General features: G+C 46.6%; 57 protein-coding genes and 1 riboswitch (1 of these 58 running past the window's edge). Of the genes, 18 read left to right on the forward strand and 39 right to left on the reverse strand.

The genetic code is table 11. From position 1 onward, the window contains the following. Nucleotides 1-213 (forward strand): hypothetical protein (locus Q0785_RS17895; RefSeq protein WP_298833229.1); only part of this gene is annotated, 213 nt, incomplete at its 5' end. Here the strand turns inward: Q0785_RS17895 and Q0785_RS17900 are convergent. The 3 genes from Q0785_RS17900 to recX are packed head-to-tail and all read right to left on the reverse strand — an operon-like array spanning nucleotide 202 to nucleotide 1589. After that, nucleotides 202-453 carry a YfhJ family protein gene (locus tag Q0785_RS17900; RefSeq protein WP_298833232.1) on the reverse strand — a complete coding sequence of 84 codons (252 nt, stop codon included), beginning with the start codon at nucleotides 451-453 and terminating at the stop codon, nucleotides 202-204. The two genes, Q0785_RS17895 and Q0785_RS17900, sit on opposite strands and share 12 nt — an antisense overlap. Nucleotides 454-457: 4 nt before the next feature. Then, on the reverse strand, nucleotides 458-790 hold the full coding sequence (locus tag Q0785_RS17905; protein WP_223642773.1) for a YfhH family protein: 333 nt from the start codon (nucleotides 788-790) through the stop codon (nucleotides 458-460). Continuing rightward, nucleotides 783-1589: a recombination regulator RecX gene (gene recX / locus Q0785_RS17910; protein ID WP_298833239.1), complete on the reverse strand. Its 807-nt coding sequence runs from the start codon at nucleotides 1587-1589 to the stop codon at nucleotides 783-785. The genes Q0785_RS17905 and recX overlap by 8 nt, the downstream gene beginning before the upstream one ends. A gap of 103 nt (nucleotides 1590-1692) precedes the next feature. Here recX and Q0785_RS17915 point away from each other — a divergent pair, with 103 nt between their 5' ends. Together Q0785_RS17915 and rlmD (Q0785_RS17920) are read left to right on the forward strand one after the other, a co-directional pair. Further along, complete coding sequence (locus Q0785_RS17915) at nucleotides 1693-2592, forward strand: TIGR01777 family oxidoreductase (RefSeq protein WP_298833242.1); 900 nt, start codon at nucleotides 1693-1695, stop codon at nucleotides 2590-2592. 41 nt (nucleotides 2593-2633) lie between these two features. Further along, on the forward strand, nucleotides 2634-3998 hold the full coding sequence (gene rlmD / locus Q0785_RS17920) for a 23S rRNA (uracil(1939)-C(5))-methyltransferase RlmD (RefSeq protein ID WP_298833244.1): 1365 nt from the start codon (nucleotides 2634-2636) through the stop codon (nucleotides 3996-3998). A gap of 329 nt (nucleotides 3999-4327) precedes the next feature. Here the strand turns inward: rlmD (Q0785_RS17920) and Q0785_RS17925 are convergent, their stop codons facing one another. After that, a complete protein-coding gene (locus Q0785_RS17925; protein WP_298833247.1) occupies nucleotides 4328-5506 on the reverse strand; it encodes an MFS transporter in 1179 nt (392 codons plus the stop codon). Between the two features lie 78 nt (nucleotides 5507-5584). Between Q0785_RS17925 and Q0785_RS17930 the strand changes: the two genes are divergently transcribed. The 3 genes from Q0785_RS17930 to Q0785_RS17940 all read left to right on the forward strand — a co-directional run bounded on the left by Q0785_RS17930 (nucleotide 5585) and on the right by Q0785_RS17940 (nucleotide 8563). Next, nucleotides 5585-5965, forward strand: a complete 381-nt coding sequence (locus Q0785_RS17930; RefSeq protein WP_298833250.1) for an OsmC family protein — start codon at nucleotides 5585-5587, stop codon at nucleotides 5963-5965. A 334-nt stretch (nucleotides 5966-6299) separates the two neighbouring features. Continuing rightward, nucleotides 6300-6494 carry an SE1561 family protein gene (locus Q0785_RS17935; protein WP_223642791.1) on the forward strand — a complete coding sequence of 65 codons (195 nt, stop codon included), beginning with the start codon at nucleotides 6300-6302 and terminating at the stop codon, nucleotides 6492-6494. Nucleotides 6495-6694: 200 nt separating this feature from the next. Next, on the forward strand, nucleotides 6695-8563 hold the full coding sequence (locus tag Q0785_RS17940; RefSeq protein ID WP_298833255.1) for a heavy metal translocating P-type ATPase: 1869 nt from the start codon (nucleotides 6695-6697) through the stop codon (nucleotides 8561-8563). Nucleotides 8564-8652: 89 nt separating this feature from the next. On the opposite strand, the gene Q0785_RS17945 is transcribed toward Q0785_RS17940, so the two are convergent. Together Q0785_RS17945 and Q0785_RS17950 are read right to left on the reverse strand one after the other, a co-directional pair. Further along, a complete protein-coding gene (locus tag Q0785_RS17945) occupies nucleotides 8653-9627 on the reverse strand; it encodes a YihY/virulence factor BrkB family protein (protein ID WP_366522848.1) in 975 nt (324 codons plus the stop codon). Continuing rightward, nucleotides 9566-10093, reverse strand: a complete 528-nt coding sequence (locus Q0785_RS17950; RefSeq protein ID WP_298833257.1) for a YtxH domain-containing protein — start codon at nucleotides 10091-10093, stop codon at nucleotides 9566-9568. The genes Q0785_RS17945 and Q0785_RS17950 overlap by 62 nt, the downstream gene beginning before the upstream one ends. A gap of 188 nt (nucleotides 10094-10281) precedes the next feature. Here Q0785_RS17950 and Q0785_RS17955 point away from each other — a divergent pair, with 188 nt between their 5' ends. Together Q0785_RS17955 and Q0785_RS17960 are read left to right on the forward strand one after the other, a co-directional pair. Next, nucleotides 10282-11643, forward strand: a complete 1362-nt coding sequence (locus Q0785_RS17955; RefSeq protein ID WP_298833259.1) for a sodium:alanine symporter family protein — start codon at nucleotides 10282-10284, stop codon at nucleotides 11641-11643. Nucleotides 11644-11701: 58 nt separating this feature from the next. After that, a complete protein-coding gene (locus Q0785_RS17960; RefSeq protein ID WP_223642805.1) occupies nucleotides 11702-11923 on the forward strand; it encodes a DUF1128 domain-containing protein in 222 nt (73 codons plus the stop codon). 476 nt (nucleotides 11924-12399) lie between these two features. On the opposite strand, the gene Q0785_RS17965 is transcribed toward Q0785_RS17960, so the two are convergent. The 4 genes from Q0785_RS17965 to Q0785_RS17980 form a co-directional block, all read right to left on the reverse strand. Then, complete coding sequence (locus Q0785_RS17965) at nucleotides 12400-13386, reverse strand: class I SAM-dependent methyltransferase (RefSeq protein WP_298833261.1); 987 nt, start codon at nucleotides 13384-13386, stop codon at nucleotides 12400-12402. After that, entirely contained in the window at nucleotides 13383-14690 is a 1308-nt protein-coding gene (locus Q0785_RS17970) for an NAD(P)/FAD-dependent oxidoreductase (RefSeq protein ID WP_298833411.1), read from the reverse strand. The genes Q0785_RS17965 and Q0785_RS17970 overlap by 4 nt, the downstream gene beginning before the upstream one ends. Before the next feature lie 111 nt (nucleotides 14691-14801). After that, nucleotides 14802-15713 (reverse strand): pseudouridine-5'-phosphate glycosidase, encoded by a 912-nt coding sequence (locus Q0785_RS17975; protein ID WP_298833264.1) that lies wholly within the window; start codon nucleotides 15711-15713, stop codon nucleotides 14802-14804. Then, complete coding sequence (locus Q0785_RS17980; RefSeq protein WP_298833268.1) at nucleotides 15710-16804, reverse strand: carbohydrate kinase; 1095 nt, start codon at nucleotides 16802-16804, stop codon at nucleotides 15710-15712. The genes Q0785_RS17975 and Q0785_RS17980 overlap by 4 nt, the downstream gene beginning before the upstream one ends. Nucleotides 16805-16953: 149 nt before the next feature. On the opposite strand from Q0785_RS17980, the gene Q0785_RS17985 reads away from it, so the two are divergent. From Q0785_RS17985 to Q0785_RS18005, 5 genes are all read left to right on the forward strand, one after another. After that, nucleotides 16954-18186, forward strand: a complete 1233-nt coding sequence (locus tag Q0785_RS17985) for an aminopeptidase (RefSeq protein WP_223642813.1) — start codon at nucleotides 16954-16956, stop codon at nucleotides 18184-18186. An 85-nt stretch (nucleotides 18187-18271) separates the two neighbouring features. After that, a complete protein-coding gene (locus Q0785_RS17990; RefSeq protein ID WP_223642815.1) occupies nucleotides 18272-18412 on the forward strand; it encodes a hypothetical protein in 141 nt (46 codons plus the stop codon). Between the two features lie 177 nt (nucleotides 18413-18589). Beyond that, nucleotides 18590-19597, forward strand: coding sequence for a rod-share determining protein MreBH (gene mreBH, locus Q0785_RS17995; protein ID WP_223642817.1), 1008 nt, complete (start codon nucleotides 18590-18592; stop codon nucleotides 19595-19597). Nucleotides 19598-19685: 88 nt separating this feature from the next. Continuing rightward, nucleotides 19686-19970, forward strand: coding sequence for a hypothetical protein (locus tag Q0785_RS18000; protein ID WP_298833277.1), 285 nt, complete (start codon nucleotides 19686-19688; stop codon nucleotides 19968-19970). Nucleotides 19971-20352: 382 nt separating this feature from the next. Then, nucleotides 20353-20919 (forward strand): carbonic anhydrase, encoded by a 567-nt coding sequence (locus Q0785_RS18005; protein ID WP_223642819.1) that lies wholly within the window; start codon nucleotides 20353-20355, stop codon nucleotides 20917-20919. Nucleotides 20920-20926: 7 nt separating this feature from the next. On the opposite strand, the gene Q0785_RS18010 is transcribed toward Q0785_RS18005, so the two are convergent. The 3 genes from Q0785_RS18010 to Q0785_RS18020 form a co-directional block, all read right to left on the reverse strand. Further along, nucleotides 20927-21409 (reverse strand): DinB family protein, encoded by a 483-nt coding sequence (locus tag Q0785_RS18010; protein WP_298833280.1) that lies wholly within the window; start codon nucleotides 21407-21409, stop codon nucleotides 20927-20929. An 87-nt stretch (nucleotides 21410-21496) separates the two neighbouring features. Continuing rightward, entirely contained in the window at nucleotides 21497-22045 is a 549-nt protein-coding gene (locus Q0785_RS18015) for a GNAT family protein (protein WP_223642823.1), read from the reverse strand. 1 nt (nucleotide 22046) lies between these two features. Next, nucleotides 22047-23846 (reverse strand): M3 family oligoendopeptidase, encoded by a 1800-nt coding sequence (locus Q0785_RS18020; RefSeq protein WP_298833289.1) that lies wholly within the window; start codon nucleotides 23844-23846, stop codon nucleotides 22047-22049. A 193-nt stretch (nucleotides 23847-24039) separates the two neighbouring features. Between Q0785_RS18020 and Q0785_RS18025 the strand changes: the two genes are divergently transcribed. Then, nucleotides 24040-24774, forward strand: coding sequence for a TspO/MBR family protein (locus tag Q0785_RS18025; RefSeq protein WP_298833292.1), 735 nt, complete (start codon nucleotides 24040-24042; stop codon nucleotides 24772-24774). 122 nt (nucleotides 24775-24896) lie between these two features. Here the strand turns inward: Q0785_RS18025 and map are convergent, their stop codons facing one another. Together map and thiT are read right to left on the reverse strand one after the other, a co-directional pair. Then, the gene (gene map, locus Q0785_RS18030) at nucleotides 24897-25649 is read right to left on the reverse strand and encodes a type I methionyl aminopeptidase (RefSeq protein ID WP_223642829.1); all 753 of its coding nucleotides are present in this window, start codon (nucleotides 25647-25649) and stop codon (nucleotides 24897-24899) included. Between the two features lie 134 nt (nucleotides 25650-25783). Then, the gene (gene thiT, locus Q0785_RS18035; protein WP_298833301.1) at nucleotides 25784-26359 is read right to left on the reverse strand and encodes an energy-coupled thiamine transporter ThiT; all 576 of its coding nucleotides are present in this window, start codon (nucleotides 26357-26359) and stop codon (nucleotides 25784-25786) included. Nucleotides 26360-26457: 98 nt separating this feature from the next. After that, nucleotides 26458-26555: riboswitch (TPP riboswitch) on the reverse strand. 147 nt (nucleotides 26556-26702) lie between these two features. Between thiT and Q0785_RS18040 the strand changes: the two genes are divergently transcribed. Further along, the gene (locus Q0785_RS18040) at nucleotides 26703-27776 is read left to right on the forward strand and encodes a M20/M25/M40 family metallo-hydrolase (protein WP_298833414.1); all 1074 of its coding nucleotides are present in this window, start codon (nucleotides 26703-26705) and stop codon (nucleotides 27774-27776) included. A gap of 66 nt (nucleotides 27777-27842) precedes the next feature. Continuing rightward, nucleotides 27843-27989 carry a hypothetical protein gene (locus Q0785_RS18045; protein ID WP_223642856.1) on the forward strand — a complete coding sequence of 49 codons (147 nt, stop codon included), beginning with the start codon at nucleotides 27843-27845 and terminating at the stop codon, nucleotides 27987-27989. Between the two features lie 109 nt (nucleotides 27990-28098). Here the strand turns inward: Q0785_RS18045 and Q0785_RS18050 are convergent, their stop codons facing one another. From Q0785_RS18050 to Q0785_RS18065, 4 genes are all read right to left on the reverse strand, one after another. Further along, nucleotides 28099-29016, reverse strand: coding sequence for an SGNH/GDSL hydrolase family protein (locus tag Q0785_RS18050; RefSeq protein ID WP_298833305.1), 918 nt, complete (start codon nucleotides 29014-29016; stop codon nucleotides 28099-28101). A 12-nt stretch (nucleotides 29017-29028) separates the two neighbouring features. Then, entirely contained in the window at nucleotides 29029-30258 is a 1230-nt protein-coding gene (locus Q0785_RS18055; protein WP_298833308.1) for an aminopeptidase, read from the reverse strand. Next, entirely contained in the window at nucleotides 30255-31415 is a 1161-nt protein-coding gene (locus tag Q0785_RS18060) for a DEAD/DEAH box helicase (protein WP_298833311.1), read from the reverse strand. Before Q0785_RS18060 ends, Q0785_RS18055 begins: the two co-directional genes overlap by 4 nt. Nucleotides 31416-31925: 510 nt before the next feature. Next, nucleotides 31926-33395 (reverse strand): MDR family MFS transporter, encoded by a 1470-nt coding sequence (locus Q0785_RS18065; RefSeq protein WP_298833314.1) that lies wholly within the window; start codon nucleotides 33393-33395, stop codon nucleotides 31926-31928. Nucleotides 33396-33568: 173 nt separating this feature from the next. Here Q0785_RS18065 and Q0785_RS18070 point away from each other — a divergent pair, with 173 nt between their 5' ends. After that, nucleotides 33569-34429, forward strand: coding sequence for a TetR/AcrR family transcriptional regulator (locus Q0785_RS18070; protein ID WP_298833318.1), 861 nt, complete (start codon nucleotides 33569-33571; stop codon nucleotides 34427-34429). Between the two features lie 33 nt (nucleotides 34430-34462). Here Q0785_RS18070 and Q0785_RS18075 read toward each other — a convergent pair whose 3' ends face one another. The 5 genes from Q0785_RS18075 to Q0785_RS18095 all read right to left on the reverse strand — a co-directional run bounded on the left by Q0785_RS18075 (nucleotide 34463) and on the right by Q0785_RS18095 (nucleotide 40197). After that, the gene (locus tag Q0785_RS18075) at nucleotides 34463-35911 is read right to left on the reverse strand and encodes an amidase family protein (protein ID WP_298833321.1); all 1449 of its coding nucleotides are present in this window, start codon (nucleotides 35909-35911) and stop codon (nucleotides 34463-34465) included. A gap of 44 nt (nucleotides 35912-35955) precedes the next feature. Then, nucleotides 35956-36114 carry a Fur-regulated basic protein FbpA gene (gene fbpA, locus Q0785_RS18080; protein WP_298833322.1) on the reverse strand — a complete coding sequence of 53 codons (159 nt, stop codon included), beginning with the start codon at nucleotides 36112-36114 and terminating at the stop codon, nucleotides 35956-35958. A gap of 148 nt (nucleotides 36115-36262) precedes the next feature. Beyond that, nucleotides 36263-37627 carry a 23S rRNA (uracil(1939)-C(5))-methyltransferase RlmD gene (gene rlmD, locus Q0785_RS18085; RefSeq protein WP_298833324.1) on the reverse strand — a complete coding sequence of 455 codons (1365 nt, stop codon included), beginning with the start codon at nucleotides 37625-37627 and terminating at the stop codon, nucleotides 36263-36265. Between the two features lie 198 nt (nucleotides 37628-37825). Then, entirely contained in the window at nucleotides 37826-38854 is a 1029-nt protein-coding gene (locus Q0785_RS18090; RefSeq protein WP_298833326.1) for a cytochrome d ubiquinol oxidase subunit II, read from the reverse strand. Continuing rightward, on the reverse strand, nucleotides 38851-40197 hold the full coding sequence (locus tag Q0785_RS18095; protein ID WP_223642877.1) for a cytochrome ubiquinol oxidase subunit I: 1347 nt from the start codon (nucleotides 40195-40197) through the stop codon (nucleotides 38851-38853). The genes Q0785_RS18090 and Q0785_RS18095 overlap by 4 nt, the downstream gene beginning before the upstream one ends. Before the next feature lie 203 nt (nucleotides 40198-40400). Between Q0785_RS18095 and Q0785_RS18100 the strand changes: the two genes are divergently transcribed. Then, entirely contained in the window at nucleotides 40401-40829 is a 429-nt protein-coding gene (locus Q0785_RS18100) for an NUDIX domain-containing protein (protein ID WP_298833332.1), read from the forward strand. A gap of 74 nt (nucleotides 40830-40903) precedes the next feature. On the opposite strand, the gene Q0785_RS18105 is transcribed toward Q0785_RS18100, so the two are convergent. From Q0785_RS18105 to purH, 15 genes are all read right to left on the reverse strand, one after another. Continuing rightward, nucleotides 40904-41818, reverse strand: a complete 915-nt coding sequence (locus Q0785_RS18105) for a diacylglycerol kinase (RefSeq protein ID WP_298833335.1) — start codon at nucleotides 41816-41818, stop codon at nucleotides 40904-40906. Nucleotides 41819-41931: 113 nt separating this feature from the next. Then, entirely contained in the window at nucleotides 41932-42492 is a 561-nt protein-coding gene (locus Q0785_RS18110; RefSeq protein ID WP_298833338.1) for a thioredoxin family protein, read from the reverse strand. Nucleotides 42493-42853: 361 nt separating this feature from the next. Beyond that, a complete protein-coding gene (gene gatB / locus Q0785_RS18115; protein ID WP_298833341.1) occupies nucleotides 42854-44284 on the reverse strand; it encodes an Asp-tRNA(Asn)/Glu-tRNA(Gln) amidotransferase subunit GatB in 1431 nt (476 codons plus the stop codon). Then, a complete protein-coding gene (gene gatA / locus Q0785_RS18120) occupies nucleotides 44281-45750 on the reverse strand; it encodes an Asp-tRNA(Asn)/Glu-tRNA(Gln) amidotransferase subunit GatA (protein ID WP_298833344.1) in 1470 nt (489 codons plus the stop codon). Before gatA ends, gatB begins: the two co-directional genes overlap by 4 nt. A gap of 19 nt (nucleotides 45751-45769) precedes the next feature. Then, nucleotides 45770-46060, reverse strand: a complete 291-nt coding sequence (gene gatC / locus Q0785_RS18125) for an Asp-tRNA(Asn)/Glu-tRNA(Gln) amidotransferase subunit GatC (protein ID WP_223642889.1) — start codon at nucleotides 46058-46060, stop codon at nucleotides 45770-45772. A gap of 101 nt (nucleotides 46061-46161) precedes the next feature. Continuing rightward, nucleotides 46162-47292 carry a CamS family sex pheromone protein gene (locus Q0785_RS18130; RefSeq protein ID WP_298833349.1) on the reverse strand — a complete coding sequence of 377 codons (1131 nt, stop codon included), beginning with the start codon at nucleotides 47290-47292 and terminating at the stop codon, nucleotides 46162-46164. Nucleotides 47293-47304: 12 nt separating this feature from the next. After that, nucleotides 47305-49311, reverse strand: coding sequence for an NAD-dependent DNA ligase LigA (gene ligA, locus Q0785_RS18135; RefSeq protein ID WP_298833352.1), 2007 nt, complete (start codon nucleotides 49309-49311; stop codon nucleotides 47305-47307). A 15-nt stretch (nucleotides 49312-49326) separates the two neighbouring features. Next, a complete protein-coding gene (gene pcrA, locus Q0785_RS18140) occupies nucleotides 49327-51540 on the reverse strand; it encodes a DNA helicase PcrA (RefSeq protein WP_298833355.1) in 2214 nt (737 codons plus the stop codon). 40 nt (nucleotides 51541-51580) lie between these two features. After that, complete coding sequence (locus Q0785_RS18145; RefSeq protein WP_298833358.1) at nucleotides 51581-52273, reverse strand: heptaprenylglyceryl phosphate synthase; 693 nt, start codon at nucleotides 52271-52273, stop codon at nucleotides 51581-51583. Between the two features lie 75 nt (nucleotides 52274-52348). After that, nucleotides 52349-52669, reverse strand: coding sequence for a YerC/YecD family TrpR-related protein (locus Q0785_RS18150; protein ID WP_223642899.1), 321 nt, complete (start codon nucleotides 52667-52669; stop codon nucleotides 52349-52351). 32 nt (nucleotides 52670-52701) lie between these two features. Next, nucleotides 52702-53721 (reverse strand): DUF3048 domain-containing protein, encoded by a 1020-nt coding sequence (locus Q0785_RS18155; protein WP_298833366.1) that lies wholly within the window; start codon nucleotides 53719-53721, stop codon nucleotides 52702-52704. A gap of 6 nt (nucleotides 53722-53727) precedes the next feature. Then, nucleotides 53728-55458, reverse strand: a complete 1731-nt coding sequence (locus Q0785_RS18160) for an adenine deaminase C-terminal domain-containing protein (protein ID WP_298833369.1) — start codon at nucleotides 55456-55458, stop codon at nucleotides 53728-53730. A 149-nt stretch (nucleotides 55459-55607) separates the two neighbouring features. Then, nucleotides 55608-56198, reverse strand: a complete 591-nt coding sequence (locus Q0785_RS18165; protein WP_223642905.1) for a GNAT family N-acetyltransferase — start codon at nucleotides 56196-56198, stop codon at nucleotides 55608-55610. Nucleotides 56199-56392: 194 nt separating this feature from the next. Then, entirely contained in the window at nucleotides 56393-57655 is a 1263-nt protein-coding gene (gene purD, locus Q0785_RS18170) for a phosphoribosylamine--glycine ligase (protein ID WP_298833375.1), read from the reverse strand. Nucleotides 57656-57670: 15 nt separating this feature from the next. After that, a protein-coding gene (gene purH / locus Q0785_RS18175) for a bifunctional phosphoribosylaminoimidazolecarboxamide formyltransferase/IMP cyclohydrolase (protein WP_298833378.1) crosses the window boundary here: on the reverse strand, nucleotide 57671 shows a 1-nt sliver of it. Its footprint extends 1535 nt past the window's final position; just 1 of its 1536 coding nucleotides falls inside the window; the start codon falls outside the window, past its right edge — the gene reads right to left on this strand; only part of the stop codon is in view: it crosses the right edge, with 1 base visible at nucleotide 57671.

A 57671-nucleotide genomic window follows, 5' to 3' on the forward strand; every position in this document is an offset into this window, starting at 1 on the left:
CAGCGCCGTGGCAAAGAGCGCCACTTTGCTGTTCTGGCTTATGCCTGTCAGAGCTATACGGGCGCTTCCGCTTTTCTTTATTGTCCAGACTCCAGCGCCAGCTCTTCGGGTCATAAGCCAGCCCAGCGCCGTGGCAAAGAGCGCCACTTTGCTGTTCTGGCTTATGCCTGTCAGAGCTATACGGGCGCTTCCGCTTTTCTATTAATCTTTTAACAAATGTGCATATTTCGGATTGGTACTGGCAAATTCATGGATTTTGTCGCCATAACTCTCAATCCACTGGCGCATCACTTTCTCGACTACCGCCGTTCCTTGGTAATCGTATCCTGCTTTTGCATAGGAGGATTCAAAATCGGAAGCCAGCAATTCGATCCACGTACGTGCTTTTTCTTCCGATAGATTTGGGTTTTTTTCCAATAGCTCGATTGTCAGTTGCTCAATAATCTCTTTCATCCGTTTACTTCCCTTCCTTCAACGGGCGCAGCATGGAAATCGGCAACGCTTCCGTATGTTTTTCGCCGCCCATCCGGTACCCCCAGGCAAATCTGCCTTTTAAATAATCGATTTGAAAATAGACGTTCGGATCTCCTTCGATGCGGTACACTTCGCCTTTTTTGAAATCGGCGGGATCCAATAGATAAGCTGCAGCCATCATGGCTTTCCGTTCCAGCACCGCAAATTCATTGACGATGCCCAGTTGTTCAGCTTTTCTGGCTTTTTCTTTCAAACGCGCGATTTCTCCGCGAAGCTCATGTTCAGTCATATCGCTGTAACGCTTTTCTTCAGTCATCTTCAAACTCCTTCTTTTCCAAGTATTCACTGATTACTTCATTTGGAAAACCTTTTTGGTATAGCCCTTGCTTAACTTTTGACTTTAAATCGTAGCCTGTCAGTTTTGAGCTATGTTTACGCCACAATTTATCGCCTTGCTCCGTGATCATCTCGGACCATTGATCGTCATCTTTTTCAAGATCCAGCTCTGCAATCGCCAACTTGATCAGCGAATAATTATAGCCTTTTCTCATCAAAGTATCACTGATTTTCTGATGGATTTGGCTAGGCGTCTTCATCTTCTCCTTGTCGGCAATTTTCTCTGCAAGGCCTTTGGCAACTTCAAGTTGTTCTTCTTCAGAATAGGAATCCAAAACATCTTTTTGCATCTGTTTGTCAATTCCTCTCTTTTGCATATCCTGCTGGATTGCACGCGGCCCTTTTTTGCCCGAGTTGATTTGTGTCCGCATCAGCGCCTCTGAAAATTGCTGATCATCCAGAAATTTGTGGGTATACAATTTCTTGATGGCTTCATCTATTACAGCATCGCCGTATTCTTTTTCTTTCAGTTTCTGGCGTACTTCGCCTTCACTTCTCATCCGAAATCCAAGGTAATAAAGAGCTTTATTATAGGCTTTTCGGACTTCGTCCTCGAAGTTGATCTCTTCGATCGTCCATTGATCGAGCTCTTTCCCTTTGGTGAGCTGATACCTGATAAGCACCGCTTCATCCACGCTAAAAGCATATTTATCTTCAAAAAAGATATTATACCTTTCAGGGTTTTTCTTTCCCTGTGTGATTTTCGAAATAATCGGCATTTACTGGCACCTCTCTTCTTCTCATATTATACACCTTTCATACTGACATTGGCATAGCCAGACGCCAAAAAGGGTATGCTAAGAAGAAATGGAGGCGATGAAGATGAAAATAGCAATTACTGGTGGAACTGGATTTGTCGGTGAAGAATTGACGCGTCTTTTGCTCGATAGAGGCGATGAAGTATATATTTTGACGAGAAAACCGAAAAACGCTGCCGATAAAATTACATATGTAAAATGGCTGTCGAAAGATGCCGTTCCTGAAAGGCAGCTGGAAGGCATCGATGCTGTCGTCAATTTAGCTGGAGCTTCCATAAACGATGGACGCTGGAGTGAAGAACAGAAAAAATTGATCTACACAAGCCGTATGGACGCCACCAATGAATTATTGCGGATCATCCACAAACTCGAGAAAAAACCGAAAGTGCTTGTGAATGCGAGCGCGATTGGAATTTATCCGCCATCCGAGTCGGTTACTTATACAGAAGCTTCCGCCGATCGGGGTTCTGATTTTCTCGCGCAAACTGTGCGCGATTGGGAAATCCTTGCCGCCCGAGCCGAAGAGGAGGGCCTGAGGGTTGCCTTTGGCCGATTCGGCATCATTCTTGGAAAAGAAGAAGGTGCTTTGCCGCTGATGGCGTTGCCTTATAAATTGTTTGCAGGAGGCACCGTTGGCTCCGGTAAGCAATGGCTGTCTTGGATCCATGTGAAGGATGTGGCGCGGGCCATCGCTTTTGCACTGGATAACGACCAGCTGAGCGGAGCATTTAATGTCACCGCTCCCAACCCTAAGCAGATGAAGGATTTCGGTAAAGAAATTGCACATGCACTCAAGCGTCCGCATTGGATTCCGGTTCCTTCCTTCGCATTGAAAACGGCTTTGGGCGATAAGAGCCAATTGGTTCTCGAAGGGCAGCGAGTCCTTCCGACTGTCCTCGAACAGCATGGATTTCAATTCAAGTATCCTAATTTACGATCGGCACTGGCTGATATCTATAAATAAGGCTATAATGAAGGGATGATTAACTGAAGGACGTGATATCCATGAACGAACAACCCATTATTGAAGAAGGCCAAATGTTTCCATTGACCATTAAGCGGCTCGGCATCAACGGCGAAGGCATTGGCTATTTCAAACGCAATGTGGTATTTGTACCGGGAGCTTTGCCAGGTGAAGAAATCACCGCGCAAGTAACTGTAGTCAAGCGGAATTTTGCCCAGGCCCGCATCGTTAAAATGCGCACAGCTTCCCCACACCGCCAGACGCCGCCCTGCCCGATCTATGAAGCATGCGGCGGCTGCCAACTGCAGCACATGAGCTACGACCAGCAATTGGTCGAAAAGCGCGACCTTGTCGTACAGGCATTGGAACGGTATTTGAAAGGCACCAAAGTCCATGTGGAGAATACCATCGGCATGGAAGACCCTTGGCATTACCGGAACAAAAGCCAATTCCAGACACGCCTGAAAGGTACAAAAGTCATTGCAGGATTATTTGCGGAAGGTTCCCATCAATTATTGGATATCGAGCAATGCATCGTCCAGCATCCCGACACGACAGTCATCACCAATGCCGTCAAACGGATTCTGGAAGAATTGAAAATGCCGATTTACGATGGCAAGACGATGAAAGGCATTATCCGTACCATCGTTGTCCGCACCGGTGTAAAAACTGGTGAAATTCAATTGGTGCTGGTCACGACACGTTCCAAGATTCCACAAAAGGAATTATTGCTGGAACGTTTGAAAAAAATTGATACTAACCTGGTATCAATCGTCCAGAACATCAACAAAGAAAAAACCTCCCTTATTTTCGGGGATGAAACGGTTACTCTATTCGGCAAAGACACCATCCATGAAGAGCTCGGCGAATTGGCATTCGATTTATCGGCACGCGCCTTTTTCCAGCTCAATCCGACTCAAACCGTCAAACTATATAATGAAATCAAACGCGCTGCTGAATTGACCGGCCAGGAAAAAGTCGTCGATGCCTATTGCGGCGTCGGCACAATCGGCTTATGGCTGGCGGACGGTGCAAAAGAAATACGTGGCATGGACGTCATCCACGAAAGTGTCGTCGATGCCAAAGCCAACGCTAAAAAACAAGGCATCACTGCAAAATACGTTACAGGTACAGCCGAAAAATGGCTGGAGCTGTGGAGCAATGAGGACTTTGTACCTGATGTACTAACGGTCGATCCACCGCGTACCGGTTTAGATGACTCATTGTTGAAAACCATTTTGAAAGTAAAGCCGAAACGATTCATCTACACATCCTGCAACCCTTCCACATTGGCAAAGGATCTGCAGCAACTGACGAAAATCTACCGCATCGAATACATTCAACCGGTCGATATGTTCCCCCAAACCGCGCAAGTGGAATCGGTAACGAAATTGGTATTGAAATAAGAAAAGCGGAAGTGCCCGTGTAGCTCTGCCGGGCATAAGACGATCTGGCGAAGTGGCATGTTTCCAGCCGCACAGCACGAAAAGTAGAAGTGCCTGTTCAGCTCTGACAGGTGTAAGATGAGCTGGCGAAGCGGCATGTTTTCAGCCGCACAGCCAGATCGGCTTACATACCGAAGAGCTAGGCACTGAACTAGACACCTGAGTGGCTTATGACCCAAAGAGCTGGGCGCTGGAGCTGGACAATAAAGAAAAGCGAAAGCAGCCCAACAACTTATGCTGAACAAAAAAACTGGACCAGAGAAATTCTCTGGCCCAGTTTTTTGATTAAATTATATGGTACGCACCTTTTTTGCATTGCCATTCAAAGCAATGAGCACTGCGATGAGCATCAAAATCCCTGCGATCAACAACAGGAAGCTGAGGCCACCGGAATATTCGATGAACAGCCCGCCCATTGAGGGTCCCGCCAGACTTCCGATACTGAAGGCGATGCCGCATAGTAGATTGCCTGTAGGCAAAAGATCTTTCGGCATCAAGTCAGCCATGTAGGAAATGCCCAGCGAAAATGTGGAGCCGACAAACATACCGGCCAGCGCAAAAAATCCGACGGTCAGCCAGGCATTGGATTCATAAAAGCTGGCAGCAGCAAACACAGCCGCTCCCCCTATCAAAGCCAGCAGCAGAACTTTCCTTCTGCCAATCCGGTCGCTCAGATTTCCCAAAGGCAGTTGTGTCGCAATGGCTCCTGCTGAAAATGCTGCCAACATAATCGATACCATGCCCACTTCTATCGACTGCCGCAAAGCATAGACCGGGTAGATGGCATTGAGAGAGGCTTCCAAAAAACCGTAGCCGAGGGGCGGCAAAAATGCCACCCATGCAATAATTAGAGCCGCTTTGAAACGTCCGGCTGTTCCTTTCGTTGTTAGGGAACTTCCGGATACTTCAGGAAAATCATTCTTCAGTGAGAATACCAATGACCAGGCTAATAGACAAAGAAGTCCCGATACGATGAATGGCAAAGCTTCAAATAGTTCCACCATAGGAACAAAAAGGGGTCCCGCGCCGAAGCCCACACTGAAAGACATACCGTAAATAGCGATATTGCGCCCCAACCGATGCTGGGGTGAGGTACTGGTGATCCATGTTTGCGTCGAAAAATGCAAAGCCTGATCGCCGATGCCAATCAGGATGCGCAGCACAAACCAGAATAGGACCGATTTCCAAAGAGGAAACAGAAGCAAAGACAGAATGACCAGTCCCCCACCCACCAAAATCAAGGGCTTATAACCGAATTTCCGCAGTTGTGGTTCCATGAATGGTGCAATCAAAAGAGTTCCCACATACAAACCTGTGGCACTCAAGCCATTTAAAGCGGAGGAGACACCATCCTGTTCAAAAATAACTGCAATCAATGGCAGCAGCATGCCTTGTGAAAATCCAGAAATCGAGACGATGGCCACCAGAATCCAAAATCGGCCACGCTCACTTTTTAAAAAAACTTTCATGATGCCTCCCCGAACAAGCACGTTCTTTTGTATTTATTAGGAATTCAGATACAATTCTAACATAGGAGGCGTTTACAGATGAATTATTCAATGAATAAAAATGGCTTCACGGGACATATGCCCTTTGGGGAACTTCAAATCTCGAGCAACGAGGAGTACGGCTTCCGGCCGTATCAATTATTGGTTTCTTCACTTGCAGTCTGTAGTGGAGGCGTCATGAGAAAAGTGCTTGATAAGATGCGGATGCCTCCTGAAGATATTCAAATCGAGGTTAAAGAGCTTGTGCGCAATGAAGAAGAGGCGGACCGGGTTGAAAAAGTCCATCTGCACTTTATCGTCACCGGGGATATCAACGAAGAAAAAATGCCTCGAGTTATGGAATTGACCCGTAAAAACTGTTCGATGGTACAGTCGGTCAAGGATTCAATTGAAATCATTGAAAGCTTCGAAATCCGTTAAGCATCAAAAAAGGCTCATTCCGTATCTGATGTCAGATTGCGGATGAGCCTTTTATGGTTTATATACAGTTAAATTATTTATCATAATCTCATTCTCGTCTCAGATGCCGACGAAATGTGCGAACCCCCTCCTTCGATATTCCTGATGTTGTGGTCTGGTTTCGCTGATTCCCTTCGGCCTCCCCTCTCGTTTAATTAAACTTAATTTAACACAAACTTATCATTAAGTAAATATTCAAAATACATAAAAGAGTAAAATAATTAGTTCTACCTATACTTTATTGAAATCTGCGTCAGTTTCCGTTACGATTAACATGCGAAATGAGGTGTATCAATTGGGGAAATCCATTACAAACAAAGAACAGCAAGTTTCTTACATGAAACAGCGCTTGAGCATGTTTTTGGAAGTATTAGATGCTATTGAACCGGAAAACACGGAACTTGAAGATATTGATCGCTTGATTGCGATGGTCGATGATTTAGACGACAAGATGAAACAATTCCAGGGCCGTCCAACTGAAGAGCAGTAAACAGTAATCCGTTGCCCCATGTGGCAGCGGATTTTTCTTTTGTCTTCTACTGATGATTGCGCACCCTTTTGCTTGCATAGAATGTGATACTATAAAGAATAATCGGATTTTAAATATTCTATTCTCTTAAAATGACTTCATGAAAAGCTTTTATTCACCGCGTCCAGTAAATTTGCTTTCAGGAGAAAGAGGGTACCATCATGGCATTTTTTAAAACTCATATCGAATTGATCGCATCGATTCTTTCAGGAATTTTAATCATCATCGCCTTTACACTGGAACTCCAGAATTACATCACGTACTCAGTCATCACCTATTTACTGGCCTTCGGGATTGGCGGATATGCCAAAGCCAAGTACGGCATCCTGAAAACCTTGGAGGACGGGCAGCTGAATGTCGAAATTTTAATGATTTTGGCAGCTGTTGGCTCTTCCATCATCGGCTATTGGACAGAAGGAGCCATTCTGATTTTCATCTTTTCCTTAAGCGGAGCGCTGGAAACCTATACCATGAACAAAAGCCGAAAAGAAATCACATCCCTGATGGAAATCCAGCCAGAAGCAGCTTGGTTGATAAAGGAAGGGCAAACGGTCCGTGTCCCTTTGAAAGAACTGGCTCTGGGAGACTTTATTGTTGTCAAACCAGGTGAGCGGATACCAGTTGATGGCATTTTGCAGACTGGCCAGACAGCTGTCGATGAATCAGCGATCAGCGGCGAAGCTTATCCTGTCTCTAAGTACGAAGAGGACGAGCTGTTCGCAGGAACCGTCAACTTGTCTGGTGCCATCACGATGGAAATGACCAAGCCGAGTTCTGAAACTATGTTTCAGAAAATCATCGACCTGGTTCAATCTGCACAAAGCGAAAAGTCCCCTTCCCAGCAGTTTATCGAACGTTTTGAAGGCCGTTATGTAAAAGTTGTGCTTTTAATGTTTGTACTTATGCTGTTTTTGCCGCATTATATTTTCGGCTGGGATTGGAACACGACCTTTTATCGTGCCATGGTCTTGCTGGTTGTGGCTTCCCCTTGCGCGCTTGTCGCTTCCATTATGCCCGCCACACTCGCAGCGATTTCCAATGGTGCTAAAAGCGGCATCATTTTCAAAGGCGGGATGCACCTCGAAAATTTGAGTGTGGTCAGAGCCATCGCTTTTGACAAAACCGGCACCTTGACTCGCGGCCAACCCGAAGTCACAGACTTTGTCATTCGACAAGGAGCAAACCCCAAGATCGTCATGGCCAATATTGCAGGAATCGAATCCCAATCCAATCACCCGCTGGCGAAAGCCATCAGTGATTACGTAATATCAAAAGGAATCGATCCGTTACCGAATCTGGCAATCGAAGATGTTCCGGGAAACGGCTTGAAAGCAACTATCGGCAATGAAGTCTATCTCGTCGGCAAGCCTAAATTTGTCGGTGAAGAGCTGGCAGAAGCTTTTGAAGATGGGTTACTGGAAAAACTGGCCAATCAGGGGAAAACGGTCACTTTTGTCCGAGACGAAGAAGGTATCCTTGCCGCTATGGCTTTGAAAGACACAGTGAGGGACATCACCAAATCAACGATTGAAGAATTGAAAAAAGCAGGCATCTACTGCATCATGCTGACGGGAGATAACCGGAAAACAGCAGCAGTCATCGCCAAAGAAACCGGCGTCGACGATTACATTGCAGAATGCTTACCGTCCGATAAAGTGGAAGAATTGAAAGTACTGCTTAAAAAGTACAAGTATGTAGCGATGACAGGTGATGGCATAAATGATGCCCCTGCTTTGGCAACGGCAACGACTGGAATTGCGATGGGTGCCGGAACTGATATTGCTTTGGAAACTGCTGATGTCATTTTGATGAAAAATGATTTATCGCGGATCGCCTACTCCATCCGTCTTTCCCGGAAAATGCAGCGCATTGTCAAACAGAATATCTTCTTTTCAGTTTCTGTCATCATCATGCTGATCATCTCAAACTTTTTTCAGACCATCACTTTGCCGATCGGCGTTATTGGACATGAAGGCAGCACCATTTTGGTCATCTTAAATGGCTTGCGGATGCTCAACCGCAATGTATGAGTGGGGGCCAGGCAGCCGGAAGGAACAAGAGAGTGAAAGATGGTTTAATAGTTGATTTCAAAACAAAAAAGGACAGCTTGAGATGCATCTCAGGCTGTCCTTTTCTTAAGTAAGTGCCGCCGTTCTTTCATCACCGCGTTTATTTGCCCACCAACAATCAATAACATGGCTGAGATATAAAGCCACAGCATCAATATGATAACCCCACCGATACTGCCGTAAGTAGCTGAAAAATTCCCGAAATTGCTGACATAAAGTGAAAACAAGTAAGAAGTCAGCAGCCAACCGCTTGCTGCAAAGGCGGCGCCTCCCAAAACACTCAGTATACTCATCTTCACATTAGGAGCCAGCCAATAGATGATGGCACAGGCTACAAAAGTGATGATCCCCGGAATGGTAAAACGGATGGAGTTCCATAACGCCAGAAACCCTTCTTCCAATCCAAGAAATGAGAAAATCAGCAAGCCCAGCTGCTCTCCAAAGATGGGCAACGCCAATGCCACGATTAGTATAAAAATCAGCAGCACCGTCATTATAATCGACATTCCCCTCGCTAAAAGAATTGGGCGATCTTCCGCAACTTTATAGGAGAGGTTCAGCGATTTAATCAAAGCATTCATTCCGAGGCTTGCCGACCAGATGGTTGCCAAAATACCAAAAGACAGCAAACCTGTATTTTGATTAGTTAAGATTTCCACAAGCGTGCTTTCAATCAGTGTATATACTTCTGCCGGAACTACTTCTTCCAAGAAACTATAAATTTCATCTTCAGATATAGCCAAATACGGCAACAAAGTTACCAGGAAAATCAGCAAAGGAAAAATTGACAAGAGGAAAAAAAACGCCAGCTGCGCTCCAAGTCCTGGCACATCGACGTCTTTAATCCGCTGAAGCAATTCTTTTAGAAACCCAGACCCTGTGGTCACATCGAAAGTTACCGAGTGAACCGGAGCCTGATTTGCATCCTCTTGCTGTCCTGCAGTTTTCATGTCGCTAATCGGATTATGACCGATTCCCAAAATTTGAATTGTTTCCGGACTGATTGCCTGATGTTGATTTAGCATCAGATTGGGGCGACTTATTATCAGATCCTGATGATTTATTGCTAGGTCCTGAAGAAGAGTTCGTATCATCCGTCAAAGAAGAAGTTGGAGATGGATTGTCTTCTTTTACTGCCGAAATTACATCGTCTTTTGTTTCTACAACTGCATTTTTCGTATCCATAAACGCTTCTTTTGTTTCAAGCGCCATTTCTTTCACTTGTGGAGACATTTCTTTCAATTCATTTACCTTGCTTCCAACGTAAGAAGCATCTTCCGAAATGCGTGAATACAGATTTTGCGCTCTTTCAGCCTGTTGCTGGAAAGCCTGCACCAATTCATCTCTATTTGAAGCGTAGTATTTTGCACTGCTGCTAGCTTTTTTCGATTTGTTCACAACATCGTTTCTCGTATTTTTATCAAGTAGTGAGACAATAATCCCCACTGCTGCTCCCACTAATAAACCCGTCATCAATTTGTTTTGGCTCATCCTAAATTCCTCCCAATATAAATATGTTTTTTCACATCTGTTAGGAATTTTCCCTAATCTTTGAAAACTTAAACACTTATACTGAAACTATTTTTTAAAAATAACTTGACTATATTGAAAAACTTTCGGAATATTATGTTTACAGGAGGTTTTTAGATAGAAATAGAATTTAAAAAGGGGGAGAAATAATGGCACAGTTCGAAGAATTATTGGGCACGATCAGCGGGTTTGTATGGGGACCGCCTTTATTGATTTTATTAGTAGGAACAGGAATTTTCTTAACGGTCCGTCTCGGCGTGCTGCAGCTCCGCTTATTGCCTTACGCTTTAAAATTGGTTTTCACTAAGAACACGGATACCACTTCTAAAGGAGATATCAGCCATTTCCAGGCATTGTCGACTGCCATGGCTGCAACTGTGGGTACCGGTAATATCGTCGGTGTCGCAACAGCCGTCATTCTCGGTGGACCAGGTGCTGTTTTCTGGATGTGGTTTTCTGCATTCTTCGGTATGGCCACTAAATACGGTGAAGCTGTACTGGCAGTCAAATACCGCGTAGTCGATGCCAAAGGCCAAATGGCCGGCGGACCTATGTATTACCTTGAGCACGGATTGAAACAAAAATGGCTGGCCGTATTATTTGCCATCTTCGGTGCCATTGCCGCTTTCGGGATCGGAAACGGTACACAATCGAACTCAGTCGCTTCGGTTGTTCGCGACACATTCAGTGTTCCCACATGGATTACAGGAATCATTCTAACCATCTTTACGGCTTTGGTTCTGCTTGGCGGAATCAAGAGCATAGGGCGCGTCACTTCTTTCTTCGTTCCTTTTATGGCATTATTCTACATAATTGCAGGAATAATTATTATGATTTTCAATATGGAACTTATACCAGCCGCTTTCGGTACAATTTTCAGCGCCGCCTTCACAGGTGAAGCAGCAGTCGGTGGTGCAATCGGTGCCGCTATCCGCTATGGTGTAGCTCGAGGCGTATTCTCCAACGAAGCAGGACTTGGTTCTGCTCCGATTGCTGCAGCTGCAGCCATCACAGACCTTCCTGGACGCCAGGCGCTGGTTTCCATGACACAGGTGTTTTTCGATACGATCATCATCTGTTCGATTACAGGTGTCACAATTGTCATGTCCGGTCTTTACACGGATAAATCACTTGAAGGGGCTGCATTGACGACTGCTGCCTTTGAACAGTTCCTAGGAGGAGCTGGTCCGATCATCGTAGCGGTCGGTTTGATTTTCTTTGCTTCTTCTACGATTATCGGCTGGTCTTATTACGGCGAGAAATGTTTCCAGTACCTATTCAAGAATCCGGCATTGTTGATCGTTTACCGCATTGCTTTCGTGTTGATGGTTTTCGTCGGCGCAACAGTATCACTTGACGTCGTCTGGACTTTCTCCGATGTCATGAACGGTTTGATGGCATTCCCGAACTTAATCGGACTTCTTGGTTTGTCCGGAGTTATTGTCTACGAAACAAAACGCATCATCGCCAAAATCAAAGAAGAAAAAGAAGCGGAACGAGCTGGCAATTGACATTACATTTGAATAATGAAATGATTAAGCATATTCACCTGAAAGGCAGGAACTTATCATGGACTTATCAAACCCCTCTCCAGAAAACGTCAGCTTTATGATCGAAGAAATAAAATCGAAATTGCGCATGGTCAATGTAGATGCAATGAAAGCCGAACATTTCAACGCTTCCCAATATGAAGATTTGCGTGAACTGTACGAAATGGTCGCAACTCGCGACAAGTTCAGTACAAGTGAAATGCAGGCCATTGCTACAGAGCTTGGTTCTTTGCGAAAATAAGAGATTTTAAAATCCCCTGAAGGAATTTTCCTTCAGGGGATTTTTGATTTGATGAAAGTTCATGCGTTGCTTTGAAAGGTTAATGGCTGTCGGAGCAGTACGGTCGCCTTAGGTTTTCTTTGTCCAGCTTCGGCGTCTAGTCTCTCGAGTCGCTTCGGACTTGCTGCTAATGGCAAAGGACGCCATTACCTTCAAGTCCTCCAGCGCTTGTCGAGACTGAACAGACGCCTCAGCTTTTCTTTTTGTCCAGCTTCGGCGACCTGTTCCTCGGATCATAAGCTGCCCTTCCTATGCGGCAAAAAAACGCCGCTTCGGAAGTTCATCTTATGTCTGTCGGAGCAGAATGGTCGCCTCAGCTTTTCTTTTTGTCCAGCTTCGGAAGCCAGGTTCTCGGGTCATAAGCCAACCCGGCTATGCGGCTGAAAACACGCCGCTTCGCCGGTCTGTCTTATGCCTTTCGAACCTTAACGGCTTCCTCAGCTTTTCTTTTCATACTGTACAATATACCAACCGCCTTCTTTTATAACGGTTTGGATGCTGAGCAATTCGAGTCCTGCCTGTTCTCCCCACTGCGCCAATTCTTCGCGAGTCGGCAGGCGGTAGAGGTTATCGAATGACGAGAAGAAGCTGTTGAAGACGTTGGCGAATGGCGGACTGTCGCTGCCACCGGCAATTGGGGTCACTACAGACAGGATTCCTTCTTCTTTGATCCAGCTGGCCAGTTCGGTGAATAGCTCCTGGCGTTTTTCGAGGTCGATATAGTGGATGACATTGTTCATCATGACCATGCCTTGTTTTTCAGAAGGCTGATATTGCCAGAGGTCGGCATTTTCAATTGTAATGTTTTCATTTTCTTCAGTGAGTTTTTTTGCAACTTTCGTTACAGATGAGCTGATTTCGATTCCGGTGAAATGCGTCTTCGGGAAGCGCTTGGCTAGTTTTTTGATGTAGCCGCCTTCTCCACAGCCGATATCCAATACGGTTTCGATTTGCGTTTCTTTAAGGCGTCTCGACATTTTCGGCAAAGCCAGGACTTCCAGCAACCGGCTCGTTTCAGCTACTGTAGGCGCATGTTTTTCTTCATCAAAGTGAAGACGTTCCTGTTTGCGCATCATATCGGGATAACTCAGCAATGTCGGAATATGCAACTCCATCATTTCCTTCAACAGGACACCAGAAGAGTTATTGCCTTTAGGTTTCGGCAGTTTCCAGGCATTCCAGGTTTTATAACGGTTTCTTCCCGCTTCTTTCAGATGGCCGATCGATACCCCGACACTCACCCATTGGTTCAGCAAGTCTTCATCCAACTGCAGGGCATCCGCCACATCAAATTGCGTGACCGGGCGTTCGAAGGCTTTGAACAAATCCAATTCATAGCCGACATAGGCATGCCAGCTATAGAGAAAAGGTTCATTGCGTTTCATGTACATTCTGGCTGTAAACATTTTCATGACATCAATCATTGGAGTCCCTCCGCTTTCCATGGATAATCTTCTTCCGGTGTATAGTACTTCAACTCTTTCGTATCTTTTGTTAAATCTTTCATGCGGACGGGCATGATGCCACCTTGAATAAATCGGTCGCGAAAATTTTCCTTCCACATTCCAAGCCCCGAAACGTTCAGCATCTGTTTAAAGTGGAGAATCGGGTCTTCCTCCATCCGCTCGAATGTCCGCTGGCGGATATAGCTCACCGGTTTGAATGGAAATGAATAAGCGAGTGCCGCCAGATGGCTGAGCTGGATCACATGGTCTGCCCGTTTGTAGCGGACAGCTTCATACCATTTCAAGTTATCGCTGTCCTTTTTTTCCTGCTCGAACATATCCGCTGTCAGCTCACCCAGAATATCGGCATCCTGGATTGCCATATTCATCCCTTCCCCCGCCATCGGATGAACAGCATGGCCAGCATCTCCAATGATGGCTTTATTGCCTTTTACATAAGAATCGGCATGGTACATGACAGGAATCATCAATTGAATCTTTTTCCAATCCGCCAATTTCTGCACATAGCCGTCCACTGCAGGAGCCAAATCCGTATATAATTTATGGAAATGGCTGATTGGTTTTTCTTTTAATTCCTTATAGTCTCCTGGAGGAATTAAATAAACACTTCGGACCTGATCGTCCGGCAACGGGAACAGACCGAGGAAACGATTGTACGTGGATATGATTTTGCCGTCCGTGAAATCCTCAGCACGCGGAAACGTGACTGTCAGAAAATGATGGTTGTAGGTAGTCTGCTTTACCTGGATTTCCATCGCTTTTCGCGTAACTGAGGAACGTCCTTCCGCGCCGAAGAAAAAATCTGCTTCCACTTCAAATTTCTCTGTTCCTTTCTGAAGCAAAGCTGTTTTCTCTCCATAGCCTTTGCAGGCAGTCCCTTTCAAGTAATGGAAATTTTCATATTCACAGGCTGCTTTTAGGATGACGGACTTCAGTTCTTCGTGGTGCATCATATAAGCCGCATTGTATTTGCCCGGCAGTACGCTATAATCCATGAACGACTGGTCTTTCACTTGCAGTGAGCTCGAAAGTTCAAGCATATCCAAAACTTTAATTTCATTTGAGCGATCACATACTTTTTTATATATGCCAAGACCATCAAATATCTGCATACTTTTCGGCTGCAGGAGCTCACCCTTATAGGTAGGTGCTTTGACAGCCATCCGTTCGGCGAGGACCACATCGATTCCACGCTGTACCAATTTCAACGCCAGCGTCAATCCACCGATTCCACCCCCGCCGATGAATACATCAGTTTTCATATGCTTCATCCCCTTGTTTCTCCTTACCCTACCTTTAGGAGACTGAAAACCCTTTAAACCTCCCCAACAAAAAAAAGAAGCCCACGAATGGACTTCTTTCACAATTTATCCTTAAAGTTTGTTATAAGCTGCAGCGAGCTCGGCTCCTACTTTCGCGTTGTGCTTAACGAGTTCGATATTGGCGACCAAGCTTTTTCCTTCTGTCAACTCTTTAACTTTTCCTAATAGGAAAGGAGTAACTTCTTTGCCGGAAATGCCGTTTTCCTTCGCTTCAGCCATCGCCTGTGCAATGATGCCGTTGATGAATGATTCTTCCAGTGCATGCTCTTCAGGAATTGGATTGGCGATGACTGCCCCGCCTTTGATCCCTAAATCCCATTTCGCTTTCAGAACTTGAGCCAGTTCATCTGCACCGTCGCTGCGGAACGTCAGGTCAAAACCGCTTGAGCGGGTATAGAATGCAGGCATTACATCTGTTTGGTAGCCAATGACCGGAACACCTTTGGTCTCTAGATACTCCAATGTCAGGCCGATATCCAGAATCGACTTTGCCCCAGCGCAAACGACAGCGACTCCAGTGTTCGACAGTTCTTCCAAATCTGCCGAGATGTCCATCGTCGTCTCAGCGCCTCTGTGCACCCCGCCGATGCCGCCTGTAGCGAAAACGCGGATGCCTGCAAGTTCTGCACAGATCATCGTTGCTGCGACGGTTGTAGCGCCGATTTTTTTGGTTGCGATCAATTGGCCGATATCTCTTCTTGATACTTTGGAAACCCCTGGAGTATTGCCGAGCATTTCCAATTCTTCCTCGGACAAGCCGATTTTGATCTTGCCATCCATAATTGCGATGGTTGCAGGAACTGCTCCATTATCGCGAATAATCTGCTCTACCACGCGGGCTGTCTCAACATTCTGTGGATATGGCATGCCGTGTGAGATAATTGTGGATTCGAGTGCCACGATCGGTTTTTTGTCCTCTAGTGCTTGTTGTACTTCAGTTGAATAGGAAATCATTGATGTCATTGTAATTCCTCCAGTTCTTTTTGTAATAGTATGGCTGTCAGTTCATGGCGGACAGTGGCATTGCTTTCCAGGGTCTTTGCTGCATTGACCATGCCTGAGTGGATGACGGATTCAAATTCCTGGCCATCCATGACGCTGTGGACGATGGCACTGGAAAATGCATCTCCTGCTCCTGTCACATCGGCAACATGGTCGACTTGCATGGCATGGTAATGGCGGATGCCCTCAGAATTGCCGGCTATCGCTCCGTCTTTTCCTCCTGTGATGACCACAGCTTCCGCTCCTTGATCCAAAAGCTGCTGCGCTGCCTTATGCCAGTCATCCATTGATTCGATAGGTATTTGTAGAAACTTGCTCGCTTCGTCGCGGTTCAAGATCAGCCAGCTGATGCCTGCCAAATCTTTGCCCAGCCGATCCATTTTTGGAGCGGATACCGGGATGACAGCCAGCGGAATTTTATTGGCCAGTGCCAACTGCCGAACATATTCCACTGTTTCAAGTGGACAGTTCAAATCGATGACAAGAAAAGCTGCTGACAATAACGTGCTGTCATTTTTAGAGATATGGTCCGGTGTCAGGGAATCGTAGATTTTCATATCAGCCATCGCCAGCAGCATCTCACCATCCGGTTCCAAAATCGCTGTATAGGTTCCTGTCGAAAGCCCGTCCATTGCTTTTGTCAATTCAGTCGACATGAAAGGGCTCGAAGCCGCTTCAATCAAATTCCACTCGGGATCATTGCCGACAATCGACAGCAGCTTGACGGAATGGCCGAGGCGTCCCAAGTTTTCTGCAACGTTCCTTGCAACTCCACCGACACTTCCGGAAACGGAAGCTGGATTTGAGGTACCCATCTGCGCCGGCCGATCCATGAGAAACTTTCTGTCGACATTGGCACCTCCGATGCTAATAACCGTTTTTTCTTCCGGCAATACGTAAGCCCGCCCCAAAATTTTTCCTTGCCGCATGAGATTCGAGATGAAATTGGCCAATGAAGGCCTGGACATATTCAAGCGTTCCGCCATTTCCTGCTGGGACAAATAAGGATTGCGGCGGATCAATTCCAACACTTCCACTTCTTTCTGGTTCATTTCAACACCTCCGTTCAAACATTTGTTTAAATCATAAACTTTTATAATAAAAAATGCAAGTGAAAATATTATTTCGAATATCGTTATAAATGATTGCAGGGCGTGATTGAAAATTGCTACTATAAGAAGTGATGAGAGGAGAGATTTATTTGACATCTTTTAATGAGAAATTAGCCCGCTATGCGGAATTGGCCGTAAAAGTGGGGGTAAATATTCAACCCGGCCAGCAGCTTTATATCGCTGCTGCTATTGAGGCGGCACCTTTGGTTCGTTTAATTACCCAAAAGGCTTATGAATCAGGGGCCAAACAAGTCTATGTCGACTGGAATGACGACGCTGTTTCGCGCCTGCGTTTTGAATTAGCACCTGAAGATTCGTTTTCTGATTATCCAGCATGGAAAGTACAGGAACGTGAACAATTGGCTGAACAAGGCGCCGCTTTCATCAGTGTTGTGTCCCAAAGCCCGGATCTATTGTCGGGAATTGACTCGAAACGCATCGCTGCTTCACAAAAAGCGACGGGACAGGCATTGAGCAAATATCGCCAATACGTCCAATCAGATAAAATCAGCTGGACTGTCATTGCCGCGCCTTCTGAGAAATGGGCAGCTAAAGTCTTTCCGGATGTACCGGCAGACCAACAGATCGATACCTTATGGGATGCTATTTTTAAAGCAGTCCGCGCAGATCTTGATCAGCCGATTGAAGCATGGACGGAGCATGACCGTTTGCTTCACACGAAAGTCGATTACCTGAACGGCAAAAAGTATGCGAAACTGCATTACACGTCACCAAAGACTGACTTGGAAGTTGCTCTTCCTGATGGCCACTTATGGTGTGGAGCCGGATCCATCAATGAAAAAGGCGATCCTTTCATGGCCAATATGCCAACAGAAGAAGTTTTCACTGTCCCACATAAAACGGGTGTCAACGGCTATGTTTCCAGTACAAAACCACTGAGCTATGGCGGAAACATCATCGACGATTTTAAAGTGACATTCGAGAACGGGAAAATCGTTGAAGTGACAGCTGCTCAAGGTGAAGAAGTCCTAAAGCAACTTGTTGCAACAGATGAAGGTTCACATTTCCTGGGCGAAGTGGCATTGGTGCCTCACCAGTCACCGATTTCCGATTCAAACATTTTATTCTACAATACGCTGTTCGATGAAAATGCTTCAAACCATTTCGCTATCGGAAGCGCTTACGCCTTTTGTATCGAAGGCGGAAAAACCATGTCTCAGGATGAGCTATTGAAAAACGGCTTGAACCAAAGCATCACGCATGTCGACTTCATGGTAGGGTCTTCAGAAATGGACATCGACGGCGTATTGGAAGACGGCACCCGTGAACCGATTTTCCGCGGCGGCAACTGGGCATTCTAAGTATCGATAATTCGACACTTATTTTTTCCGGCAGAATCATGTATACTAAATATTGATAATTACAGTTTAGAGAGGAGTTATCATTATGTTTTATGGTGTTACTGTCGTACTCGGCTTCATGGCCGTAATTTTCATGTTTTTCTTCACGCTTCTCCATTTCCTTGGAAAAGAGCTTCACACGCACGATGCAGAGCATGTAGATCCAATGCCTGAAAAAAAATACTGAGTGATAAAAAACGGCTTCTTCACTGAAGCCGTTTTTTTCAGCTCCATAAGCCATACCAAAATTAAGTTTTTTATCCATTTACCTTGTACTTTAGGTTCCTTCGGCTCTTTCGCTTGATCTTCTATAATGTTAGAATCCAAACTAGTCAGCGTCTTTATTCATAGGAGGAATTCACGTATGTTTTCTGCAATAGATATTGGTATCGATTTAGGAACTGCAAATATATTGGTTTACACGAAATCAAAAGGCATCATTATAAACGAGCCCTCGGTGGTTGCCCTGGATGCGAAAACACGGGCTGTTCTGGCCATCGGCGACGAGGCAAAAGCGATGCTAGGCAAAGCCCCCGATTCCATCCTGGTCATCCGCCCCTTGAAGGATGGCGTCATTGCAGATTTCGATGTTACACGGGACCTGTTGAAAATTATTATGCAAAGAGCCGCAAAACAGCTCGGAAGTGCTTTTCGCAAGCCCAATGTGATGGTTTGTACGCCATCTGGAGCGACTACGGTTGAACGCCGGGCTATTCACGATGCCGTGAAGCAAAGTGGAGCCAAAACCGTCCACTTGATTGAAGAAACAGTGGCTGCCGCAATTGGAGCCGAACTGCCGATCAGTGAACCGGTCGCAAGCGTTATCGTGGATATCGGCGGCGGCACAACGGAAGTCGGCATCATCTCTTTTGGTGGAGTCGTTTCATCCAACACTGTCAAAGTTGCAGGTGACCGCATGGATGAGGACATCATTCATTACGTCCGGAAACAATATAATGTACTGATCGGCGAACGCACCGCTGAAAATATCAAAAAGGAAATTGGCTATGCCCCCGTTCCCCACGAAGCCGAGAACATGGAAATCCGCGGCCGCGACATCATGACCGGCTTGCCGAAAACCATCAACTTGAGCTCTCTTGAAACACAGGAAGCCCTAAAAGAATCCTTATCCGCTATTCTGGAATGCATCCGCGCGACTTTGGAAAATTGCCCGGCAGAACTATCCGGCGATATGGTCGACCAGGGTGTCGTCATTTCAGGAGGCGGCGCCTTACTGAAAGGCATGCAGGAATGGCTGTCGAAAGAAATCTCAGTACCCGTCCACATCGCACCTCAGCCGCTCGAGTCTGTCGCTATCGGAACAGGATTGTCCCTCGGCATGATCAAGCAGCTGGAGAAAATGTCGAGGTGATAAGAAAAGCGGAAGCGCCCATGTAGATTCGACGGGCATAAGACAGACCAGCAGTGTGGCGCTTTTTGCCACGCGGCTGGGTTGGCTTATGACACTAGAATCTGGGCGCTGGAGCTGGACAACACCGAAAAGCGGAAGTGCCCGGTTAGCTCTGACAGGCATAAGACGGACCAGCGAAGTGGCGCTTTTTGCCACACAGCTGGGCTGGCTTATGACCCGAAGAGCTGGGCACTGGAGCTGGACAACACCGAAAAGCGGAAGTGCCCGGTTAGCTCTGACAGATGTAAGACGAGCTGGCAAAGCGGCATGTTTTCAGCCGCACAGCCAGATCGGCTTACGTCCCGAAGAGCTGGGCACTGGAGCTGGACAATAAGAAAAACGCAAGCAGCCGTTAAGCCCCGACAAGCGCTGGAAGCCTGACCGGTAATGGCGTTCTTTGCCATTATTGGTCAGGCTGAAGCGACTCGAGGGGCTGGCTGCTGGAGCTGGACAATAAGAAAAGCGCAACCCCACAAGAACTGACGACAATCCGCAATAACCGGATTTGTCTTCAGTTCTTTTAATTCCTGAAATTCCACGAAAGCATCTGGGTCACCATGCCCACCCCCTGTTCTATAAAAGACAAGCGCTTATTATCTAGGAAACGATGTGGGATGACTTTTTTCCTTATTTTCTTTATTTGGCCTATTTCAATTCGTATTTTTCAGAAATTTGGATTAAACTTAAAAGGTACTAGTCGATAAGGAGGAAACAACATGGCTTTATTAGATGAAATTTTGGAGTATAACGAAGAGTTTGTGAAAGAAAAACGTTACGAGGAATTTATGACCACCAAATTTCCTGACAAAAAAGTCGTTATTTTGACATGCATGGATACGCGTCTTTTTGAGATGCTGCCAAAAGCGATGAATTTTAAAAATGGTGATATAAAAATAGTCAAAAGTGCAGGAGCTGTCATCAACCACCCGTTTGGCGGCATTATGCGGAGTTTACTTGTCGCTGTATATGAGTTAAATGCAGACGAGATCTACATTATCGGACACCATGATTGTGGGATGTCCTCCATTAAACCTCATGAAATGCTTGAGAAGATGAAAAAACGCGGTGTAGAAGAGAAGACCATTGAGATGATGGAGTATTCCGGAGTTGATCTCGAAGGCTGGCTACGCGGTTTCGATAATGTTTCGGAAAGCGTTGCACACAGTGTCAATATGGTGCGACACCACCCATTGCTAGACCCTACAGTTCCAGTCCATGGACTGGTGATCGACCCAACTACAGGCAAGCTTGATGTTGTCGTCAATGGAAACGAAAACCGCTGAGAAACTCTCAGCGGTTTTGTTTTTGATAATAGATATAATCGAGCGGTATTCCCTCTTTGCCGAACTGGCGGAGGAAAGATGTGATTTGTCCTCTATGGTAGCTTGCGTGATTGATGACGGTGAACAGCATCTCTTCACGGGACGTTGAAAAATCATCGCCTCGCATGTTCTGGTAATGGAGGACCTCCTGCCATTGCTGCTCTGATAAAGAAGCAAAATACAATTCCATTTCAGCATGCAGCAACATAAAAGCTTCAATCGCTAGTTCAGTTGTCGCTACATCAAAATGTTCAAACACTGGCTTCTTTACACCATTCATCCGAAGAAGCCACAGCTTTTCCACTCCAATGACATGCGCAATCGTCGCTTCGATGGAAGCAAATGAATTTGCGCCTTCTTTTTGGTAGATTTCTTCGCCAATCGTTTGAACATGCTCCAAGCAGGCCAGTGTCGCCCATTTATGATAAGAGAACAACTTGTCTTTATTCATATTCTACGCACCTTCCTCCGCTTTTATTCATGTTTCAAACCAGCGCTGCATTTCTTTCCACCATTTTTTATAGGTGGCCTTGCCCTTTCAAAATTCGTCTTCAACCATGGCATAGTAATAATGATCTTTCCACTCGCCATTGATGTAAAGAAACTCTTTCAGCAAACCTTCCTGACGAAAGCCGGTCTTCTCCAATACCCGGATGGATCCAACATTCTCCGGAGAGACGTAAGCCTCGATCCGATGGAGCCGAAGCTGTTCAAATCCGAATGTAATCATCAACCTTACCGCTTCTGTGGCAATGCCTTTGCCGACATAGGCCTCATCGATCGAGTAACCGACTAAAGCGCTTAAAAACGGCATGCGTTTGACGCTATAGATGGAAATGTGGCCAATCAGCTTATTGGTGTCATGTTCGAAGATTCCAACACTGTATTCGCGATTTTCTCTTGCCTGGTAAATCGATTCCCGAATTTTTTCACGCTGAACGGCTGCTGAAAAATAACTGTCCCGGTGACGCGGTTCGTACACAGACCAATAATCCCGGTTTCGCAGTAGCAACTGCACCATTTCTTCTGCATCTTCAATCGTCAAACTGCGCAGGTAACAGGTCTGTCCCTCGAAAAGCAAGTTCATATCAGGCCTCAGCAGATGTCAGCGAAATGAATTCCTTGGCATCTTGGACACATAAAGCGATTCCTTTTTCCCAGAACGCCTGTTGTGTAATATCTTCACCCAAATGCTTCATTGCCAAGTCTTCTGCTGACATCACTGCTGTATCGCGAAGCAAAGCCATGTATTTCTCTTCAAAGCCGGTTCCTTCTTCCAACGCTTTTGCATAAACGCTCAAGGAGAATAGATAGCCAAACGTATACGGGAAATTATAGAACGGCACATAGGTGATATAGAAATGCAGTTTAGATGCCCAGAAATGCGGATGCGTTGAAGCCAGCCCGCCTGCAAATCCTTCAGTTTGCGCCTGTTCCATTAATTCATTTAATCGGCTTGCTGGAACGACCCCTTTTTTGCGTTCTTCATAGAAACGGGTTTCAAAAAGGAAACGGGAATGGATATTCATAAAGAACGCGACGCTGCGCTGAACTTTATCTTCCAATAAGGCTATCTTCTCTTCTTTGGACTGCGCATTTTTCACCGCTGCATCCGCCACAATCATTTCAGCGAATGTAGATGCTGTTTCCGCTACATTCATCGCATAGGACCGGTTCAATGAATGGACTGGACGAAGGGCGTAGGTATGAAAAGCATGCCCCAGTTCGTGTGCCAGCGTGGCTACATTGGACATCGATCCGCTGTAAGTCATGAAAATACGCGACTCCTCACTTAACGGCAAGCCGGTGCAAAATCCTCCTGGGCGTTTATTCGGACGGTCTTCTGCTTCAATCCACCCTTTTTCGAATGCCTGCTGGGCGAATTGCTCTAATTCCGGACCGAATTTACCGAATTGCTGGAGGATGAATTCAGCTCCTTCCTGATAGGAAAACTGCTGCGTGCTCTCTGTCACCGGTGCATCGACGTCATACCAATCCAATCCGCCTTTCCCGAGCAGTTTGCCTTTTTGGTTTAAATAGTCGACGAAAGGCTGCTTATTTTTGCTGATTGCCCCCCACATGGCGTCCAATGTTTCCTGCTTCATCCGGTTGATATGCAGCGGTTCCTGCAGCGGGCTATCCCAACCGCGTTTTTTATAGGTTTCCAGACGGAATCCAGCTATAGAGTTCAAGGTTTTCGCAAAGAACTCTTCTTTATCTGCCCATGCCTCTTCCAACTTTTCATAGGATTCCTTACGTACTGCAGCATCTTTATGGGAGCTTAAGTTATTCGCTTGTCCAACCGACAGCACTTTCGACTCGCCGTCCACAGTGACCGTCACGCTGATTTCTCCCACCAGCATATCGTACAATTGGCTCCAGCTATGATAACCATCGATGCTTAACGCAGTGATCAGGTTTTCCTCTTTTTCAGAAAGCAGCATCTTTGCTTCTTCACGCCATTCATTCAAGACAAATGTAAATTCGCGCAAAGCCTCTTCGTTCAGCAGCTCTGCCCAAACTCCCTCTTCAGTCTTCGATAGATCCTGCTGGATTTTCTGAAAAGAGTTTTGGAAACGTGCAGAGAGTGAAGAAGCTTCGCTTTCCAAAACACCAGCTTTTTTATCCTGAGTGTTCTGGGCCATCAGACAGCCGATGAATGCACCAGACTGGCTTAAATGCCGCATCACATGACTCATTTGTTCAAGCACCTCAGCCACTTTTGGAGCATCCTCTTTTGCAGCCGGCACTTCGAACTTCTGGACAAACTCTTCAAATCCAGAAAGCTTCGTTACCGCTTCGTTCATATGCAGCCGCAATTCCTTTGATTCGCTGCCCCCTGGAAATAGCGTATCCAAATCCCATACTTCCGGATAGTTAACTGTCATGATATGGCCCCCTGGTAAACTTAATTTTCTAAAAACACTTATAAGTATATCATTTTTCCTTCCTGAACCGGAACAATATTCCACATAGGCACCCTGCACTTCACCTAATCGCCATTTTTAGGGAATTTTTTGGAAAAGGATAATTGTTGATTGAAACAGCGACAGGTATACTGAAAAGAAGGAGGGATTTCGCATGATTCGTATTTTGCTTATGACAATTGCTTTCATCGCTGTAATTGTTATGAATACTTTAGCAAACACCTTGCCGCTGAATGATCAGACCACCGGAGAAATATCTAATCGGCTTCTGGTTTTGTTTACGCCAGCCGGTTACGTATTTTCAATTTGGTCCATCATCTATATTTTATTGGCTGTTTGGATCATCGCTTTCTGGGTGCGGTTAAGAAAGGGAGAAACTCCCTCATCCAAGATTGCTTTATTTTTCATCTTAAGCTGCATTTTCAATATCACCTGGCTGCTTTTGTGGCATTATGAATTCTTCGCCTGGTCAATCATTGCAATGCTCGGCTACCTTGTGGCATTGATCGCCCTTTATCTGCAATACAGCAATTCAGAAAGAAAGATTACTGAACGGCTGCCGATTTCAGTCAATATGGGTTGGATCAGTGTCGCAACCATCGCCAATATCAGTTTTGTCCTGACTTATTATAATTGGAGCGGTTGGGGACTCAGTGACCAGCTATGGACGGTGATTATGCTGACGGTCGCCACGGCACTTGCTTTGCACATCCGTTTCCATCATGCGGACATCCCCTTTGCTTTGGTCTTCATTTGGGCGTTCATCGGAATTGCCGTAAAGCATGGGACAGATGAAATGCTGGTGACAACGGCTGCCCTTTTCCTGAGCGGCGTCATTTTGACCGGTATTCTGCTAATTAAAAAAAGAACTGCCCCGGCAGTTCAGTAAAACTGTGGGCAACCCGATTCTAAAGGGTGTCCACAGTTTTTTCTTTCCAGACTTCGATAATAAAGCAAAAAGCAAAAGGGATCCGGCATTTGCTCCGGATCCCTTGATTTTTTATACAATTCTTATTTATCCAGTTTGGTCAGCAGGATCGGCTCACCTTTTGTAACGAGCACGGTATGCTCGATTTGCGCCACCAATGACTGATCCGGTGTGATGAATGTCCAGCCATCGCCTGATTCCACAATGTGCTCGGCCTTTTGCGAGATAAACGGCTCTACAGCCAGCACCATGCCTTCTTTCAGGATGGTCGTCTCCCACGCATCGTAATAATTCAGGATGTGCTGTGGAGCTTCATGCAGCGATTTACCGATGCCATGGCCGGTCAAATTCTTGATGACGAACAAGCCCTGCTCTTTCGCTTCACGTTCCACCGCTTTGCCGATTTGGTTAAGCTTTGCACCGGCTTTGACTTTTGTCATCGCGCGATCAAATGCAGAAGCTGCAGCTTCACAGATTTTTTCCTTGTCCGCATGCCCTTCCCCTACAACAAAGGAAATGCCGGTATCGGAGAAGAAACCTTCGTATGAGCCAGAAACGTCGATATTGACGATATCGCCGTCTTGGATCACACGATCACCCGGAATGCCGTGTGCCACTTCTTCATTGACACTGATGCAGGTGAATCCAGGAAAATCATATTCTGATTTAGGTCCGGAAACACCGCCAAGCTCTTCGAACAATTTGCCGCCCAATTCGTCAATTTCCTTCGTGGTGACTCCAGCTTTAGTAGCTGCCTTCATCGCTTCACGAATTTCAGCCACCATTTGGCCGGCTTTTTTCAACATTTCAATATCTTTTTCATTAGTTGCTATCATCAATGACCCTTCTTTCAAGCTTTTCTATTCAAGAATTATACCACAAAATTAAATCAGAGGCTCCTGACCCGTTTCAACAAATCCAGGAAAATCGTCATAAAAAAGAAGGCTGCCCGAAGACAGCCTTCCATACTTCAAGCTTCAGCATCCACCAGCCTCGGAGCTGCTGCAAAAAGCGCAGCACAGACAAAGGCGGCAAGCAAAAATACCGGGATCATATACGTTGCATTATAGACCACCGAGTAGATGACCACATTGCCTTCAGCAAACATGCCGAAGAACAGGATGCCGGTAATGACATGGACGAGGTAGCGCAGCGCAGAAGCAAGCAATACACCGGCAACTACAGCCGTCAGCATCTTCCCTGTCTGCTTGGCATGTGCATGCTGCAGATACTTCCCACGCATGACACCCGCCAGCCCCACCACTCCATAGGCGAGAAGATAATCCAATATGACCTGCATGACGACGAATCCGAAAGACAAGGGCGCCACAGAGATAAACCCTGAGACAATCTGCAGCAGACCGACCAGAAATCCAGTCAGTACTCCCGCACCGACGCCTCTTCTGAAAGCGATCAATACGATTGGAATCATCACCAGGCTGACTGAACCGCCTTGTGGCATCCGGAAAGAAACGAAATCCAACACAAATCCAAGAGCTGCGAAAATGGCAATCTCCATCATTAACAATACTTTTTTATTTCTCATGACTTCCTCCTTTAATGTGTTATGCACATCACCAGAAGGGCCGTGAATAAAACCATATTAAAAACGGCGTCAGGACAGAGCCTGTCGCCGTTGTAAGGGCCGGTTTCCATCCACATCCCTGCGCAAGTGTTAACTTACAGGTTCAAAGGGTAAGAACAAATGTTCACTCTCAGCAAAAGCTCCCCTTGTGGTGTATACAGATATTTAGCATTCACCTGTATTGTACACAAGGGTTTCATTTTGTGCAAGACTGTTTTAAGATGGCCTGATAGGGTAAAGAAATACATGATGAAGATAGTTGAAAGGTGGTGAAGGCAGCCGGGATTCTGGGCTTGCCGAAAATATGATTGAATTGTTGAAGGAACTGATTAAAATTCAAAGCGATACTAAAGATGGAGCCAATGAAGCTCTTCTTTTTTGTGCAGATTGGCTGAAATCCAAAGGAGAAACCGTTACTGTCCATGACAATAATGGTTATCTGATGCTGACTGCCGCTAAAGGGCAAGGCACCGAGACCATCGTTTGGAATGGCCACGTCGACGTCGTTCCTGGCCATAAAGAACAGTTTGTCCCAGTCGAAGAGCAGGACCGCATCTATGGCCGCGGCGCCGCTGACATGAAAGCCGGAGTTGCCGCGATGATGCAGGCCTTTATCGAGCTGGACAGTTCCGGCCTAGAGCGCACGGTGCAGCTGCATATTGTAACTGACGAAGAGATTGGCGGCCGAAACACTTCCAAGTGGCTGGTCGAACAAGGCTTCCATGGTGACTTCGTCATTTGCGGTGAACCTACGGGATTGAAAGTTGGCCTGCAATCCAAAGGTATCCTGCGGATGGATATGACGTTCAAAGGCAAACCGGCCCACGGGAGCCGTCCTTGGGAAGGCATCAACGCCATTGAATCTGCGATGAAATTCCACATGGCAATCTCTGAGCTTCCTTTCAGAAAAGAATCAACGGAATATTACGAGCAGCCTTCCGTCAATTTGCCGATCATCAAAGCAGGAGACCGTTACAATGTGGTTCCTGAAACGTGCGAAATGTCTTATGATATCCGCTTTATGCCCGGACAAGACAAAGACGAGATCGTTCGCCAATTGGCAGACTTGGCTGAAACCTTGGATCTCGATATGGACTATAGAGCATCAGGATCTACCCCAGCCCTGACAACAACAAAAGAAAACCCCTATATCCAAAGCCTGCAAAAGGCGATTCTGGATACTACGGATCAGGAACCTGTTTTATTCGGTCAGCATGGAGCTGCAGATACGCGTTATTATGCAGCGGTGACCGGCGGTGAAGGGGCGATAGAATTCGGTCCAAGCGGCGATGATTGGCATGGTAATGCTGAATACGTAACGATTTCAAGCGTCCATGCGTACAAGGATATCCTCTTGGCTCATGCCCAATCTGCTTAAATAGGTTTGCATTCTGCAAAATTCGGGAAAATAACAATAACTAACCCCATGAATGGAGAGATTTAAATGGCAATTGGAAGACTAGTGAAATCTGCGATAAAATACGGTCCCATCGCTTACCCGATCATCCGTAAAGTATTAAATAAAAGAAAACAAGGAAAAGCTGGACAACCAGCTTCCAAACAATCTACATCGCGTGATAAAAAACGCTAAACCAAAAAACGTTCCGGCATAAAATATGCCGGAACGTTTTTTTAGTTTTATAGAGAATCGGAAGTCAGCCCCTCGAGTCGCTTCAGCCTTACCGGATGCTTCCGCTTTTCTAGATATAAGGCATCGCTTCGCGCAATGCAAAGTAACCGGTTGGGCTGTGATTGGAAGGGCGCTGTGCTGTTTCTTCCGAATCACTAGCCTCTTGGTCTTGGCCATCTTGCTCTTCTTGATCCTGTGCTTCCATTATCTGCTCGAAAGACAATGGATTCGGCGGTGGCAATTCCAAGTCTTCGACTGTCCAAGCTGCCTGGTATTCATCGAAGAACGCATTTGCCATCGCCTGGTAGCCGACTGCATTCGGATGGACATCGGCTGGATTCGGAACTTTATCTACGGCATTTTCACCAAATGGCTTGTCCACCGAAACAAAAACGGCTCCTGCCTTTTCAGCAGACTCCTGGAGAATTTGATTGAGACGGTCAAGCTGTTTGGCCGTTCCGTTCTTTTGACTGTCACGTACATGCGGATAGGCAAAATAATAACCCATTACATAAACCGCTGCGTCCGGAGATTGCTCCATAAGCTCAGCCAAAATCAGCTCCATGTTCTTGCGTGCATCATTGAGTGCAAAATCCGCCTGCACCTGCTGGAACGTCAGCGATCCCTGTACAGGATCATTCTGTACCAGACGCAGCAGATCATTCGCACCTGCCGATACGGTAATAAGATTGGCCGATGCCAGCACTTCCTTCGCCTCATCGGTTTGGATGCTGTCTAACACATCAGCCGTTGTAAAACCGGGAAATGCCAGGTTTTTTGAATAGAATGCGACAGGTTGGTTTCGTGACAGCTCTTGGGCAATCAAATCTGCATAGCCCGTATCTATTTGGCGTTCGGGTGTCTGCCCAGCTGCCAACGAATCACCGATGGCTACATAAGCTGCTGGTAGTTTAATCTCTGCCTGCGCATTAGCCGATCCGCTGAACAGGAAAAGTCCGGCCATGGCCGCAATCCAAAACTTTTTCATTTCACTCACCTCTTAGAATGCCCAGTTTCCATTTCGGAAGATAGGCTCTTTTGAACCATCTGCAGTGATGCCATCAATATCCATTCCGTCACTGCCGATCATGAAATCTTCATGGACAATGGACGTATTCAAGCCAATGGCTGCCAATTGATTGCGCTCCAAATCACGTGCCCCTTCATAACAGGTCGGATAAGAATCGCCGATCGCTAAATGGTTTGAAGCATTTTCATCAAACAAAGTATTGTAGAACAGGATGTTCGAATCGGAAATCGGTGAATGGTACGGCACCAATGCCACTTCTCCCAAATAAGCCGCACCTTCATCAGCATTGATCATTTCGTCAAGAAGTTCTTGCCCTACTTCCGCTTTGGCAGAAACAATTTTGCCTTTTTCAAAAGTCAGTGTGAAACCGTCGATGACATTGCCCTGGTAAACAAGGGGCTTTGTATTGCGGACCGTTCCATCCACTCCATGCTTCAAAGGAACCGTATAAACTTCCTCTGTCGGCATATTGGCGATGAACGGATTGCCTTGAGGCGTTTTTGAAGCGCCTGACATCCAGATATGTTTGTCGGGAAGTTCGATTGTCAGCTCTGTACCAGGTGCGCTGTATTGCAGTTTCACGTATCGTTTATCATTCAACTGGGAAGCGCGCTGTTCCAACAAAGCAATGTGGTTTTTCCAAGCTTCCACGGCATCGCCTTCACCGATGCGAACCGTTTTGAAGATGGCCTGCCATAAGGCATCCACTTGTTTTTCAGCCGGTAGGTCAGGAAATACTTTTTGCGCCCATTTTGGTGACGGCATCGCGACGATCGACCAAGCCACTTTGTCTGTTCCGACCGCCTGTCGATAACGCTCTAATGCTTTCCCAGCAGATTTTTGCGAATCAGCCAGACGTTTCGCGGGAATTCCCGTCAAAAGATCCGGATCTTCTGCATCAATCCACAAGAAAGAACCGCCTGTATTGATCACTTCATCGCGCTGGACGACGGACCATTCAGGATATTCCGCAAAAGCTTCATCAGGTGCCAGTTCAAAATGTGTCCGCGTCAACACGGGATCCTCATAATTGACCTGCACCCGCTTAGCGCCTGCTTCGTAAGCTTTTTTAACAACAATTCGTGTGAATTCAAGTGTATCAATTGTCGTATTGATAACAATAAACTGTCCTTTTTGAACATTTAAGCCTACATGGACCGTCAAATCGGCATATTGTTCGAGCTTCTGCTGAAAATTCATCGTTTATTCCCCTTTGCAGCGATGGTTTTACTGGAACCTTCAATCAGTTTCCCGCCATGGATCACTTTTTGGACAGGTTTAGACGGCAATTCCTTAGTGAATTTCTTATAATGCCGTTCATCGGAATAGGCCAGCAAGGTCAACACTTCACCATCCGCTCCTGCTCTTCCGGTTCTTCCTGAACGATGCAGGTACTGCTCAACCGTTTGCGGAACATCCACATGGATTACATGCGTCACTAAGTCGATATCCAGTCCGCGTGCTGCCACTTCTGTCGCTATCAATATGGCGACTTCCCCTTTTCGGAAAGCATCCAAAGCTTTTTTACGTTCATCTTTCTTCATTTCAGAATGCAGGGTCACGATTTTCGCATCACGGAACTTCAGTTTATTTTCCTTCATCAGCAATTGATCCAGGTTATTGACGAACGCCAACCCTTTCATACCCGGAATATGCGAAAGGCTGCGCAACATTTCGGTCTTGTCGCGCTCATCCACTTTAATGAACGAATGCGTCACTTTCCCGAACATCGGCAGATCTTCTGCAGTTACTTGAAGACGTGTCGGATGCTGCATCAAACGTTCTGCCACCAGCTCTATTTCTTCAGTGATAGTTGCAGATACCAGCACCAATTGACGTTCATGCTGGGTTTTTTCAATCAAATCCTTCATGATGCCACGGTGTTCGCGCGCCATCAACTGATCGCCTTCATCCAACACCAAAATCCGGATTTCATGCATTTTCAGCTTTTTGGTTTTCACCAACTCATTTAGACGTCCTGGCGTCCCCACCACAATCGTCGGCTTTTTCTTCAATTTCTCCAATTGGCGCTGGATATTTGCTCCGCCAATCAATTGAGTGACTGATACGTCTGTTCCTTCTGTCCACTCACGCAGTACATTGACGATCTGCATCGACAATTCCTGCGACGGCGCTACAATCATTGCCTGGATTGCTTGTTTCTCGGGGTTGACCCGCTCTAATATCGGAAGTACATAAGCCAAAGTCTTACCGGAACCTGTTGGAGATTCTGCAACGATATCATTGCCCGCCAACATCTCCGGAATCATCTGCTCCTGGATCGGCATTGCCGTTTCAAATCCAGCCTTCTCCCATTTTTCCTGCCATATCGGACTCAATTCATTTATAAAAGTCATTTGCGATTCCACCTTCTTTTCAATGCTATAAGTGTATCATATTTGGTGTTTTGACGCCTTGATGAAACAAGAAAAGCGCAAGCGCCCGTGTAGCTCTGCCGGGCATAAGACAGACCGGCGAAGCGGCATATTTTCAGCCGCACAGCTGGGCTGGCTTATGACCCAAAGAGCTGGGCGCTGGAGTCTGGACATAGAAAAGCGCAAGCAGCCGTTAAGCCCCGACCAGCGCTGGAAGCCTTGCCGGTAATGGCGTTCTTCAGCCATTGCTGGAAAGGCTGAAGCGACTCGAGGGGCTGGCTGCTGGAGCTGGACAATAAAGATAAGCGCAAGCGCCCGTGTAGATTCGACGGGCATAAGACGCGCTGGCGAAGTGGCGTTTTTCAGCCACATAGCCAGAGTGGCTTATGACCCTAGAATCTGGGCGCCGGAGCTGGACAATAAAGAAAAGCCCAAACGCCCAATGCCTTAAAAACCAAAAAGCCAGACCCATAAATGGCCTGGCTTCATGAATCATTCAGTTACTTCTTTTTGTTTATAGACAATCTCTTTTTCCGCTTCAGTGACCGGACGCACAGGTTTTTTAATGAAGAACGCTAAAATCAGCGACACTAGGGCGATAAAAGTCGATACGAAAAATGAAAAGTTGATGCCATCAAGCATCGCCAAATTCATGATGCTCTCAGGAGAAGTCCCACTTGCCGCTAGTTCTTTCGCTGCCGACTCAGTGCGCGTATTCATGATGGTGATCAGGAAAGCAGAGCCGACAGCACCCGCTACTTGCTGCAACGTATTATTGATGGCTGTTCCGTGCGGATAAGATTTCACCGGCAAGGTGTTGAGGCCGTTCGTCATAACCGGCATCATCACCATTGAAATACCAAGCATTCGCAGAGTATAGATCAACATGATATTGATATAGCTGGAATCCAAGCTCAATTGACTGAATAGATATGTTGTGAAAACGACGATTGCCAATCCAGGAATCGCCAGCACTTTTGCACCGAATCGGTCGAAAAGCCGTCCGGTGACCGGCGACATGAAGCCCATCACTAAAGCACCCGGCAACATCAACAAACCGGAGTCGATCGGTGAAATGCCTTTGATGGTCTGGATGTAGATCGGCATCAGGATCATCGCTGAAAACATGGACATGGATAAAGCGATTGAAATAGCAGATGACAAAGCGAACATCGGATATTTATAGATTCTGATTTCAAGTAAAGGTTCATCCAATTTCAATTGGCGCAAACCGAAGGCAATCAGCGAAACTATGCCGATCGCAATCGTCACTATTACAATCGGATCGCTCCAGCCCATCGTTCCCGCTGAACTGAACCCGTATAAAACACCTCCGAAACCTAAACTTGAAAGGGCCAACGAAGCCTTATCAAGCGAAATTTCACGGTTCTGGAATGTCAGGTTCTTCAATTTGAATATTCCTAAAGCCAGCGGAATCAAGGCCACCGGCAGGACGATCCAGAAAAGTACGCGCCATGAGTAATTCTCGACGATGAATCCTGAAAGTGTCGGTCCGATTGCAGGTGCAACGACCATGACCAGTCCAAACACACCCATTGCCGATCCACGCTTTTCAACAGGAAACGCTGCAAGCATCACATTCATCAGCAAAGGCATCATCAAAGCTGCACCGGAAGCTTGAATCATTCTTCCGATCAATAAAACACTGAATACCGGTGCCACTGCAGCAAGCAATGTACCAAGGGCAAATAACGACATGGCCACAATGAAAATCGACCGGTTTGAATAGCGCTGGATGAAATAAGCACTGGCCGGGATCAAAATTCCGTTGACCAGCATGTAACCAGTGACCAGCCATTGTGCTGTAGAGGCCGCGATATCGAGGTCGATCATTATTTCAGGTAAGGCTATATTCAATAAAGTCTGGTTAAAAATTGCTACGAACGCACCTGTAAAGAGAATGGCGATTATGCCATAAGGCGTTTTTTTCTGTTCTTTCATCTTATGTTTCCTCCGTACTTACTGCTCTGTATTTTTTTCTATTTCTCCATTGCATTATTCTATACCGACTGTATATTTTTTTCAAGTATTTTGTCACTCGTTTATTAAAACATTGATTTAAAAGCGTTTTCAGGTTATTATAAAAATAGACTAACGGTATAAAGGTGAGGTAAATGAATCCCAAAAAACAACAGATCCTAAATGCGGCCTATGAACTTTTCATCAACAAAGGCTATAACTCCTCTTCTATACAGGACATCCTGGATGAAGCCAGTGTATCCAAAGGGACTTTCTATAACTATTTTGGATCCAAAGCAGAATGCCTTATGGCCATCATGGAATCCATCGGCAGCGAAATCCGCCAACGGCGAATGGCAGCGGCAGTCGGCATGCCCCCCCATAATCCAGAAGTTCTGGCAGAACAATTGTATATTCGAATTAAGCTGAACCTAGAAAAAAACTTGTTTTCTCTTTACGAAAGCATCTTCTACTCACAGGAGCCGGAATTGAAAGCATTCTCCATCAAACAATATTCCTCGGAAATGGAATGGATTTCTTCGCGGATTGTGGATGTTTTCGGCAAGGAAGCAGCACCTTATGCTCTGGAAAATGCGGCTTTTGTACATGGCTACGTTCAGCAGCTGATTCACTTATGGCGCCTCCTTTCCACAGAGGAAGTGCCGGCAGAAAAACTCTCTTCTTTCGTTATTCGACGTTTGCAGGCGACCATCGCTCTTCAGATAGCGGCAAAAGATACCTTTATCGGTAATTTGAAATTGCCATTCGCCACCCCCACCGACGAATTCAGCCCGGCAGAACTTTCAACACTGCTCGAAACTTATGCAAAAAAATTAAAAAACCACAAAAATACGCAGCAATTGGTGCATTTCCTTTCAACGGAACTGGCCGCAGAAAGTCCGCGAAAAGCCTTAGTTGAAAGTGTTCTCACTTCATTGGCACATGACGATTTGATCGAATCTGAACTGTCGATCCTGATTGAGCATGTGTGGAAGCATTTAAGCGAGATCACATAAAAAAGAGCGAAGCCTTGTCGGCTTCGCTCTTTTTTATGGTTTGCGCCGTCCATTTACGGCTTGTTCAAATGCATAAGCATATTCAATCAAAGCCGGCTCACTGAATGCTTGGCCGGCGAACGTGATGCCGAATGGTTCTTTTGATTCGCTATAGCCAAAAGGTACCGTAATCGAAGGAAATCCAGCGGCCGCACCGATATTACAGCCGAAATCCTGGGGTAGCACCAACGCATCCACGCCGATATTTTCCAGCACTTCTTTCATGCCGCGTTCTGCTGCCAAAAAGCGGTTGCGTTCCAGTGCTTCCACGTACTCCCGCTCTGTCAGCATGCCTGTCATCCCATTGGCTTGTTCGAGCAGGTTTTGTCCGAACTTCAGCATCTTCTCAGGGTGCTCGTTATTAAACGCGATGACATCGTCCAATGAACGAATCGGTTGATCGGGATTTGATTTTGCCAGGTAAGCATTGAGATTCGCTTTAAACTCATGCAACAGCACCGCAAATCCCAAATCCTCCTGATGGACGCCTAAATCGACGTCATCGATGAGTTCGGCACCACAAGCTCGAAGTGCATCCAGCGCTTTTTCGAAAAGAGCTGCCTGCTCGTCCCTGATTTCCTTGAACAGCCCTCTGGCTATACCAAGCTTGACGCCTTGAAGGCCATCCGTCTTGAAGTGGCTGCTCCAATCATAGTTCTCAAATGGCGCTGCAAAAGCGGTACTGACGTCTTTCGGGTCGACGCCGATGATGGCTTGAAGAAGTGCCACAGCATCAGCAACCGTCCGCGCCAAAGGCCCTGGAACATCCTGTGTATGCGACAGCGGAATAATACCGGTCCGGCTTGCCAGGCCGACCGTGGGCTTAATGCCGACTAAACTGTTTTGGGCAGCCGGATTGATGATGGATCCCGATGTCTCTGTCCCAATCGCTCCCGCTGCCAGATTCGAGGCGATGGCTGCAGCAGAACCTGAACTTGAACCGCCGACATCAAAGTCGCCATATGGATTTTTCACTTGTCCACCTCTTGAGCTGTAGCCGTTGGTCATTTTATCCGACATGAAGTTGGCCCATTCCGTCATATTGGTTTTGCCAAGAATCACCGCACCTGCCTGCCGCAGTTTTTCCACCACTTTGGCATCCCGCAGGGCATAATGGTCTTTCAGCGCAAGCGACCCAGCACTGGTATGCATCTTGTCGCCAGTGTCCATATTGTCCTTGACCAGGATCGGAATGCCATGCAGCACAGAACGCGGCCCGGTTTGGCGGCGTTCAAAATCAAGCGACTGCGCTGTCAGCAATGCATCCGGATTCATTTCAAGAACTGCTTGTGTATTTTTATCGCGCAAAGAAATGTTTTCTTTGTACATCAGAACCAGTTCTTCAGAAGTCAGCCGGCCTTCAGCCATCTCTTCCTGCATTTCAGCAATCGTCAATTCATCCAGCCGTTCCCGGCGGTACTCTTCTAAACTATTATTGTGCATTGATTTTCCTCCTATTCCATATAAACCATTGAAAAAAGCCGGAATCAGCCGGCTTGGTTAGTTTCTGTATAGGTTTTCATCAACTCATAAAATGAAGTTTCATATAATTGCCGTCCATTTATCTTAAAGACATTTTGTTCAACTAATCCTTGAATGATGATTTCACGTTTGTCAGTGAATTTCGACTCGGGTATCTGTTCCATTTTCCTCGTTCTCTCCTTCTGGAAGTATTCCCTTATCTTTACCCTTCAGCCTATCCCTTTAAAACCTGTCTAAGTTTAAAATATCTTATTCCAATTGGAAATAAAAATAGAACCCGATCAGCATTTACGCTGATCGGGTTCTTGCGTGTTACTCCGCCAGTTCCAGCCAAGCCACCGCTTCACAATGGGTGGACTGCGGGAACATATCGACAGGCTGCACTTCTTTCGTGCGGTAACCTCCATCTTCCAGTATGCGCAGGTCGCGCGCCAATGTTGCAGGATTGCAGGACACATAGACTACACGCACCGGACGCTGCTTAAGGATGGTCCGCAGCAATTGCTCATCACAACCTTTGCGCGGCGGGTCAACGACCAATACATCCGCTTTTTTGCCTTCTTTATACCAGCGAGGAATGACTTGTTCAGCCGGTCCCGCTTCAAATAGCGTATTGGATAAGCCATTCAGTTCCGCATTGCGGTTTGCATCTTCAATCGCTTGCGGCACGATTTCGACACCCATCACAAATTCGGCGCGCTGCGCAAGGAACAAGGAGATTGTGCCGATGCCGCAGTATGCATCGATTACGGTTTCCTTTCCGGTCAATTGCGCATACTCGAGCGCCTGACCGTATAGAACTTCTGTCTGCTCGGGATTGATTTGGTAAAAAGACCGGGCGGAAATTTCAAAACGGACATCGCCGATCTGATCTTCGATTACGTCTTTGCCCCAAAGCGTCAAGGTTTCATCACCAAAGATCACATTGGTCTTTTCGCTGTTGATGTTTTGGACAATCGAAGTAACTTCCGGTACAGTCGCTTGGATGAGTTCAATGGCACGTACGGTTTGAGGAAACTTCTTTTTCTTGGTCACCAGCACCACCATGATTTCGCCTGTCGCCCGCGCTTTCCGAACGACTACATGGCGGAGCATGCCGCGATGCGTCGCTTCTTCATAAGGCTCGATGCCTATTTCAGCCAGGTTCTTTTTCAAAGCCACCATGATGGCATCCGCTTCAGGCGTCTGGATCAAGCAAATATCGGTATCTGCAATGTCATGCGAACGGGTCTGATAAAATCCGGCGACGACTTTTCCATCTTGTGTACCGAACGGGATTTGGGATTTATTGCGGTAACGCCATGGATGTTCCATGCCTTTTACCGGATGTACCGGGACGTCGGGCAATTTGCCGATCCGGGTGATGGCATCGCGCACCAATTTCTGTTTGAAGGTCATCTGGCCTTCATAGGACAAGTGCTGAATCTGGCAGCCTCCGCATGTATCGAACACCGGACACGGGGCGGTTACACGGAACGGGGACGCCTGTTTTATTTCAATAAGCTTTGCAAAGCCATAAGATTTCAAGGTCTTCAAAACATGGACAACTACATCTTCCCCCGGCAATGCGCCTGGGATGAACAACGGGTAGCCTTCTATTTTCGCTACACCTGCACCGTCATGGGTCAAGTCTTCTACATGGACCGTTATCCGGTCATTTTTATTTACTGGTTTCAAAAATATTCACTCCGTTTCACATCTAACTATCATACAACAAAAAAACGCGGCAGGCAAAAGCCTGCACGCGTTTCTAATCCCGATCTTTTGTAGCGGGGCCATCTTTCAGCGAAAACCAGAAGCCGAAAATGATGGCTCCGAACAATACCAGAAATGGTGCATAAAATATCATGAAATCCTGCATGGGTAGTGCCTCCTCTATGCGTGGTAATCCGATTTGCCTTCGATGTAATCCTTATCGAACAGGAATAGACGGAACAACAAGTAAAGCGACGGCAACAACAGGCAGAGGCCTGCGATAAACGCGATGATCAAGGCGACGGCCATGGCTTCATTCGTAAAGCTGTCGTAGATCGTCAAATATGGATACAGCAGATACGGGTAATGCGATGCACCGTATGCGAAGAACGCCGTGAAGAATTGCCCCATCAATAAAATGAAAGCCCAACCGTAATGGCGTTTTTTCCATATCAGGTAAACTGTTCCGGCAAAAAGCAGGAACGATACAGCGAACACCCACCACAAGTCCAGAATGCGCGCATAATGCTCAGGATTGTGGCCGCGCAGTTCGTAAATGATGCCAGTTGCCGTAATGATGGCTGGACCTGCCCAGATTAATGCGTATTTGCGCATCAGATCGGTAGCTTTGGCATCCCCGGCTTTAGCGGAATACCAGGTCAGGAACACCGCGGAAATGTAAAGGACTGCTGTTAAGCTTAAAACCACGATGCTCCACATTAAAGGGCTGGTGAACAATGCCCAGTAATCCAGGTAAGGCTGGCCGTTATCCATAAAGATAAAGCCGCCTTCGGACATGGCCAGCACCGGTGACAAGGCCGCCGGCAGCAACAGGCCGGACAAACCATACATATAGATATAGCCTCTATGATTGATCTTTGCCCCGTAGGTCGCAAATGCGTAATAGGAACCGCGGATCGCCAGCAGGATCAATGCCAGACTCGCCGGAACCAATAGCGTAGTACCGTAGTAGAAAGCGGTCTGCGGGAAAAAGCCGATGATCCCGACAAAGAAGAACACAAAGAATACGTTGGTGACTTCCCAGACCGGTGATAAATAGCGCTGAATTACTCCAGTCAATATATGCTGCTTGCCGACAAATGAGCTATAGGCATTAAAGAAGCCGGCGCCGAAATCGATCGACGCCACAATGACATACAGATACAGAAACAGCCAAAGGACGGATATGCCGATAATCTCTAAAGTCATTCTTCTTCACCGCCTTTGCCATTTTCACGCGCTGCCAATTCTTTTTCTACCGGGTTGCGTTTGTACATACGGGTTAGGACGACCCCCGTACCGATACCCAAGATGAGGTATAAGCCTGCGAATAAAATGATCATCAGATCCACTTGGCCACTGGTGGTTGCTGCTTCACTGACTTTCATATGGCCTCGAAGAACCCAAGGCTGGCGTCCTACTTCCGTGAACCACCATCCTGCTTCGATGGCGATGAGCGCTAACGGCCCTCCAGCCACTATCAGCCAACGGAACCATTTTGCCCGGATAAATGCCCAGTTGCGCCAAGCGGCCACAACATAGACGAAGGAGAAGAATGCCAACCACATACCGATCATGACCATCGTATCAAAGAGATAATGGATCCATAGCGGCGGTATTTCATCTTCCGGGAATTCATTGAGGCCGATCACTTCTGTAAACGGATTGCTGTGTGCCAGAATACTCAGCGCATAAGGGATTTTAATGGCGTACTTCGCCTCTTCCCCATCCAGAATCCCAAACAGGATCAATCCAGCTTCTTCCTCGGTTTCAAAATGCCATTCCGCAGCCGCCAATTTTTCCGGCTGGTACTCTGCCAAATATTTACCCGAGAAGTCGCCGATCAAAGCAGTGGCGATGGCGAATACCAATCCCAGTTTCATCGTTAAAAATAAAGCTTTTTTATGGTAGATATGCTTAGATCCGCCCAACATGCGCAATGCAGCAATGGATGCCAGCACAAAAGCGCTGGTCATGAATGCCGTGGCCATGACGTGGGCCACTTTTGTGGGCACTGCGGGACTGAACATCGCCAGCAGCGGACTGACATTGACCATTTCACCGTTCAGTATTTCAAAGCCCTGCGGCTGATTCATGAAAGCATTGACGATGGTGATGAAAACGGATGATGCAGCTGCACCAATCGCAACCGGAATAAGCAATAGAAAATGCTTTCGCTGATCTTCAAAGCGATCCCATGTGTAAAGATAAATGCCCAGGAAGATGGCTTCGAAGAAAAACGCAAAAACTTCCATGAACAACGGCAAAGCGATTACGTTCCCCGCCAATTGCATGAAATTCGGCCATAGCAACGATAACTGCAAACCGATGGCTGTACCGGTTACAACACCTACTGCAACCGTAATGACAAATCCCCTCGCCCATCGGCGAGCCAATAAAATATAATGATCGTCTTTTTTCTTAATGCCCACCCACTGGGCAATCATAATCATGAGAGGGACACCTACACCTATTGTTGCGTAAAGAATATGGAATGAAAGAGTCAATAGCGTTAAAATTCGACTCAGAAAAGCCGGATCTTGAAAGTCCAATCTACTCGTCTCCTTTTTTGCAAGCATGTAATTCACTGATCTCTAGTTCCTATTGTACATCAAACCCACATCTCAAAACGCCTTCCAAGCCTTGTATTTAAGTTCAACTTTGAATAAGCTGTGACAAAGATGAAGCGAAATGAATTGAAATTTTTCTTAATATTTAGTATTCTAAAGAGAACAAAGAAAAAGGGTGAGACATCATGAGAACAAAGCGGAAAGTATTTGCGTATATCACAAGAGGCGAAGAGGAAAATCGTGAATTGCTTGTATTCGAGTACAAAGGAGAACCGGAAGTCGGCTTGCAAGTGCCTGGCGGTACCATCGAAGATGGCGAACTATTGATCGATGCCTTGTACAGAGAAGTCAAAGAAGAAACTGGATTGCCTCGGGAGGTTCTTGACTTTGTCGGGAAAATCCATAAGTATACCTACTATCCTGAACACCAGGATAAAGCGTATGAACGGAACATCTTTCAATTTGAGTATACAGGCGAGCCCATCGATCAGTTTGAACATACCATCAAAAGCCATGGACGGGACAATGGCATGACGCTTCTGTTCCGCTGGGAACCGCTCAAGGACCTGCCACAGCTTGCAGCTGAACAGGACAAAGCGATTGAACTGCTCTAAATGATTCATTAAGCCAGTTGATCGCTGGACTATAAAAAGCTGGAAAATGGAGAACACCCCATTTTTCCAGCTTTTTATTTGCGGTCGTTTTCTTTTAAGGAATCGATCGGGACATACATTTCAATATGGCCGGCCAAGTTCTCGAATACAGCCGGCAGCACGCCGCCATATTCTCCGTCCAGATTCAACAGCACGCGCTCTTTCGTCGTCACTGTGATTTTACTGGCTTTAGCATAAATCACATGAGGATCCGATAAATGCTCTCCGCGTAGTGCCAAGGAGGCCACTCGGATAAACTCTGCCATATTGAGCTCTTTTAAAATCAGCAAGGTGAATTTCCCATCATTGATGCTGGCATCCGGAGCCAATTTTTCGAAGCCTCCGACAGAATTGGTCAATCCGATCAAGAACATCATGGCACTGTCATCGAAAATTTGGCCATCGTATTCAATCCGGACACGGGAAGAGCGGATCGAAGGCAGCATCTCGATACCTTTCAAATAATACGCCATTTGCCCGAGGACTGTCTTCAATTTGCTTGGCACTTCGTAGGTCAGCTCTGTCAGTCTTCCGCCGCCTGCGATATTGATGAAATAGCGGTCGTTGTTCATCAAACCGATATCCACTGGGATTGAATCTCCTTTAAGGATGATATCCACAGCTTTGGTGATATCGCGGGGAATATGGACAGCACGCGCGAAATCATTGGTCGTCCCCATTGGAATAAGGCCGACTTTAGGCCGGTCCTCAAATTTAGCGATTCCCGAAACGACTTCATTTAACGTACCGTCTCCACCGACGGCAATCACCAGATCAAACTTTCGTTCTACAGCAGTTTTCGCAGCCTGTATCGCATCACCTTCACAGGTTGTAGCATGACAGGACGTTTCATAGCCCGCCTTCTCCATTTTTTCCAGAACTTCGGGCAAGTGCTTTCGGAACAGCTCACGGCCAGAAGTTGGATTGTATATAATACGTGCACGTTTCATCAGATTCAGCCTTTCTGGACTTTCTGTTAAAGGTAGGACAGGACAAATTCACGGATTTGTTCAAGGTTTCCAAGGAAATTGCCGGCCATTTCTTTATGGTTAACTAATCCACTTTATTTTAATGCGGTTTTAAAGGCCTGGCGCAAATCTTCGTAGACAATTTCCCAGAACTCCTCGTTATAGACAAAACCATCCGAAATTTCACCGATTACTGTTTTCATGTGAAGGTCGTATTGCGGGTCATCCTTCTCGGGAAGAACCGATTTTTTCTCATCGACGAATTCCTGTACTTTAGGTGCTCTCGGCCCCCAGTCAGCAAGGACATTGCCGTCTTCTGAAAGAAAGATATATTTTGGGATTGAACGCCCCCCATTCGTCAAATAACGATCCATCAATTCCAGGTTTTCATCGCGGTAGACGCAATGGACATCCAAATCGGCCGCATCTGCAATTTTACGCAAAATGGCGTTATTCATCATGGCATCTCCGCACCAGTCTTCAGTGATGACCAATATATGGGGTTTCTTGTCTTTCAGTAAAGCCATGAAATCCGGATCTTCCGGCAATTCAAACTTTTCGTATACACTGTATGACTTTTGCTGATTCGACTCCATTTGAGCCATATAGCTCTCCAATGTAATGCCATTTTCGAAATACTCCTGTTCGGTCATCATCTAATCACTTCTCCTTTATCTCGCTTACTGGCTAACCCGACAAAATAATCGGTTGAATCAATTTTTCAAACAATGGTGGATAATAAATTCCACTGCTCGAATGTCTCTTTATTACCAGTTTACTGTTCTGCAGCATAGTCTTCAAGGCTGAGATGCAGAAACAGTGATTTGCCTTAGTCTTCGCTCTAAAAAATATCCTCGATTTAAGGACGACTACAGCTTCGTTTAGTTCCTATTGTTATGATTAGACCACAAGAATGGATTTCTGCGGATGCAATGTCCTCCAGAGCATCCGATGCGCAGACCATCAAAAAAAGGATGGCCCCTTATGGACCACCCTTTTACCTATCAAAAGCATTTCTTATCTTTTTGCAATTTCTGCAAGAAGGATTTTATTGAGCAATGGCGGATTTGCCTGCCCTTTTGTCTGCTTCATGATCTGCCCGACAAGGAAACCGATTGCGCGGTCTTTGCCGTTTTTAAAGTCTTCGATCGATTGCGGGTTGCTGTCGAGTGCGGTCGTAACGAATTCACGCAAAGTGTTTTCATCCGAAATCTGAACAAGCCCTTTCGCTTTGACGATATTATTTGCGTCGCCGCCTTTTTCAATCAACTCTTTGAAGACTTTCTTAGCGATTTTAGATGAGATCGTACCATCAGAAATCAGTTTGATCATGCCAGCCAAACCTTCAGGTGTCAATTCCGTATCTTCCAGCTCTTTTTGTTCAGCATTCAAGTAAGCCGATACTTCTCCCATCAACCAGTTGGAAGCCAGTTTAGCGTCAGCACCAGCAGCGACTGTCGCTTCAAAGAAATCAGAAATCGGTTTCGCCAATGTCAGGACCATAGCGTCGTATGGAGACATGCCAAGTTCCGAAACATAGCGGGCTTTCCGGGCATCCGGCAATTCTGGAATTTCAGCACGGACACGTTCTAACCAAGCATCGTCAATGACGATGTCGACAAGATCCGGTTCCGGGAAATAACGGTAATCGTCCGATCCTTCTTTGATGCGCATCAACAAGGTTTTTCCTGTCGATTCGTCGTAGCGGCGAGTTTCCTGCCCGATAAATCCACCTGAAAGCAGAACCTGCTCCTGGCGAACCTGTTCGTGTTCGATGCCTTTACGGACGAAGTTGAATGAATTTAAGTTCTTCAATTCTGTCTTCGTACCGAATTCATCCTGGCCGAATGGGCGAAGAGAGATGTTTGCGTCGCAGCGCAATGAACCTTCTTCCATGCGCACATCCGAAACGCCGGTGTACTGGATGATCGCTTTGATTTTTTCCAGGAAGGCATAAGCTTCATCAGCTGTACGCATATCCGGTTCAGAAACGATTTCGATCAACGGAGTGCCTTGACGGTTAAAGTCAACCAGTGAATGGCCATTGCCGGTATGCGTCAATTTCCCGGCGTCTTCTTCCATGTGAAGGCGCGTGATGCCGATGCGCTTTTTCTCGCCTTTCACTTCAATTTCAATCCATCCATGCTCGCCGATCGGCTGATCAAATTGTGAAATCTGATAAGCTTTCGGATTGTCCGGATAGAAATAGTTTTTGCGGTCGAATTTAGTATGGCGGGTAATTTCGCAATTTAATGCAAGTGCCGCTTTCATTGCCCAATCCACTGCACGTTTATTGACTACCGGTAATACGCCCGGATAACCAAGATCGACGACATTGGTGTTGGTGTTCGGTTCAGCGCCAAAATGTGCAGGTGCTGGAGAAAACATTTTCGACTCTGTTTTTAATTCGACGTGGACTTCAAGCCCGATGATTGTTTCAAAATTCATTGTGCTGCTCCCTCCCAGGTTTGAGGAGTTTTTTTATGGAAATCAGTCGCTTGTTCAAATACGTCAGCAACACGGTATACCGTTTCTTCGTCAAAATATTTCCCGATGATCTGCAGACCCAATGGCAAACCGTCAGCGAATCCGCAAGGGATTGAAATCGCAGGTACGCCAGCCAGGTTTACTGGAATCGTTAAAATATCGTTGGCATACATTGTCAATGGATCGTCGATGATTTCGCCGATTTTGAATGCCGGTGTCGGCGTCGTTGGGCCGATGATAACATCGTATTTTTCAAAAGCATCATCAAAGTCTTTTTTGATCAAGGTGCGGACTTTTTGTGCTTTTTTGTAATAAGCATCGTAATAGCCTGAGCTCAATGCGTATGTGCCAAGCATGATGCGGCGCTTGACTTCATCGCCAAATCCTTCAGACCGGGTATTCATGTAAAATTCAAGCAGATTTCCTGCCTTTTCAGTGCGGTAGCCGTAACGGATTCCGTCAAAACGGGAAAGGTTGGAAGACGCTTCAGAAGAAGCCAATAAATAATAAGTCGCCAAGGCGTATTTCGAATGAGGAAGCGAAATTTCTTCACAGATTGCGCCTCGCTCTTCAAGCACTTTCAAAGCATCAAGCGCAGCTTGTTTTGCCGCTTCGCCGACACCTTCACCAAAATACTCTTTTGGAACACCGATGCGCAGTCCAGTAATATCGCCTGTCAAAGCAGCAGCGAAATCTGGAACTTCTACATTGGCGGATGTTGAATCCTTGTCGTCATGACCGGAAATGGCATTCAACAATAAAGCATTGTCTTTAACGGTTCTTGTGATCGGACCAATCTGATCCAACGAAGAAGCGTAAGCGATCAGACCGAAACGGGAAACCCGTCCGTAAGTTGGTTTCATGCCGACCACGCCGCAGAAAGCTGCAGGCTGGCGAATCGATCCGCCTGTATCCGAGCCCAATGTGAAAGGCACTTCGCCTGCTGCAACAGCAGCAGCAGAGCCGCCTGAAGAACCGCCTGGAACCGTTTCAAGATTCCATGGATTTTTGGTTTTCTTATAATATGAGTTTTCGTTGGAAGAACCCATTGCGAATTCATCCATATTCAATTTCCCGACTGTCACCATTCCGGCTTCCTTCAATTTCTCCACAACAGTTGCATTATAGATCGGGTTGAATCCTTCAAGGATACGGCTGGAAGCCGTCGTTTCCAAACCTTCTGTTACGATATTGTCTTTTACGCCGATCGGCAAACCGAATAATGGTCCGCGTTCAGCAAAAGGCACTCGATCCATTTCTTCGGCCTGCTGTGTTGCGCGTTCTTTGTTCAATGCAAGAAACGCATCCACTTTCGGCTCGAGGGCTTCGATGCGGTCAAATGCTTTTTGGGTCATCTCAGCAATCGTCGTTTCTTTTGTATGTATCATTTCCTGCAATTGTGCAGCTGTTTTTTCCACCAATGACATCAATGGTTCCTCCTTCCGGTTACTCTAAGATTGTTGGGACTTTCACTTGTCCGCCTTCATGTTCTTTAACGTTTTTCAAGACCAGTTCACGGTCCAATCCAGGGATGGACTTGTCTTCACGCAAGACGTTGACCATCTGCAGGACATGAGTGGTCGGTTCAACATTATCTGTATCCAACTCATTCAGCAATTCCATTGCATTTGTGATTGCTTCCAATTGATCTGCGAAATGTTCCGCTTCTTCGTCAGTAATTGCCAATCTCGCCAAATGGGCGACTTCAATCACTTCTTCTTTTGTCATTTTAGCCATTTTTCTACACCTCCGGATTCAGTAAACATACGCTATATCATACCATTTTTCTAAAAAAATGAATAGGGACAGCCGCATGGCCATCCCCGTTTTCATGCAAATTATTCATAAATGTGAACAAACGGTTCGGTTTCTCCCGCTTTTCTTAAAACTAATGCTTCAGGACCGTTGGTCGATGTTAAGCTGACTTCCACTAACACATTTTCAGGAAAATGCTCCATCACCAGACCCGTTACGTATTGTGTAAAGCCGATCACCTCAGCTGCACCATAGAATTGGATCGGAATTTCAATCTTCAATTCCTTTAATTGATTTTCCTGATAAAACCCTGTGCCGATGACACTGGTGAAATTGGAAAAATAGACTTCGACATCCTGTTTGAAATTGCGGAATGCTGTATCGATGTCCCGGTAGCGCTCATCTGCGCCGGAAGTCGGAAACAGGACATACGCCTCGTTGACTGCAGTCCAGTTGGCTACAGCCTCATCGCCGCCAGGTGCTGCGCCATACGAGAAGTAGGTTCCTGGCACCATTGCATTAGCGGAATTTTGTTTGAAAAGACCCACTACAATCGGTACATCTGCCAGACCTTCTTTGTCACGCAGGCGTTTGACGATTTCATCAGCCATACGCTGACCTTCTTTTTCGATTTGCGCTTGAGGAATTTCTTGTTCATAGGAAATTCCATCTTCGGAGCTGTAATACACCGAATTCAATGCCAGGCCAATCGAGATACCGCCGAGCCGTATGGTCTCCTCATCGGTCTTCACTAAATAATTCTGTTCAATGACATGCGCCAATATTTCAGCAGGCGGCCGCTCGCCAGCTTTCTTTTGTTCTGCTGAACGGCTGTCTGCGGGATTCAAGCCGGTTGGATTATCTTTGCTGGCCCGCTGCAGCCAGGAAGTCACGTCTTCATCAGTGATTTTTTGCCCTTCCTGGAAATAATAATCATCAGGCGAAAATTGCTTCTGTGACAAACGCAATAAACCATTTTCCGTTTCTGTAATATCGTAGCGGGAGTTCAGGCGATTGACGATTTTCCCTCTTGTGGCGCTTTCCTTATATGGCAGAAGTGTACGGTAAAACTGATCATCCAACTGCATGCTCGGAATGATTGCCGTCTCTACTTCTTCTTTCTCATTTATCACTTCCGTTTCTTCATCAGTCCCGGAAGGAACACATCCCGTTAACAGCAGCAAGCTGATCGGAATCCACCATATGCGTTTCATGTTAAAATCCCCTTATTTGTTCAATTCCGCAACGAGACGTTCTTCGTCCCATATATCCACCTTCAACTCGAGTGCCTTATCGAGCTTAGATCCCGCTTCTTCGCCGGCAATCAGCAAATCGGTTTTTTTGCTGACGCTTCCCGACAGCTTGCCGCCAAGCGCTTCAATCTGTGCACTCGCTTCCTGCCGGGTCATTTGTTCCAACTTGCCCGTCAGAACGATTTTCTTACCTGCGAATGCGTTCGCTCCCGCTTCAACGCGGACTCGTGTGCCGGTGTATGTTAAATTGACGCCAGTCTCGCGTAAACGTTCCATCAATGCGCGAACTTCTTCATTGTCCAGATAAGCGACAATGGAATCAGCCATTTTCTCGCCGATTTCGTGGATTTCAACTAATTCTTCTTTTGTTGCTTCCATCAACCGCTCCATAGTGCCGAAATGCTCGGATAAAATCCGTGCACCTCTTTCACCCACATGGCGGATGCCGAGGCCAAACAACAATTTTTCCATCGAGTTGCTTCTCGAAGCATCAATGGCGGCAACCAGATTTGATGCGGATTTCTCCCCCATCCGATCCAGTTCCAGCAACTGTTCTTTTGTTAGTCTATAAATATCGGAAATGTCCTTGATCAGGCCTTCCCGGTATAATTGCTCAATCACTTTCTCGCCGAGGCCATCAATATTCATCGCGTTCCGGGAAACAAAATGGATCAAGCCCTCCGTAATTTGTGCAGGACATTGCGGATTGACACACCGAAGAGCGACTTCCCCTTCAATGCGGACAAGCTCACTGTCGCAGGCCGGACAATTTGTCGGCATTTCAAAAGGAAGCTCATCTCCTGTCCGCTGCTCGATAATGGCCGAAACCACTTCCGGAATGATATCTCCCGCTTTACGGATAATGACTTTATCGCCGATCCGGATATCCTTTTCCCGAATCAGATCTTCATTATGCAGAGAAGCCCGTTGGACGGTCGTCCCCGCGACAGAAACCGGATCCAGTATAGCAGTTGGCGTCACGACACCTGTCCGCCCGACACTCAATTCGATATCACGAACGGTCGTCATCACTTCTTCTGCCGGGAATTTATAAGCCGTGGCCCATTTCGGGCTTTTCGCTGTAAATCCAAGATCCTGCTGATGAAGGAAGCGATTGACTTTGATGACGATGCCATCAATTTCATAAGAGAGCTTGGTCCGATTTTCCGTCCATTTCTCAATATAGGCCAGCACTTCTTCCACACTTGAACACACCTGGCGTTCCTGATTGGTCTTAAATCCGAGATCAGCCAAGTAGCTGAGCGATTGATCATGTTCAGACAAGCTGTACGTCTCTCCGTCTCCACCGATTCCATAGATGAAGACATCCAGGTTGCGGCTCGCCGCGATTTTCGGATCCAGTTGGCGTAATGATCCGGCCGCTGCATTGCGCGGATTGGCGAACAGCTCTTCGCCGCGCTCTCCCCGCTGTTCATTCAAGGCGTGGAAGGATCCTTTCGGCATGAAGACTTCGCCGCGCACTTCCAGTGTGACCGGCTGCTTTAATTTCAGCGGAATCGCACGGATGGTCCGCAGATTGACGGTGATGTCTTCACCGATACGGCCGTCCCCGCGGGTTGCGCCCTTGACGAATTTGCCGTCTTCATACATGAGCGACACCGCAAGGCCGTCAATTTTCAGCTCACAGACATATTCGATGCTGTCTCCTGCACCACTGCGCACCCGTTTGTCGAATTCGCGCAGATCTTCTTCGCCGAAAACATTCGATAAGCTGAGCATCGGCCGTTCATGCGTCACTTTGGCAAAATTGGCAATCGGGGTTCCACCGACGCGCTGGGTCGGCGAATCCGGGAAAACCAAATCGGGGTATAAGGTTTCCAAGTCGATCAATTCGTTTAATAATTGATCGTAGACAGCGTCCGGAACTGCCGGCTTATCCAGTAAATAATACGCATGGCCGTAGTTTCGAAGCAGTTCGTTCAATTCAGTTACACGTTCTTCCGCTTTTATGCGATCCATAAGGTTTCCTCCCGATTACACTTTTTCAATCGGCGCAAATTTGGCTAGTAGCCGCTTGATGCCGACAGGGCTTGGGAAAGCAATATCAAGTTCGGTTTCTTCACCTTCGCCTTTGACGCTGACGACTGTTCCCGTTCCCCATTTTTTATGCGTTGCTTTATCGCCGGTCTTCCAGCCGAGCTTGTCTCCACCTGATTGTTTATAACCAGGGCGCGTCACAGCCGCCCGTTTAGGTGCCTGTTTGTAGCTTGTTGCTGCGCCGGCGCGGTGATGCGCAGTCGTCAGTTCAATCAAGTCTTCGGAAATCTCTGAGATGAAACGGGATGGCATATTGTAGTTGCTCTTTCCGAACAGTGTGCGGGAAGAGGCATGCGTCAAATACAGCCGTTTTTCCGCGCGCGTGATGCCGACATAAGCCAGCCGCCGCTCTTCTTCCAATTCCTCGTCGTCGTTATTGGACCGCGAATGCGGGAAGACGTTTTCTTCGAGACCGATGATGAAGACCACTGGGAACTCCAAACCTTTTGCAGCATGCATCGTCATCAAAATGATCGGACCGTCTGCGTCTTCTTCGTCATCCAGGGAGTCAATATCCGAAATCAAAGCCAAATCCGTCAGGAACGCAACCAGTGACTTGTCATCGCTCTGCTTTTCAAACGCTTTCGTCACAGAAAGGAACTCTTCCAAATTTTCAAGCCGGCTTTCGCCTTCAATCGTTTTATCGATCTGCAGCATCTGGCGGTAACCTGATTTCTTCAAGACTTCCTCCACCAATTCGGTCACCGACAAATACTCCTGCATCTGCGTAAAGCTGTCGATCATCGTACGGAATTCAAGGGCTGTCTGCGCTGTTTTGGGCGTCAACCCCATAAAGTCAGCTTCCTGCAATGCATCCATGATGGTACGGTCCTGCTCAATCGCAAAACGCGCCATCTTCTCGAAAGAAGTCGCTCCGATTCCGCGCTTCGGTTCATTGATGACACGCGCCAATGACAGATCATCGTCATTATTGGCGATTAAACGCAAATACGCCAACAGGTCTTTGATTTCTTTGCGGTCATAGAACTTCGTTCCGCCGACGATGGTATAGGACATATTCGATTTGACGAACATTTCCTCCATAATCCGGGATTGTGCGTTGGTGCGGTAAAGGATCGCGAAATCCGAAGTCTTGTAATTTTCTTCACCCATCAGCCTTTGGATGGTCTGTACAACAAATTGGGCTTCCTGCCGCTCATCCCCCGCTTTATGCAAGGTGATAGCCGGCCCTTCGTCATTATCGGTACGCAGCTCTTTCGGATAGCGGCTGGTATTTTTCTGGATGACATCATTTGCCGCCTGCAGGATGCGCTTGGTCGAGCGGTAATTCTGCTCGAGCATGATCACTTTGGCATTCGGATAATCTTTTTCGAAGGACAGGATGTTGGTGATGTCCGCGCCGCGCCAGCGATAAATCGACTGATCCGAATCGCCCACCACGCAGATGTTCTTAAACTTACTGGCCAATTTCTGGACCAGCTGGTACTGGGCATTGTTGGTATCCTGGTATTCATCCACGTGGATATAATGGAATTTGTTCTGGTAATACTCAAGTACTTCAGGAACCGTATTGAATAGATTCAAGGTCGTCATGATCAAATCATCAAAATCAAGCGACTGGTTTTTCTTAAGCCGTTTCTCATAGGCAAAGTAGACATCGGAAATGGTCTTTTCATATGGATTGAACTGATTCATATCCGCTGCAAACTGCGTTGCATCGATGCATTCATTTTTTGCCGATGAGATGGCGTTCAGCATAGTCCGCGGTTCATATTTTTTCGGATCCAGGTTCTGCTGCTTCAAAACATTTTTGATGACCGTCAGTTGGTCGGTCGTATCCAGTATGGAGAAACTCTTCGACATGCCCAGCCGGTCGATGTCGCGCCGCAAAATCCGTACGCACATCGAGTGGAAAGTCGAAGCCCACATGCGCTGCCCTGTTCCGTGGCCAAGCAACCCATCAATCCGATTGCGCATTTCACGTGCTGCTTTATTGGTGAAGGTAATCGCCAGGATATTGGATGGATAGACCTGTTTTTCCAGCACTAAATATGCGATCCGATGCGTCAGCACCCGTGTTTTACCGGATCCTGCACCGGCCATGATCAATAGGGGCCCTTCCGTCGTTTTGACCGCTTCTGCTTGTTCAGGATTCATCCCGTTCAGTAAATTCTTCGTTATCAATTCCATTGTGCACCACCTCGAACATTCGTTCTTATTATTATAGCGACTAATCAGCCGTTTCCGCAACTGCCTCTACGGTTTCAATCGCTTTTTCGATATTTTCATAAATGATATTGCCGACGACAATGGTATCTGCGGCAGCCAATGCCGCCTTTGCCTTATCGGCCGAATCGATTCCGCCTCCGTAAAACAACCGGGTTTCGTCAAGGACTTTTTTGACTTTCCCTGCCAACTCCATATCGCCGAACATGCCGCTGTACTCCAGATAAAAAATGGGAAGCCGGAAAAAATGTTCGGCCATGCGGGCGTAAGCCAGTACGTCCTCCACCGTCAAATCCGTTTTCGCTCCAGTCAGCTTGGCGGCTTTGCAATCAGCATTCAAAATGCAATAGCCTTCGGGAATCAATTCATCCCAGTCCAGGATCTCGCCATATTCCCGGAGGGCTTCATGATGGAGGCCTTTGATCCATCGGGGATCATCGCTGTTAAGGACCGTCGGGATAAAGTAATAGTCAAATCCCGGCGCTACCGAATCGATGGTGGATACTTCCATCACCACCGGCAAAGCAAAGCTCTGCACACGCTCCGTTAAATGAAGGACATTGTCGAGTGTGACATTATCGCTGCCGCCAATCAAGATGGCATCAGTCCCGGATCTGCAAATTCGTTCCAAATGTCCATCCGTGATTTCTTTTGCCGGATCTAATTTAAAGACATGCCGCCATGTGTTGAAATCCATCTCGTTTCACCCAACTTTGCATCAATTATCATCAATTTATTATAACAAAAAAACCGAACAGAGTCGGTTCTCTGTTCAGTCTTTTGGAAGTTCAAACGGTTTTTCATCGGGATACAGGCGTGCCAGCATTTCATCATAGCCGTCATTGCCGTAGTTGAGGCAGCGGCGGACACGGGAAATGGTCGCAGTGCTCGCACCGGTTTCATTTTTAATTTTTTCGTATGTTTTCTTCATACGAAGCATATGGGCAACTTCCAAACGCTGTGACAGCGATTGGATTTCACTGATTGTGCATAAATCGTCGAAAAAGCGATAGGCTTCTTCCTTATCTTTCAAAGCCAAAACAGCTTCAATCAATTGATCTGTCTGATGGCCTCTGATTTTATCAACTTGCATGCAGCTTCATCATCCTTTCATTGCTCTGATCATCAAGGCGTATAGCTGACGGACTCTGCTATACCAGGCGCAGCCGGGACAATATGAATCCACGTTTTTCCTGGTGCCAGCTTCACCGGCTCCCCATCTGCTGTCGGCACAGGCATTCCGCCTGCCGAACTCCATTCTATTTCACGAACGCCGCCACCCTGGAAAAGAAGGGCATTCCCACCGTTCGCCAAATCAATTGACTGGCGGCCTTCGGAATCGACAGTTCGGTGTTTCGCTTCAAAAACCAGAACATTCGAGACCTCGACTGTTTCCAGGGTCTCTTTATCGGTTGTCGGCACGCCGCCGGACGATCGGCTGTAAAGATGTGTCTCACTGCCATATGTATACTCACTGAAAAACAGCTCATTTGTCCCGTACTCCACTCTTACCGAAAGAGCCTGTTCCTTAAGTTTAGCATCTTCCACGGAGTCATAGAAATAATAAGGTGATTTTCCGCTGTATTCAGTCGCCGACTGTGTCATTTCCATAGCTGTTCCGATTTTTTCCAAGGAGATATAGGAATTATGGGGAGCGACACGATCGCTCGAGCGCTGAAACAGCGTGCCGTCATGCTGAATGCCATTGATATGATCGACGATTCCCGCTTCCAGCATTACCCGGGCATCCGGACTGTAGCCATGAGCCACAAAAAAAGCATCAGAGGCTGCAGCAAGTTCAACAAAATAATCGCGCGCGCTGCGGATCGGTCCGATCATTTCCGGAAAAGCCCTTTGATAAAGTGCCAAAAATCGAGTGACATCGTATTCAGCAATCATTTCAAAGACCATGTCTGCATCGGTAAGCCCTGTTTGCGGCCGGGCATCCGGATGGTTGTTGATGACTGCCATTACAGTTCGGCGATTCGCTGGAGGAATAGCTTCTTCACCTGTATATGGCGAATGGGTCAAAATTTCATTCGGCGATGGCTGCTCTTCAGGATTTTCTTTTATGATCAGCCAAAAGCCTGCGGCGAATGCCGCAAGCACAAGTAAAACGCCTAAGCTTAAAGCCCAATTCTTCATTTTTCTCTACCTCATAAACGCTGGAAACAGAATTTTTTTATTCATGACATCGTAGATGCCTTTTTGCGTAACGCGGACATATGGAAGATGTGTCGCCTGCAGAAACAGCAGTGTGTAAACCGCATCTCCATGCTTATAGCCCCGCTCTTTCAAAGCTTTCTTCAGCGCCTTCTCCTGCTCGATCAACTGCTCCATCGGCAGATCCGACATGACACCGCCATATGGAAGCGGCAAAGATTCCACGATTTTGCCATTGTCGGTCAGGATGATTCCGCCTTTCAAGCGTTTCAATTCATTGAATGCGATCCACATGTCTTCACGGTTTTTACCGATCAAAATGATATCGCCTGTGTTGGTATAGGAAGAAGCGAACCCGTCCAATTCCGGTGCAAAGCCTTTGATCAGTGTATTGACACGCCATTTCCCATTCTTATCGATGAGCATCAAAAAGCTTTCATCATGCGATTTAGAGAGTTTGCCGTCATGGGTATCCACGCTGACTGAATAGGGTTTTGTGATGACATCATTGACCATCTCAATACCGAAAGGCATCGAGAACTGGAAATCATCTTCTGTCAGTTCATAATCGATATCAAGATCAGGCAAGATCGACCAATCGATGTCCGGCAATGACTGGACTTTCTCTCCATCTTTCTTCAGCCAGACCCCTTTTGAAATGACACCTGAAGGCACTGGATTATCCACCGTATCGAGGATATTCAAGTTCGCATAGCGGCCCGTCGCGATCAAGCCATGCAGACTCGTTACATTATAATAGCGTGCGACATTATAAGAAGCCATCATGTAAGCATCAATCGGCGGCACACCCGCTTCAAGCGCAATCTTAATGCACAAGTCCATAACCCCGTCCAAATGGAAAGTCGGTGTGGAGCCATCAGTCGTCATCATCAGCTTGTCAAAGACATTCAACTCCCGTTCCACTATCCCTTTCAACAAATCCGGAAGATCCGGGCGAATGGAAGAGTGGCGAAGCGTTACGCCATAGCCATGCAACAGTCGCATTTCCACTTCGTCCACAGTCATCGCTTCATGGTCGCCATCTGCCCCAAGCAATCTCATGCGAGCCAAAGTCTTTTCCGAAGCCCCTGGAAAATGCCCTTCGATTTTCTTCAAGCCCATTTTGGCTTTTTGAATCCAATACAGCATCTGGTCGTCACCTGCCATCAGTTTCGGCCAGCCGGTCAATTCACCGCCAAGTAACACATCCTGACGATCCAGCCATTCCCCTACTGAGGTGGAAGTGAATAATTTATCTTCATCATTCAGCTCCGTCTGCGAGTCAAAACGGGTCCACCAATAAAAACTGAACGGCAATTCCGCCAATTGATCCAATAATGAAAACGCTTTCTCGTTTTCCAATGCTAAAAAAAGCGTCAAGTTGTCGGAAAGGAACATCGTGGTCCCGCCCTGAGCCGCATAATCTGCAAAGCTTCGAGGATTATATAATTGAGAAGGATGGACATGAGGTTCTATGTATCCGGGAACAATGAATTTGTCCGTCATATCTGCCACTTCAGTCGAAGCATCGATTTTCGGCATTTCTTTTCCCGCGTAGACGATGCGGTCATCCGCTATCCATATATTTCCTGTCACCCATTTTTTGAAGATTCCATGGAGATAGGTTGCATTTGTTAAAACGAGATCCGGCGCAACTTCTTTCGTGATGATTTTCAACTGATTGCGAATCTCTGTATTTTTCCATAAGGGATTAACCATTTGCCGGCACCTGCTTTCTGCTAGTTCGATACATAATATCGTAGCATAATTATGCAATGAAATACAGTTATTCCCTGAAAAAACAAGAACATTCTGATTAACGCCCGACACAAAAAATCCACGCATTCCGCATGGATTTTTGTAACTCTCTATTTTTCGACTGGGTCGCTGAAAGGTTTTAGGACATCCACTTTTTCTTCTTCCTGGAAAGTCAGAACATCTGCAACGGAATCGTACGATTCGCCGTAAAACTGTTCGTCCTTATAGGTATGGATATCCTCGTACATTTTCTGCATTCCTTCAAAAATCTGTTCCTCTGATTCTCCACTTGGAGTCCAGTAAAGGATTTCCATGGAATTCTCTTCTCCCGTCGCTAGTGAACGGCGGCAATAGCCGATGGATGAAGCATGTTCGAACCCTTCACGTGCATAGAAGCGCAAACGTTTTTCAGTATCCGTATCTTCGTAGTTGACCGGCTCCACTTCAAGGATGATCGGTTTGTTCTTGTCTTTCAGCATCTGAAGCGTCTTTTTGCCAAGACCCATGCCGCGTGATTCCTTCGATACGAACAAATAATCGACAAAAGTGAAATTCGGGAATTCTGCATACATCAAGACGTGGTAAGGACCCTCATCTTTGTAATAGACACTCCCTTTTTCCTTTAATAAAGCATCCATATGCTCTTTTGATTTCATTTCTTCTACTGGAAAATACTGATTTAGTTTTTCATACCAATTCATGATTTGTCTCCTTTCGATTTTCAATGCCTTGCTGATTTTGTTTCTGAGGTCGTGATGGATTTGCTATTCTGGAGTTTAAATAGAGGTAACCGTGGGTTGTTGAAAATCCTCAACCTGATCTCATCGCCTATAGGGCAGACGACAAAACAAAAATGACACATCTTCTTGTCGAATTTGTGTCATCAATGATTATATCATATGTGATTTTTTTTTGCACGCCATCCAATATCCGTGCGGTAGAAGAATCCATTCCAGTCCATGCTGTTCAACTGTTCATAGACTTTCTCCTGGGCGGCTTGGATGGATGATCCATTCGCCGAAACCAGCAGCACACGTCCTCCGTTGCCAGCGTATCCACCGTTCAAGAGCTTCGTACCGGCATGGGTAACTTCAACTCCTGTAAGCTTTGAGAGATTCGGCAAAAGAGCCCCCTTCTCCACTGTTTCCGGATACCCATCAGCTGCAATGACCACACCAAGCACCGCTTGGTCATCCCATTCCAAGTCAGCAGGCTGGCCTTTTAGAACAGCATCGATAAATACGCCAAAATCGGATTTCATACGCGGCAGAACCACCTGTGTTTCAGGATCCCCAAAGCGCGCATTGAATTCAATCACTTTCGGACCCTTCTCCGTTAAAATGACGCCGGTATACAAGATGCCATTAAAAGGGGTTCCTTCCTCATCCATTGCTTTGACTGACGGTTCCACGATTTTTTCAAAAGTCTCATCGACAATGGCCTGTGATATTTGCGGAACTGGCGAGTACGCGCCCATTCCGCCGGTATTCGGTCCACGATCTCCGTCATAAGCACGCTTATGGTCCTGCGAAATGACCATCGGATAAATATTGCCTGCGTAGACAAAAGACATGAACGAAAACTCTTCACCGTCCAAGAATTCCTCGATAACAACTTTGGAACCCGATTCACCGAACTTCTGCCCTTCGAGCATATCGTTGACGGCAGAAATAGCTTCTTCTTCCGATAACGCCACAACGACCCCTTTGCCCGCAGCGAGGCCGTCTGCTTTAATGACAATCGGTGCTCCATGCTGTTGGATAAAGGCAACAGCCGGCGCAACTTCTGTAAATGTCTCATAACCAGCAGTCGGAATGCTGTATTTTTTCATCAATTCTTTTGCAAAAGCTTTGCTGCCCTCAATTTGCGCCGCTGCTTTGGACGGTCCGAAAATGCGCAATCCTTTGGCTTCAAAAAAGTCGACAATGCCTTCTGACAGCGGCTGTTCCGGGCCCACAAAGCTGAAATCCACTCCCTGCTGCTGTGCAAATTCAGCAAGACCAGCAAAATCCATTTCGTCGATCTCGGCTACTTCAGCGTCTTCACGCATCCCATCATTGCCAGGAGCTGCAAAAACTTTTGTGACGGATGGAGATTTCGAGAACTGCCGCACAATGGCATGTTCACGTCCTCCTCTTCCAATGACCAATACCTTCATTTTATTCCACCTCGAT

It is taken from the genome of uncultured Planococcus sp. (assembly GCF_947501725.1).
In the GTDB taxonomy this organism is placed as follows: domain Bacteria; phylum Bacillota; class Bacilli; order Bacillales_A; family Planococcaceae; genus Planococcus; species Planococcus donghaensis_C.

Coding starts and splice junctions, on each gene's coding strand:
- Q0785_RS17990 (WP_223642815.1), top strand. CDS start 18,272: ATGTTTTATGGTGTTACTGTCGTACTCGGCTTCATGGCCGTAATTTTC.
- Q0785_RS18160 (WP_298833369.1), bottom strand. CDS start 55,458: ATGGTTAATCCCTTATGGAAAAATACAGAGATTCGCAATCAGTTGAAA.
- Q0785_RS18110 (WP_298833338.1), bottom strand. CDS start 42,492: ATGATGACCGAACAGGAGTATTTCGAAAATGGCATTACATTGGAGAGC.
- Q0785_RS18060 (WP_298833311.1), bottom strand. CDS start 31,415: ATGACTTTTATAAATGAATTGAGTCCGATATGGCAGGAAAAATGGGAG.
- Q0785_RS17955 (WP_298833259.1), top strand. CDS start 10,282: ATGGCACAGTTCGAAGAATTATTGGGCACGATCAGCGGGTTTGTATGG.
- Q0785_RS17930 (WP_298833250.1), top strand. CDS start 5,585: ATGAATTATTCAATGAATAAAAATGGCTTCACGGGACATATGCCCTTT.
- pcrA (WP_298833355.1), bottom strand. CDS start 51,540: ATGGAATTGATAACGAAGAATTTACTGAACGGGATGAATCCTGAACAA.
- mreBH (WP_223642817.1), top strand. CDS start 18,590: ATGTTTTCTGCAATAGATATTGGTATCGATTTAGGAACTGCAAATATA.
- Q0785_RS17970 (WP_298833411.1), bottom strand. CDS start 14,690: ATGAAAACTGATGTATTCATCGGCGGGGGTGGAATCGGTGGATTGACG.
- Q0785_RS18075 (WP_298833321.1), bottom strand. CDS start 35,911: ATGCACAATAATAGTTTAGAAGAGTACCGCCGGGAACGGCTGGATGAA.
- purD (WP_298833375.1), bottom strand. CDS start 57,655: ATGAAGGTATTGGTCATTGGAAGAGGAGGACGTGAACATGCCATTGTG.
- gatB (WP_298833341.1), bottom strand. CDS start 44,284: ATGAATTTTGAAACAATCATCGGGCTTGAAGTCCACGTCGAATTAAAA.
- Q0785_RS17950 (WP_298833257.1), bottom strand. CDS start 10,093: ATGAGCCAAAACAAATTGATGACGGGTTTATTAGTGGGAGCAGCAGTG.
- Q0785_RS17915 (WP_298833242.1), top strand. CDS start 1,693: ATGAAAATAGCAATTACTGGTGGAACTGGATTTGTCGGTGAAGAATTG.
- Q0785_RS18010 (WP_298833280.1), bottom strand. CDS start 21,409: ATGAATAAAGACAAGTTGTTCTCTTATCATAAATGGGCGACACTGGCC.
- Q0785_RS18065 (WP_298833314.1), bottom strand. CDS start 33,395: ATGAAAGAACAGAAAAAAACGCCTTATGGCATAATCGCCATTCTCTTT.
- Q0785_RS17975 (WP_298833264.1), bottom strand. CDS start 15,713: ATGACATCAATGATTTCCTATTCAACTGAAGTACAACAAGCACTAGAG.
- Q0785_RS18130 (WP_298833349.1), bottom strand. CDS start 47,292: ATGAAACGCATATGGTGGATTCCGATCAGCTTGCTGCTGTTAACGGGA.
- Q0785_RS18015 (WP_223642823.1), bottom strand. CDS start 22,045: ATGAACTTGCTTTTCGAGGGACAGACCTGTTACCTGCGCAGTTTGACG.
- Q0785_RS18165 (WP_223642905.1), bottom strand. CDS start 56,198: ATGAATTGGTATGAAAAACTAAATCAGTATTTTCCAGTAGAAGAAATG.
- Q0785_RS17960 (WP_223642805.1), top strand. CDS start 11,702: ATGGACTTATCAAACCCCTCTCCAGAAAACGTCAGCTTTATGATCGAA.
- rlmD (WP_298833244.1), top strand. CDS start 2,634: ATGAACGAACAACCCATTATTGAAGAAGGCCAAATGTTTCCATTGACC.
- thiT (WP_298833301.1), bottom strand. CDS start 26,359: ATGAGAAATAAAAAAGTATTGTTAATGATGGAGATTGCCATTTTCGCA.
- Q0785_RS18020 (WP_298833289.1), bottom strand. CDS start 23,846: ATGACAGTTAACTATCCGGAAGTATGGGATTTGGATACGCTATTTCCA.
- Q0785_RS18105 (WP_298833335.1), bottom strand. CDS start 41,818: ATGAAACGTGCACGTATTATATACAATCCAACTTCTGGCCGTGAGCTG.
- Q0785_RS18040 (WP_298833414.1), top strand. CDS start 26,703: ATGATTGAATTGTTGAAGGAACTGATTAAAATTCAAAGCGATACTAAA.
- Q0785_RS17905 (WP_223642773.1), bottom strand. CDS start 790: ATGACTGAAGAAAAGCGTTACAGCGATATGACTGAACATGAGCTTCGC.
- Q0785_RS17925 (WP_298833247.1), bottom strand. CDS start 5,506: ATGAAAGTTTTTTTAAAAAGTGAGCGTGGCCGATTTTGGATTCTGGTG.
- gatC (WP_223642889.1), bottom strand. CDS start 46,060: ATGGCTAAAATGACAAAAGAAGAAGTGATTGAAGTCGCCCATTTGGCG.
- Q0785_RS18155 (WP_298833366.1), bottom strand. CDS start 53,721: ATGAAGAATTGGGCTTTAAGCTTAGGCGTTTTACTTGTGCTTGCGGCA.
- Q0785_RS18090 (WP_298833326.1), bottom strand. CDS start 38,854: ATGACTTTAGAGATTATCGGCATATCCGTCCTTTGGCTGTTTCTGTAT.
- map (WP_223642829.1), bottom strand. CDS start 25,649: ATGATAGCAACTAATGAAAAAGATATTGAAATGTTGAAAAAAGCCGGC.
- fbpA (WP_298833322.1), bottom strand. CDS start 36,114: ATGGAACAGATACCCGAGTCGAAATTCACTGACAAACGTGAAATCATC.
- Q0785_RS17900 (WP_298833232.1), bottom strand. CDS start 453: ATGAAAGAGATTATTGAGCAACTGACAATCGAGCTATTGGAAAAAAAC.
- Q0785_RS17945 (WP_366522848.1), bottom strand. CDS start 9,627: ATGCTAAATCAACATCAGGCAATCAGTCCGGAAACAATTCAAATTTTG.
- Q0785_RS18055 (WP_298833308.1), bottom strand. CDS start 30,258: ATGAATTTTCAGCAGAAGCTCGAACAATATGCCGATTTGACGGTCCAT.
- Q0785_RS18025 (WP_298833292.1), top strand. CDS start 24,040: ATGATTCGTATTTTGCTTATGACAATTGCTTTCATCGCTGTAATTGTT.
- Q0785_RS18070 (WP_298833318.1), top strand. CDS start 33,569: ATGAATCCCAAAAAACAACAGATCCTAAATGCGGCCTATGAACTTTTC.
- Q0785_RS18050 (WP_298833305.1), bottom strand. CDS start 29,016: ATGAAAAAGTTTTGGATTGCGGCCATGGCCGGACTTTTCCTGTTCAGC.
- Q0785_RS17965 (WP_298833261.1), bottom strand. CDS start 13,386: ATGATTGATGTCATGAAAATGTTTACAGCCAGAATGTACATGAAACGC.
- Q0785_RS18000 (WP_298833277.1), top strand. CDS start 19,686: ATGACACTAGAATCTGGGCGCTGGAGCTGGACAACACCGAAAAGCGGA.
- Q0785_RS18145 (WP_298833358.1), bottom strand. CDS start 52,273: ATGGATTTCAACACATGGCGGCATGTCTTTAAATTAGATCCGGCAAAA.
- Q0785_RS17980 (WP_298833268.1), bottom strand. CDS start 16,804: ATGAACCAGAAAGAAGTGGAAGTGTTGGAATTGATCCGCCGCAATCCT.
- gatA (WP_298833344.1), bottom strand. CDS start 45,750: ATGTCATTGGTGGAAAAAACAGCTGCACAATTGCAGGAAATGATACAT.
- Q0785_RS18150 (WP_223642899.1), bottom strand. CDS start 52,669: ATGCAAGTTGATAAAATCAGAGGCCATCAGACAGATCAATTGATTGAA.
- Q0785_RS17940 (WP_298833255.1), top strand. CDS start 6,695: ATGGCATTTTTTAAAACTCATATCGAATTGATCGCATCGATTCTTTCA.
- Q0785_RS18100 (WP_298833332.1), top strand. CDS start 40,401: ATGAGAACAAAGCGGAAAGTATTTGCGTATATCACAAGAGGCGAAGAG.
- ligA (WP_298833352.1), bottom strand. CDS start 49,311: ATGGATCGCATAAAAGCGGAAGAACGTGTAACTGAATTGAACGAACTG.
- Q0785_RS18045 (WP_223642856.1), top strand. CDS start 27,843: ATGGCAATTGGAAGACTAGTGAAATCTGCGATAAAATACGGTCCCATC.
- recX (WP_298833239.1), bottom strand. CDS start 1,589: ATGCCGATTATTTCGAAAATCACACAGGGAAAGAAAAACCCTGAAAGG.
- Q0785_RS18005 (WP_223642819.1), top strand. CDS start 20,353: ATGGCTTTATTAGATGAAATTTTGGAGTATAACGAAGAGTTTGTGAAA.